Below are 57671 nucleotides of genomic sequence, written 5' to 3'. Positions count from 1 at the left end.
AAACAGCTGACCAATTTGTTTCGAAAGCCCGTTCATTTCCTGCTGAAATGATTCTGCTTCCACCTGTGTTGCTTTACGGCGATTGTCCAGATCAATGATTGCTTCAACGATTTCCGTCGCGTCGAAGTTTTTTATCTTTAGTCGCTCTACGACTAATTCTTTATTATCCTGAATGAATTTTAAGGTCAACATATTGTTGTATTGTTAGCGAGTAAAAAAAATCTCCTGAAATTATCACGAAAGTAATAAAAACAGGAGATTTAATAATCTTTTCAATAATCTTATTCAGCAGTGAATGGTTCTACTGATACATAAGATTTGTTGTTTCTTTTCTTGCGGAAGGCAACAGTACCATTAACCAATGCGAACAAGGTGTGATCTTTACCCATACCTACGTTTTCACCTGGGTGGTGCTGAGTTCCACGCTGTCTAACGATGATGTTTCCAGCTTTGGCAGCCTGACCGCCATAAATTTTTACGCCGAGTCGTTTACTTTCCGACTCTCTACCGTTCTTCGAACTACCGACGCCTTTCTTATGTGCCATCTTATTCTAATTTTTTGAGTTTCTTAACCTACGATTTCTTCAATTTGAATTTGTGTGAAGCACTGACGATGTCCGTTCTTCTTCTTGTAACCTTTTCTTCTTTTCTTTTTGAAAACGATTACTTTATCACCTTTAACGTGTGATAGAACTTTTGCAGTTACTTTAGCACCTTCTAAAACAGGAGCACCAATCTTAACGTCTCCTTCATTGTCTGTTAAAAGTACTTTTTCAAATTCAACTGTAGCACCTTCCTCGGCACTCAATCGATGCACAAAGATTTTTCTTTCTTTCTCAACTTTAAATTGCTGTCCAGCAATGTCAACAATTGCGTACATGTCACCAATTTTAATGGTTTTCTCCAGGAGGTGGACTTCCTTTATAAAGCCACTTTTTCTACCCCACAGGATTCAATGGAGTGCAAAAGTATATAAAAATAGTTTTCGACACAAATAAAAGATGTTACTCTTCGCTGAAAATTAGTTTTTTATGGAGAGTAAAGATATTGAATCACTTTTAAAAAAGGCACTTTCCCCCAATTGTTAAAAAGTAATTACTATATTTGTTTGAAAGCATTAAGTAACACTAATTCGCTCTTTTTCGGCTTTTTATATTAAACGGGAAAAGGGCATACGATCTATAATAGCGAATATGAGCAGAAAGAAGATCAAGTTAAATATTCTTGGTTTATCCTATAGCCAAACCCAATCAGGAGCCTATGCATTAGTGCTCGCAGAGGAAGACGGAGAAAGAAGAATACCTATAATTATTGGAGGAGTTGAAGCTCAGTCAATCGCTATTAAACTTGAAGGTCTGGAGCCGCCAAGACCACTCACCCACGATTTATTTCTAAACTTTTCAAAGTCATTTAATATTGAAGTGACAGAAGTTGTGGTGTATAAACTGGAAGAGGGTATTTTCTATTCTGAATTGGTTTGTCAAAGAGGTGAAGAACAGTTACATATTGATTCCAGAACCTCTGATGCAGTTGCTTTAGCTTTACGTTTTGGATGTCCTATTTATACTTACGAGGACATTATTCAAAAGGCAGGAATCGTTCTTGACTTTGATAAGAAAGAAGAAGGTCATGCGATAACACCAGTAGAACCTTCTACTTCTAAGGAGAGCTCTACAAAATACAAATCTAAAAGCATTGATGAGCTTAAGCAGTTACTGGACGAAGCCATCAAAGCAGAGGATTACGAAAAAGCTTCTAAGATAAGGGATGAGATTAATCGCCGTGAGAAATAGTTAGGGGGTCATCCTTTTCAATCAAATCCAAAAACATTTTTAAATCCCAGATAATATGAAGAAGTATCTTCTTACCTCTTTTTGTTTGCTTTTAACAAGTGTGATTTTTTCTCAAACTAATACGAGTCAGGTTGTCGAGGTATCAACAGCTGCATCATTTAATTTTGCAAGTATACTAAGAGGCCTATTTGGAATGGCAGTATTGATCGGAATTGCCTGGTTATTTAGTACAAACCGTAAAGCAATATCCTGGAAGGTGGTTGGAACAGGTTTAACAATCCAATTGATATTAGCATTATCAATTCTTTACATCCCTCTTGTACAATCAGTTTTCGATTTTATTGGAAGAGGATTTGTAAAAATTCTCAGCTTTACTGATGCAGGAACAACATTTTTATTTAAGAGTTTTGGAGCTAATGTTATAGAATCTCCATTATTAAATTTTGCTATTACAATATTACCAACCATTATATTCTTCTCTGCCTTAACAAGCGTTTTGTATTATTTAGGTATCATTCAAAAAGTCGTATATGTTTTAGCACTTGCACTAACAAAACTAATGCGTTTATCTGGTGCAGAAAGTTTATCTGTCGCTGGGAATATTTTTCTTGGGCAAACTGAATCACCATTGATGATTAAGGCCTATTTGGAAAAAATGAATAAGTCCGAAATTTTATTGGTTATGGCAGGTGGTATGGCAACCCTTGCAGGAGGTGTACTAGCTGTCTATATCAAAGTTTTAGGTGGAGGTGATCCAGTACAAGAATTAATTTATGCGAAACATTTACTTGCTGCATCAATTATGGCAGCTCCGGGTGTAGTGGTTATTTCCAAGATAATTTTGCCGCAAACAGAGGAAGTTAGGGAAGAAGTTGAGGTAAGCAAAGAGAGGATTGGTAAAAATATACTTGATGCGATTTCAAACGGCACCTCAGAAGGAATAAAACTTGCGGTGAATGTAGCAGGTATGTTGCTTGTTTTCATCGCTTTTATTGCGATGTTAAATTACATCTTTATCAAGCTTGGATATTGGGCCTCCATTGATGGTCTAATTGCCAACGCAACCGGCGGAGAGTACAAAGAGCTTTCTTTGCAGTTTATTTTAGGTTATGTATTTGCACCAATTATGTGGCTTTTAGGTGTTCCTGGACAAGATATTGATTTGGTTGGCCGTGTACTTGGTGAAAAGTTGATTATGACAGAATTTATAGGATATGTAAGTTTAGCCGAATTGAAAGATATTGGCGCTTTCTATAGCAACAAATCAATGGTGATGGCTACCTATATGCTTTGCGGATTTGCTAATTTCGCATCAATTGGTATCCAAATTGGAGGAATCGGATCATTAGCCCCCGGTAAGAGAGTTTTACTATCTCAACTGGGTATGAAAGCATTGCTGGCCGGAACACTTGCTTCATTAATGTCCGCAACAATTGTAGGAATGATAATGGGTTAATTCCTTATGATTTAAGAATAAATTAAAAAGCCCCGGAATGATTTCCAGGGCTTTAAAATATCATTTAAGCACGTTTAAACTCCCCGTGCATCAACATGAACTTGCTTTTGAAGTATTAAGATTCCATCAGCTGTTTTGCATTGAGCCACAATATTAAAATTCTTATTAATTGAACTACCTTGCGGAAGCTTAATTCTTATCTCCGCTTTTTTGCCTGAAATCTTTTTAGCCGGACTTAAGTTTTTATGGAAGTACTTACCTTCGATTAGCTGACCTTCAAAAAATTCGACAGATTTAACGCTTTTGGCTCCGTCTCCAACTAAAGAAATACTAAGTACATAATTACTTGTTGTTCGAATGTTGTCATTCTTCACAATTTTAATGATTGGATCAGGGCGTTCCTTACCTAAATTGGTGTAGCGTTTCATTCCTACGCCAGGCAAGCCATTCTTGTATTCGTATTCGGCAGTGATTCTACCTTCTCTATCGTAGCGTTTACAAATGCCATTCAACCTTCCTTCTTTGTATGGTTGCTCTTTATACACTTTCCCAGTGGAGTGATAAGTTAATCGAACGCCATCTTTTTTGTTCTCAACATAATTGATAGTCTCAGCTAATTTACCACTTTTGGTGTAGCGCTTAGACACGCCATGGCGTATTGCGGACTTACTGCCATCCTGAAATTTCATAGAAATTTCCCATTCTACAGGTGAATGAGGGTCATCATTGAAATGACGTTTTTTAATGAATGTTCCATCGGCATTCTTATTGCCGGTATTCACAACTTTTTTTTCTGGTCCAAAAAACTGACAACCACTAAGAGAAAGTGCCAGTATGACCATTAATAAACTTAAATGTTTCATGATAAAAGGGGGTAGTTTTAATATAAGGATTAAAAAAGGCTGTCAATTTTTTTGACAGCCTTTAAGTTTTGTATGCATATACTACATTAAGGCATCAAGTTTTGATGCCAAAATAGTTTTAGGAACTGCACCTACTTGTTTGTCAACTACCTCGCCATTTTTAAAGAACAAAATAGTTGGGATGTTACGAATACCGAACTTCACTGAAGTACCAGGGTTACTATCAACATCCATTTTAGTGATAACGGCTTTCTCACCGTATTCTTCTGCCAATTCTTTTACAATTGGTGTTACCATACGACAAGGTCCACACCACTCAGCCCAGAAATCAACCAATACTGGCTTGTCTGAATTCAATACTAACTCATCAAAATTGGCATCAGTAACTTCGATCAACATAGCAAATCTGTTTTACTTTATTATTACAAAAATTTTAACTTCTTTATTTCAAAGTGATTGGCCAAAGGTATATAAAATAACTTCGGACTGTTCAAAAATACACATTTTTTAATATATAGATATAAGAATCTTAATTGATTCTCATCAAGTAACCTTAGGCAATACTCATCTCTATGTCTTGATGCTCATCAATGTATTTTATCAGGTCATCATTTAAATCTACCCGCATACTTCGAGAAAGAAACTGAACAGCATTCTTGGTTTCCGGATCTTGCACCATAAACTTGAGTGTTACCTTTCCTTCGTTAGCATGCAGAATATTAGCTAATTCTGTTATTAGTTCTTGAGAGATGGCATTTAAGGGTACTTTAAGGGTGATGGTATTAACTAAAGTGTCTCTAAGTTCGCTGAGGAATTTGATATTATTTATCTTAAACTCTAGTTCTTCCTGGTTAAAACGTTTGGGTTGAATACGTCCTTTTACCATAATGAAATAGCCAACTTCCAAATATGGTAAATACTCAGTAAAATCGTTACCAAAAAAGGCAAATTCGTAAGAACCGGTATAGTCCTCCATGGACATAATGGCGTAAGGATTACCTTTTTTTGTAGTTCCCCGGCGAACATTCACGATACTTCCGGCCACCGTGATATCACGACCGCGCATGCTTTCCAGATCATCTAACTGCTTTAGGCGATGATGAACAAAATGGTTCATCTCCAATTTATACTGATCAAGCGGATGAGCGGAAAGATATATGCCTATATACTCTTTCTCGTGATTAAGTTTTTCGATGATCGAATATTCGATGCAATTAGGCATATCAGGAGTCTTGATGGCAATATCTCCGCCCATTGCTCCAAATAATGAGTTTTGTGATGATGCTTTGTCGGCTTGGTAACGGTTGCCATAGCGGATGAGATGCTCAATAAAGTTCATATCATCATTCTCATGCTTGCCAAAGAATTGTGCACGGTGGTATTCACCCATGGCATCGAAGGCTCCGGAATAAGCTAATGCTTCAATGTTTTTCTTATTAACAGTAGTTAAAGGCAATCGTTCAACAAAATCGTATACTGATTTATATGGGCCGTTCTTTTCCCGTTCCTGAATAATGGCATCAACAGCACCCTCACCAACACCTTTTATACCAGCCATTCCAAAACGAATGGCACCTCCTTTATTTACAGTAAACTTACGGTACGATTCATTAACATCAGGTCCTAATACATCCATCCCCATGTTTTTACACTCTTCCATGAAGTTGGTGATCTTGGTGATATCACTAAGGTTACGACTTAATACACCCGCCATAAATTCAGCCGGATAATGGGCTTTCAGATAACCTGTTTGGTAGGCAATATAGGCGTAACACACCGAATGTGATTTGTTGAAGGCATAACTTGCAAATGCTTCCCAGTCCTTCCAGATTTTCTCTATCAGATCTTCAGCCTTGGCAATGGATGTTTTACCATCTTTACAAGCCCCAACAAATTCTTCACTATCCAAACAGCCTTTGATGAACTTCTCTTTCAGTTTGTCCATCATGGCCATTATTTTCTTACCCATGGCTTTTCGAAGCGAGTCGGAATCACCACGCGTAAAACCGCCAAGCGCACGAGACTGAAGCATCACCTGCTCTTGGTAAACTGTAATACCATATGTGTCCTTCAGGTAAGGTTCCATCATTGGATGGTCGTATTCAATCTTCTCACGGCCATGTTTACGGGCAATAAAAGAAGGGATGTATTCCATCGGTCCCGGACGATACAATGCATTCATGGCTACCAAATCTTCAAAACGATTGGGTTTGAGAGCCTTCAGGTGTTTTTTCATTCCGGGCGACTCGAACTGGAATATGGCTGTTGTTTCACCCCGACTAAAAAGTTGAAAGGTCTCTTCATCATCCAGACTAACATTGTTAATATCAACATCAATGCCTTTTGACAATTTTACGTTACCCAACACCTCTTTGATTATAGAAAGGGTCTTTAAGCCCAGAAAGTCCATTTTTAGAAGACCTATATCTTCTACAAATCGACCATCGTACTGTGTGGTGAGTAGTTCCTCACCCTTGGTTGGCATTACTGGTACGTGTTCGTCAAGCGGATTTTTACCAATGAGTACCCCACAGGCATGTACTCCTGTTTGCCTCACAGAGCCTTCCAGTGCCTCAGCAAATCGTATAGTCTTGGCAATAAGTGGATTCGATGATTCCTTTTCTTCCAACAAAGCGGGTTCTTCTTTATAGGCTTTCTTAAAACTCATTTTTGGAGCTTCGGGAACCATCTTGGCCAGTCTATTGGCTTCAGCCAGTTCCAAACGTAATACGCGTGCCACATCTTTGATGGAACTTTTCGTAGCCATTGTACCAAATGTACAGATGTGGGCTACCTTTTCCTGTCCATATTTGTCGGTTACATAATCCAATACATCTTGTCGCCCGTCATCATCAAAGTCAATATCGACATCGGGCATAGAGATACGGTCGGGATTCAGAAATCGCTCAAATAGCAGATCGTATTTAATTGGATCTACATCGGTAATGCCCACACAATATGCTACAGCAGCACCGGCAGCCGATCCCCGGCCTGGTCCAACCAAAACACCATTATCTTTTGCCCAGTTGATGAAATCCTGTACAATTAAGAAATACCCCGGGAAACCCATTGTTTTAATGGTTTCCAATTCGAATTCCAACCGTTCACGTTTGTCTTCAGTGAAGTCATCAGGATAACGCTTTTTAGCTCCTTCAAAAGTTAGGTATTCCAGGTAATCGGACTCTAATTTAATGGGCAGTACTTTATCGTAACCGCCAAGTTTATGATAACGTTCTTCTCCAAATTCTTCTATTAACTTAGCTTCATCAAATTTTTCTCTATACGTTTCTATCGAGCCAAACTCCTCAGGGATATCAAATGGAGGCATAATAGGATTTGCATCCAACTCGAAGAACTCAACTTTATCTGCTATTTCTGCAGTGTTGGCTAATGCCTCCGGCACATCCGCAAAAAGTTCGTTCATTTCCTGAGTTGTTTTAAACCATTCCTGCTTGGTATAGCGCATACGGGTCGGATCGTCATAATCGCGCCCTGTACTCAAACATACCAACACATCGTGCGCCTCGGCATCCTCTGGATTCATAAAATGTGAATCGTTAGTGGCAATAATCTTAACATCCAATTCAGCTGCTAATTCACGAATTACCTTATTGACTTTCACCTGATTTTCCCAAACATCAGTTCTAAGTCTTGGATCGTCATTTTTATGGCGCTGTAACTCCAGGTAATAATCATCTCCAAAAACTCCTTTAAACCACTTTATAGTTTCTTTGGCTTTTTCGAAATTACCTGCCATAATATGTTGAGCAACTTCACCTCCAAGACATGCGCTGCTTACAATGACTCCTTCATTATGTTGTTCCAGCAACTCCTTATCGATACGTGGTTTATAATACATACCAATTGTATGCGCAATAGAGGTAAGCTTCAGCAGGTTTTGATAGCCAGTATAGTTTTTAGCTAAAAGGATAAGGTGATGACCTCCCGAATCTGTTTTATCATCTTTTCGCAGATGTCCTCGTTTGGCAACATAAGCTTCTACCCCAATAATTGGTTTAACTTCTGCTTTTTTACAGGCAACATGAAATTCTTTAATGCCAAACATGCTGCCATGATCAGTAAGCGCCACAGCCGGCATTCCATCTTCTTTTGTTTTGGCTGCAATATCTGCAGTTTTAGCAGCTCCATCAAGAATGGAATACTGCGAGTGCACATGCAGGTGCACAAAAGGTTGACGTTCGGCACTGGCAGCAGCTTCTTTTAATTTTCTCTCCTCCTCCTCAATTGATATGTCATCGAAGGAGGTATTTACTTTGAATGATTCATATTCAATACCAACCAGTTCAATGGTAGTTGGATTGTTTAGTTTGAAAGCCCGAATTTGGTCAGGCGACATTTTTAGGAGTTGCGTACTTAAGCCATCTACACGTATTAGCTCAAGAAAACATCGGGAGGTTGCTTCTACATCGGCAGCTGCATTGTGAGCCTCAGCAAAGGGAACCCCAAAAAGTTTAAGGTGAAGCTCTGTAAGAGTAGGGTTCTTAAGCTGACCATTACGTTTCAGATCGCAGAACTCTTTACTGCCGGTCATGGTATCCAACATAGGAGCGTCTGTCAACACCTTTTCATCCATGCCGCTGCGCAGTAGCTCACATCCTACTATGTTTATATCAAATGATACATTGTGGCCAATGATAAATTTGGCTTTCTGGACATCTTCAATAAAATCCAGTAAAGCATCTTTTAAGGGTATACCTTTTTCTTGAGCAATTTCCGTTGAGATGCCGTGTACCTCGACTACGTCTTCAGGAATTACAAAACCATCAGGCGTTATTACATGATTTTTCGCATATAAAAAGTTCCCTTCAATATCGTGACATTGCCACGCCAACTGCACCATTCTTGGCCAATTATCAAAGTCAGTTAATGGTGCTTTCCATTTTTTTGGTAAGCCGGTGGTTTCCGTGTCAAATATTAAAAACATCTCAGTATCAGAATTTTCTAAATTTATTTATTTGCCTGGGCTGGATTGCGAAAATAACGAATTAATTGGTGAATGTCTTAACTCACGCATAACAATCTAATGAATGGATATTGTCGAAATAAAAGCTTTTATAAAACGATGGAAGTTTCGTGTTAAATGTTCGATTAATATGAAATAGTAACCTTTTAAATGTAATTGCGTTAAGGGCAGTCTAAGTACTATAGTTAAGGGGAATATTATAGTGTAATTGGGAATTCAAAAAAAGGAAAGAAAATGCTTAGAATTAGGGAGATCGCACTTGTTGCGATGATGGTAATGTTGTGCTCTTTAGTGAACGCACAAGACATGGAATCGATCAATTTGGATGCCGAATTGGATGATATTTTTAATATGGAAGTATCAGTGGCTTCCAAAAATTCAGTTTCGATTAATGAAACGCCGGGAGTTGTAACTGTTGTTACAAAGGAAGAGATTCAAAATTCAGGAGCCCGGGATTTAATTGATGTTTTAAATTTAGTACCAGGTTTTGACTTTGGGATGGATGTAACAAGTTCCATTGGTGCTGGTATTCGCGGTTTATGGGCGTATGAAGGTAAGCTGTTAGTGATGATTGACGGACAGGAAATGCAGGAACAAGCCTTTGCTTCATTTCAATTTGGTAACCGGATTAATGTTGATCAAATTCAGAAGATTGAAATTATCAGAGGCCCGGGGTCATCTCTTTATGGTGGTAATGCAGAGTTGGGTGTTATTAATATTGTAACGCATCGTGCTGTTAATTTCCAAGGATTGGAAGTGTCCGGGCAAGTAGGGCAAATGGAGCGTAGCTTAGCAAGAAGTAATGTTAATCTGAATTACGCCAGGAAACTGAATTATTGGGAAATTGATCTTAAGGCGGGTTACGGTAAAGGTGTTTATTCTGATCAAATTTTTACTGATATATTCGGCGATACATATGATCTTAAAAATGATGGGGCCAATACGCAAACCACCAATCTAAATTTGGGTATTCAAAACCGGGGTTTTGATTTCCGCTTTATTTACGATGATTATCAGCAGCAAACAGTATCGTTGTATGATGCCATGGCAGAGAGACCATTTGAGCAGAGTTTTAACGGAGTGTTTACAGGTGCATCATATAGTATTGATCTGAATGATAAATTAACTCTTACACCGCGACTAAACTTCAAGAGTCAAAAACCATGGGCTACTGATAATGAGTTTACAGGATATTATAATCCAGCTATTAACAGGCTGCTGGGTAATGTTCAGTTTGAATATCAGCCAAATGAGAATCTAAATGTTATTGCTGGTGGAGAATATTATAATGATCGTGCCAAAATGAAAGCAGATAATGATTTTTGGTTCGATGGTAGTGAGCAACTCTCCTTATCAAATACATCTTTCTTTATCCAAGGTATTTTAAAGACTAAGTTGACAAATATTACAGCAGGGATGCGTTACGATAAGCATTCAATGGTTGATGGAGCATTTTCTCCGCGCGTAAGTCTGACGAGAGATTTTGGGAAGTTTCATTACAAAGCGCTTTATAGTCGTGCGTTTAGAACTCCAAGTGTGGCTAATTTAGTGGCATATGAACTATATGATGATGGAAGTTTTGATGATATTTCACCTAATATAAAGCCTGAGAAGAGTGATGTGTATGAGATTGAGCTTGGTTATCAGTTTACATCAAACTTTGCCTTAAATGGGAATTTCTTCTATACTGACATCCATGATCCAATGGTATACTTTTATCATTATGACGAAGACGAGGATGTTGAATATGAAGGTTACTACAATTCGACCAGATATGGATCAAAAGGTTTTGAGCTGGAAGGTAAACTAAATGGGAAATGGGGATATGTCAAAGCAAACTATTCATATTATTCGGTTGAAAATATAAATGAAGTAGACTATTATGCAGTGGTTGGCAATAAGAAGGCCGTTTTAGCATTTCCTCAACACAAATTCAATTTGCAGAGTCATTTTAAGCTCAATGATAATTTTTCCATAAATCCATCGATAATCATTAAAGGAAAAAGATATGGGTTTGATTCCATTGATGAAACAGAAGAAACATCTGTATTGACTGAATATGATCCTATTGCCTTGATTAATTTGTATGCGAGATATACGCGGGCTTTTAATTTACCAATGGAAATAGGTGTTGGCGTGTATGATATTTTCTCGCAAAACTATCAATATATTCAACCATTCGATGGATGGCACTCACCATTTCCCGGACCATCAAGAGAAATAATGCTGAAGCTTAAATATAATTTTAGTCTTTAATACATTGTATTTTAATAAAAGCGTTTGTGATTAATATTTAAAGGGTTACCTTTGCATCCGCAAAACGAGTTTTTGCAATTGTTTAATTTATAAAACGTAATACTATGCCTGTAAAAATCAGACTGGCACGTCATGGACGTAAAAGGTATGCTTACTACCATATCGTAGTAGCCGATAGCAGATCACCACGTGATGGTAAGTTCATTGAAAGAATTGGTTCTTACAACCCGAACACAAATCCTGCTACAATCAATTTGAACTTTGATAAAGCTCTTGACTGGTTAGGAAAAGGTGCTCAACCAACAGACACTGCCCGTGCGATTCTTTCGTACAAAGGAGTGATGATGAAGAAGCACTTGCAAGAAGGTGTGAAGAAAGGTGCTTTTGATGAGGCAGAAGCAGAAAAGCGTTTCAACGCTTGGTTAACTGAAAAAGAAGGTAAGATTCAAGCTAAAAAAGATCAATTAGCAGGTGCAGAAGCTAACGCAAGCAAAGAGCGTTTGGAGCAGGAAGCTAAGATCAACACTGAGAGAGCAGAAGCTCTTGCTGCTAAGAAAGCTGAATTAGCTGCTGAGGCAGAAGCTGCTGCTAAAGCTGCCGCTGCAGAGGCTGCAGGTGAGGAAGTGGAAGAAGAAGCTGCTGAAGGAACAGAAGAAGCTCCAGCTGCTGAGTAATTCAGTCCGATCTTTTTCAAAAGAATATGAAGCCACCCATTTAGGGTGGCTTTTTATTTTCATACTATTTTATACCAAAGGTGGTTAGCTTCCTGTAAAGATACTACACACTTTATTGCAGGAAGCACTATGTAAGTAACAGGAAGTAAAAAACATTATATTTTTCTGTCCCTGTTAATATTTTTGATTCCCTGTAAGGTATTTTATTCTCCTGTAACAATTGTCTGCATTCCTGTAATGAAATTCTTCATTGCTGGTTTATTCTTCCAAATTGTCATTAGACAAGTTCATTGTGTTAATTCAATATAGGATTCCTCTGATACACTTCTCACCTGCCGACATACAGGAACTTATTATATTCCTATGACAGATTCTGGTTTATAAGAAAAAAGAGAACCTTAAGGGTTATAAAAGGGAGCCGGTAAGAACAATGACGAGGCCGAGAAAGTAACCGGCATGAACCTGGTATGGTGAGTGAGCATTAAGGTACAGACGCGAAGAACCCAGCATTCCGCCAATTATAATGACCAGTGGAAGTACTAGCCAGCTATCCACACCAAATCGGAATGATAACGCAAGTATAGCACCGGTTAAGCCTCCAATACCAATCATATGCATGCTGATCTTCCAGAAAAATGTTATGCCTAATGCTACAATTATTGTAACTATTGTTGCCAGCATAAATTGCTGAATAAAGGATGGTACAATAGAAATCCGACTGAGGAAAAAGTAACCCAGGAAAAAGAAGATGACAGTAAAAAAGGTAGGGACAATTCTTTCTTTTCGATCGGTCATGTATACGTTTTTTACAACACCTAAAAGAATAAATAATGGAATAAGACTTACAGGTAGTATGCAGGTGCTTAAAAATACAATCAGATAAATACTTCGTTTGAGATCGATAGGCAAATAGGAAAAGTGCCCTCCAAGATTAAATATCAGAAATAGTCCTAAAGTAGGAATGATCATTGGATGAAAAACGGTGGATAGGGCTTTTGCTAAGATGCGCATTTTGTCAATAAAAAAGCCGGAATGAACCGGCTGTTGATTAAAGTTCTTTTCTAAGTCGTGCTACCGGAATATTTAACTGTTCACGATATTTGGCAACAGTACGTCGTGCAATATTGTATGATTTCTCCTTTAAAATCGCCGCTAACTTGTCGTCAGTTAATGGTTTACGTTTGTCTTCGTTAGCGATACATTCCTCCAATATCTTCTTAATCTCACGCGTACTAACTTCTTCACCTGATTCGGTTTGCATGCCTTCGGAGAAGAAATACTTTAAAGGAAAAATCCCAAAGTGTGTTTGAATATATTTACTGTTTGAAACCCTTGAGATCGTTGAAATATCCAGGTTGGTTCGTTCAGCAATATCCTTCAGGATCATTGGTTTCATCTTGGTCTCATCACCTTCAATAAAGTAGTCGTGCTGATAATCCAGAATCGAGTTCATTACCGTCATCAGTGTGTTCTGACGTTGTTTAATGGCATCGATAAACCATTTGGCCGAATCCAGCTTCTGTTTCACAAACATTACGGCTTCCTTCTTATCCTGTGTCTGGTTCTTTTTGTTAGCACTATAATCCTGAAGCATGTCCGAATAGGTGTTGCTAATTCTTAATTCGGGTACATTTCTGTTGTTCAGGCTTAACTGGAATTGTTCGTCCTCAATCTCCAAAATAAAATCCGGAATGATGTGCTGAACGGTTTTGCTCATTGGATTACTATACGAACTTCCAGGCTTAGGATTTAGTTTCAGAATCTCAGCTAAAGCATCCTTTAACTCATCCTCGTCAATATGCAGACGTTTAGCTATTTTATCATAATGCTTCCTTGTAAATTCTTCAAAATGATACCTCAATATCTGAAAAGCATTCTCGATATCTGGGAAAGTACGATCTTTTCGCTTAATCTGTAATAACAAACATTCCTGTAAGTCACGGGCTGCTACTCCTGCCGGATCAAAATCCTGCACTATTTCCAGTACATCGAGCGCTTCTCGCTCATCTACCTCAATGTTTTGAGCAAAAGCCAGATCATCGATTATTTCATCAACCTCACGCCTTAAATAACCATCTTCATCTACATTACCAATTATATATTCGGCTATATTACGTTGACGGTCGGTTAGTATGCGTAGGCCAAGCTGAGCAATCAGGTGTTCGTGGAATGTTGCGCCGGTTGAGAAAGGAATGTCTTCGTGTTTATCGTCTTTTGAAAAGTTGCGCGCTTGTAATTTATAAGCAGGAATATCTTCATTATTGATGTACTCATCAATGGATAATTCGTCTCGCTCAATATCTTGATCAGGAGCTTCTTGTTCTTCTTTGTCTGGATCTTGCTGCTCTCTTTCAAGCTCCAATATTGGATTTTCCTCCAGTTCTTTCTTAATGCGTTGCTCCAATTGTGCTGTTGGAATTTCCAATAGCTTAATCACCTGAATTTGTAAAGGTGAAAGTTTTTGAAGTAGCTTTTGCTGTAAACTCTGTTTTAACATTCCTATCGCTTCGTTCTAATCATTCCTGTGTCAACTGCACTGCTTGCCAACTAAAATAGTGAGTCCCCAACAAAATTAAGATTTATTAATCAAAACCGATATAAGCATCACTTTTTTTGACGAATAATCAAAAGAAATGCCGGTTCTCAATGAAAACCGGCATCCATATCTTTTTAAATCATTCTTCAATTAAAACTCGGCTGTTTTTGGAGCTCGGGGGAATGGTATTACGTCACGGATATTACCCATGCCTGTCACAAATAACATCAAACGTTCAAAACCTAAACCAAACCCACTGTGCACAACAGAACCAAAACGTCGTGTATCTAAATACCACCACATTTCTTCGGCCGGAATATCCATTTCATTCATTCGTGTGACGAGTTTGTCATAGTCTTCTTCACGTTGCGAACCCCCAATGATTTCACCAATCTGCGGGAAAAGAACATCCATAGCACGTACTGTCTTACCATCATCATTTTGCTTCATGTAAAAAGCTTTGATGTCTTTTGGGTAATCAGTTAATATAACTGGTTTCTTAAAGTGTTTCTCAACAAGATAGCGCTCATGCTCTGATTGGAGATCACTGCCAAAACCATCAATAGGGTACTTGAATTTACCTTTCTTATTTGGTTTTGAGTTTTTCAAAACTTCTATCGCTTCTGTATATGGTAATCGAATAAAATCGTTGGACAATACAAATTGTAGTTTTTCGATTAATTCCATTGAACGTTCATCAGCTTTCTTGTTCTTCTCTTCATCCTGCAGGCGCTTGCTTAAGAATTTCAGATCATCCATGCAGTTATCTAAAGCATATTTGATGAGGTACTTTAAAAACTCTTCAGCCAGATCCATATTGTCATCCAGGTCATAGAATGCCATCTCTGGCTCAATCATCCAGAATTCTGCCAAGTGACGAGAAGTGTTTGAGTTTTCAGCACGGAATGTTGGACCAAAGGTGTAAATTTCACCCATGGCGAGAGCAGCTAATTCACCCTCTAACTGTCCTGATACAGTCAAGTTAGTTGCTTTCCCAAAGAAATCCTGTGAATAATCAATATCTCCTTCTTCAGTACGTGGCATGTTTTCATAATCCAGTGTGGTTACTTTAAACATTTCACCGGCACCTTCTGCATCCGAAGCTGTAATAATAGGGGTATGGATGTTAATAAAACCTTTCTTAGTGTAAAACTCATGAACAGCAAAAATCATTGCATGTCGCACACGGGCGATAGCACCAAATGTATTTGTGCGATAACGAAGGTGTGCGTTCTCTCTTAAAAACTCAAGCGTGTGTTTTTTGGGTTGAATCGGGTATTTATCAGCATCACAGTCGCCCATTACCTCAATTTCTTTCGCTAAAATTTCTACCTTCTGCCCACTACCTGTAGATTCGGTAATTTCACCATTTATTGAAACAGCAGCACCTGTTGTAATGCGCTTCAATAAGGCTTCATCGAAATTAGGTACATCAACAACTATCTGAATATTATGAATACATGATCCGTCATTCAAAGCAATAAAATTAACTTGTTTATTACCTCGTTTGGTTCTTACCCAACCTTTCACATTTGCTTGCGCACCAAAATCTGTGCTCTTCAGCAATTCAACAATTTTTGTTCGACGAATCTGTTCCATTTTTATTTCTATTTATATTCAGGCTTGCAAAATTAATGATTTGTTTTTATTGCAAGCTAACTCCTTGGTTAAATGCAAGTGAATTGCTTAATTTTCTGTCAGATTATTCATAAAAAAAGGTGATCCCTAGCGGATCACCTTCTAATTATACTATCCTGTTAGTTTATTTTTTAGTGAATCGTTCCATTTTATTGTCGTAATTAATATAGTAACGACCTTTTTCTATTCCGGCCACATTAACATCTGAACCATAACCTTTAAAAACGATTCCTCCATACTCATCATATATTTCGTACAAGGTTGGTGATGAGAAATTAATGACATCAACAACTTTATTAGGGCTAAAGGTAACTGCTTCTTTTGCTGAGGCGCTTTTTACTTCAGAAGAGTAACGTGGTTTATTACGGTAATCAATTTGTTTGATACGGAATTTATTTTCACCACTATGCTTTCTGATGGTTACCTTGTATGAATTGGATTGGTTTGTTCCGTTTCCTTCTACTTCGCCAACTTTAACCCATTTGTTCCAACGATATTGCTCTACGATAAATGGTAAAGCTCCTGACTCTTTTGTTGTGGTCCATGATAATTGCTCATCACTCACATCCATTTTTGCAATTTCAAATGTTGCACGTGGATTAAGAACTTCAGGATTTAGAACTTTAGGTTCGCATTCATCCTTGAATTTAATACCAACAATAATTGGCTGACCTATGGAAAACTGAAATACTCCTAAATCAATCTCAAAAGCACTTGAGTTGATTTCGTCGGTTGTGGTCTGTCCATTTACAGTTACTTCGTATACGCAGAAGCCAACACCGGATGCCGCAAAAGGATTTTTTACATACAGGTTTTCACCTTGAAATGTACCTCTAAGCTCAATTTCACCGGCAAGAGTGCTAACTATTGTTAAGACTGTTGCAAAAAATAGTAGAATAATCCGTTTCATTTAGGCTAGACTCAATTAGTTATATTTTGAGAAACGCAATTTATAAAAATAGACCCACATAGCAAAAAAAAGGGAGCGAACACCTTAAAAAATCCACGACTGGCTCTATTTCTTTGATTAAAAATCATTTCACAGGTGGTTCAACCCAGTCTCCGTTATCTTTAATGAGGTTAATTAATTCTTCAACTGCTTCGTCGCGGTGTAGGTTTCGTTTAATTAATTCACGTTTTTTGAATAAACTAACGGTTTCGGGACCCGAACCGATGTAGCCATAATCTGCATCAGCCATTTCACCAACTCCATTAACCACACAACCCATAACTGCCACTTTGAGCCCTTTCAAATGTGATGTACGGGCCTTCACCTGGCGAGTGGTATCCTGAAGATCAAAAAGGGTTCTTCCGCAACCCGGACAAGAGATAAATTCTGTTTTTGTGAATCGTACACGCGATGATTGAAGAATTCCAAAAGCTGTATTTATAACCTCTTTCATTTCAATATTTCCAGTATTTTGGAGGTATAAACCATCTGATAAACCATCTAAAAACAAGATACCAGAATCAGCTGATGATTTGATTTGAAAATCCTCAATGATATTATCGTCATAAGAGTTATCAAGGACCACAGGATGAGATAACTGAAGTGCCATCAATTTAAAAATAAATGAACGTTGCTCGACAGGTTTGTTGATATGTTTCGAATGAAGCAGAATTACTACGTTTTTTTGGTTCTTTAATCGATCAATAACCTTTTCTGATAACTCTGGATAAGAGATGGATAAAAAGCAGTGTTGTGGTAATTCAGGTGTTACTATAAATTCGCTTGCATTCAGTATTGGGTAGGTGTTAGAAGAGGTGTTTGCTGTTTTCCAGGCTGAGAAAGGAATCAGGTATTTCTGATAATGATTCTTTACATCCTCTGGCAATTCTATTACCTGGTAATCTGCCTTTTGACCTTTTGAAAATAAATCTTCAGTTGCATCAGCAATAACAACAGGAATATGATTACCTCCAATATTTAATACCGGATGAGTCTGACGACGATTATACTCAAATGGTGTAAATCCTTTTATAGGTGCTGGCTCAATTGCTGAGTGTTGTGCTCTCGCCGTAATGTAATTAACAAGTTTTGTAGCTACCGGAACTTCTTTTTCAGGGTCTTCGGTTAGAGAAACCCTAATGGTATCACCCAACCCATCAACCAAAAGAGCTCCAGAGCCAACTGCCGATTTAATTCGTCCTTCATCTTCGCTTCCTGCTTCTGTAACACCCAAATGAAGCGGATAATTCATCCCTTCTTTTTTCATAGCTACCACCAATAAGCGTACGGTATGAACCATGATGCGTGTATTACTGGCTTTTATACTAAGAACAATGTCGCGAAAGTCCAATTCTTCACACATTCTCAGGTATTCCATACATGCTTCAACCATGCCCTGAGGTGTATCGCCATAGCGGCTCATGATCCGGTCAGATAAGGAACCATGATTGGTGCCTACCCGAATAGCTGTGCCATATTCTTTACAAACATTAAGAAAAGAGCTGAGTTTTTCTTTTGCCACTTCGAGCTCATCCTTATACTGTTGATCTGTGTAGTTGAAATCGAACTTTTTAGCACCTCCTGAAAAGTTCCCGGGATTAATTCTTACTTTTTCAACATTGGAAGCGGCCACTTTTGCTGCATTCGGATTAAAGTGTATATCAGCCACCAGAGGGTTGGTGTATCCTCTTTGCCGGATAATTTCTTTAACATCTGCCAAAGTGTGAGCTTCACTTCTGCCTTGCGTCGTTATACGAACAATGTCGGCACCTGCGTCACAAATACTCATCACCTGATTGGCTGTTGCCTCGGCATCCAATGAGTTGGTTGTGGTCATTGACTGAATCTGAATAGGATTATCCCCACCAATAGCTTTTGTGCCAACTTGCACTTTTCGTGTAGGATTCCGATGGTAATTAAATAGATCTTCGCAGTATAGTGGCTCTTGTGACATTGTACTTATTTGTTGATTCATTGAATTAAATGCAAAAATAGATATTAATGTTCATTTGTCGGCTACAAGCAGATAGTGAATGATTGTCAGCTTTTTTGCTTTTACTTTTATTTGGCAGAGTTAATTGATATTTTTGAGTTCTAAAATTTGATTTATATGTCGATTGTAGTAAAGAATGTTGTTAAATCTTTTGGACGACAGAAAGCCTTAAAAGATGTGTCTTTTTCAATACCATCAGGTGAGATTGTTGGTTTTTTGGGTCCTAATGGTGCCGGAAAATCAACGATGATGAAGATAATCTCGGGGCTGATCCCTCAATCGACAGGAGATGTGGAAGTATGCGGTATTAGTAATGCTGATTATAATGAATCATTTCGGCGTAAGATTGGTTATTTACCAGAGCATAATCCTCTGTATCTGGACATGTATGTTAAGGAATATCTGATGATGGTTGCGGAACTGTATAAGTTACCAAATAGAAAGCAGCGCGTGATTGAGATGGTTGAATTAACGGGTTTAGAGCTGGAGCAAAATAAAAAGATAGGAGCTTTATCAAAGGGATATCGTCAGCGTGTTGGGTTAGCACAGGCATTAATTCATGATCCAGAGGTTCTGATTCTTGATGAGCCAACAACCGGTTTAGATCCAAATCAGATATTAGAAATTCGAAATCTGATTAAAACTGTTGGGCGACAAAAAACGGTGATGATCAGTACTCATATTCTACAAGAAGTAGAAGCAATTTGCGAAAGAGTAATCATCTTAAATCGTGGTGAGTTACTGGTTGATCATCCTTCAACTGATTTGTCTGCATTACAAAATAGCAATGGAACAAGAGTTTTTGTTGAGTTTAATAAACAACCTGACTTTGATTCACTAAGTGCGATTAAGGATGTAGAATCAATGGAGCAGCAATCACCCACAACATTCGAGATTCATACAAAATCAGATGTTCGGAAAGAAATTTTCGATTTTGCTGTGCAGAATAGGTTATACATTCTTACGATGACCAGTAAAGAACAGAACCTGGAAAGTGTCTTCCACGGGTTGACCAAAGAGTAATGTAATTGTATATTTACGGAGCTAATTGATTAATCTTCCAATCGTTCTCCTCAATTGAATATTGAAACCGATCGTGCATACGATTAGAGCGCCCCTGCCAAAATTCTATTGATTTTGCTTTCAGAATATAACCACCCCAATGTGCTGGGCGGGGAATTTCTTTGTTTTCATATTGTCGTTCAAAACTCTCATAAGCTTGATTAAGGTCTTCACCTTTTGTGACAATTGTACTTTGGTTCGAAGCCCACGCACCAATCTGGCTTTCCCTTGGTCGTGATTGAAAGTATTCGTCTGATTTATGCTCTGATACTTTCTCGATATAACCTCTTATTCGCACCTGTCGCTCCAGTTCGGGCCAAAAGAAGTTTAAAGCGGCCTTTGGCAAGTGCAGTAACTCACGTCCTTTTTCACTTTCATAATTGGTGAAAAACACAAATCCGCCATCACAAACCTCTTTTAATAGTACAATTCTACAATTAGGCATTTGTTCTGGATCAACCGTGGCAAGTGTGACTGCTGTTGGTAAGTTACACTCAGCTTTAATGGCATCATCCATCCATTTGTTAAATTGCACAAAAGGATCAGTATTCAAATCCTGCAGAGAGAGACTTCCTTTTTGGTAATGTTCGCGTATATCCGCCAGCTTATTCATGTTTTCAATTTTAGTACACGATAAACAAGGAGGATGAACTATTGTTTATCAGATATAGATATGGATAGAGCAAACTTTTTATAAGAAAGCTTGTTTGTTTTCATGATACTTAAATCTTAATCTTAGAAACATTTTAAAATGAAGATATACACAAAAACAGGAGATCGAGGACAAACCGACTTACTTGGAGGTGTCAGAGTCAGCAAAGATGATATACGTGTTGATGCTTATGGTACATTTGATGAGGTGAATTCCTTTATCGGATTATTGAGAGCCAAATTAGATCCTCAGCACGATTGGCAGGATAAATTACATAAAATCCAGGTTGAGTTGATGAATACCATGAGTCATATGGCAACGCCTAGTGATTTAAAAGATAAAAATACAATGCCATTGCCCGAGGGAATGGATCAGTTTTGTGAGAAATGGATCGATGATATTGAATCAACATTAAGTAGTCGATCCGATCACTTTATTTTGCCGGGTGGTAATGAAGTATCGGCTCTATGTCACGTGGTACGTTCACAGCTAAGAAAAGGAGAACGTAAATTAACTTCTTTGCATCGGGCTTATCCCGTCGATCGCACCATTCTGTTTTTTATCAATCGTTTGTCCGATCTGTTTTTTAGTCTTTCGAGAGCAGCCATGGAAGAGGCTCATTTGACCGAAGAACGCTGGAAAGCCTTTTTATACAATAGAAGGAAGTAAGCTTATGACTATTGACGGGTGACTATCTGCTTTTTACTACCTTTGTGTCAAAACAAAATAGATGATTGAAAAGCACACCTGCCGTCAGATTGGAGTTGTTGTAAAAACACATGGCATATCCGGAGAAATTGTGGTTCGACTCTTTGATGAGTTTTCGATTGATGATATGGAAACTGAATTCTTGTTTCTGGATTTAGATGGCGGTTTGGTTCCTTTCTACCTGGAAGAAGCACGGGAAAAAAAGCAATCAGATATTTTGGTGAAGCTAGAGCAGCTTAAAAGTGACAAGGCAGCACTGAATGTGATGGATGCGCCAGTGTATGTAGAAAAATCTGAGACAGAAGACGAACAGGAAGATACACCCTTTTCAGCCTATCAATTGGTAGGGTACGAATGCCAGGCTGCAGGACATGGACATATCGGTAAGATTGTTGCCATACAGGATATCTCAAAAAACCCCTTATTCGAAATTGACAATGAAGGGGAGGAGATACTTATTCCAATCGTAGAGCAGTTTATCACCGGAATTGACGATGAGCAACAATTGGTGATTTTTGACTTGCCGGAGGGTTTGATTTAATAAACGACTCCTGCATTTTAATTAAAACGTTTTCCCTTCAAATTTAGAGATAGCACTTCGCCACTCAGGTAATAGTTCAAGCCCTTCTTCTGTTGACTTGTTAAAGCCTACCATCACTGATTTACAAGTTGCCTTCACGGTTTGTGAAGCGTTACAAACTATTTGTTGTATCATCTTCAAACTTTTATTACCCAGGCCAACAATGGTAGTTTTTACCTCCATCGTGTCATTCAAATAAATAGGTGACAGAAAATCAGTGTTGATGTTTACCACAATAAGTGTTTCATCGTTTTTGAAGATTGATTTACCAAATACTTCATTCATATAATACATACGACCAAGGTCAAAGTATTCCTGAATGATGGTGTTATTTACATGCCCCAGTCCGTCAATGTCGTTAAAACGAATTTGAACCGGAGTGCTATGGTTGAATACGGGTTCTTGCATAATAAAAAGCTGATAGTGTTTATTTAAAGTCATTTCCCCCTTGGCGAAGGGGGCTATATAAAATGGAAATCTAAATTTATAAATTATGGGGGATGGAATCTAGTACCAATTGAAGATTTACTCCCTGATAATTATTACCTGCCCATCTTTAGACAGTTTAACAATGCTGGATGGTGCCGGGTTGTCGGTTTCTTCTTGTCGGTAGTTGACAATATAGTCCACACCTTCCCTGACAGCTTCACTCACCTCCCCAAAATGCTTAGGTGATGGCTCTCCACTGATATTGGCAGAAGTTGAGACGATTGGTTTTTTGAAGCGGGCGCATAACTCTTTTGAAAACTGTTCTTCGGTTATACGAATCCCTACACTTCCATCTTCAGCCATCAGGTTCGATGCTAAATTTTTGGCATCGTCATAAATAATGGTGAGTGGCTTGGTTGTTAATTCAGCCATATCGAAAGCCACTTCCGGTATGTCATTGACGTAGCCGCCGAGCTTAGCCGTATTGTCTAATAATACCAACATGCTTTTAGAATCGGCACGTTGCTTAAGTTCATATATTCTTTTAACAGCATCAGCATTAGTGGCATCGCAACCAATACCCCAAATTGTATCGGTTGGATATAGGATAATTCCCCCATTACGTAATACCTCCAGCGCTTGTTTTAAATCGTCATGCATGGTTATTGTTTTTTGCAAAAATAAGAAAAGCCGTTGAAATGATTGATCACTTGGGTTTCTACCTTTTCCAATCAATCAAAAAATGCCTCAACGTACAGAATTAGTACCTCATAAAAATCAAACGTGCGACTATGAAATTAAGATGATAGCTATCGTATAGTACATGATTGTACCACCTCCTTCCAAAACTCCCCTTCATTTCCACATTCTTGCATTTAGACATTCTCTTTTATGAATTATAAAAAAAATGGCACAACTATAATGATAGTTGTATGACTAATAAAATAGTTGTAGATTTAGAACTTTAAATTTGACAGTCATAAAACGAAAATTAGCTTACATTAAACGAGCATGGAAATTTTAATTAAAAAGTTGCACAAACTTGCCCTGAGCCATTCAGGAGGTGCATGTTGGAAATTACTTATGAGTTCCATCTGACAAATGAAAGTAAAATTAAAACAGATCGTTAAAAAGATGATTTTGAGTTTAATGGCTGGCATGACTGGTCAAATTCCCGAAAGACTTTTCTCAATGGATTAATATACTTATTGGACAATGAATGATTTACGACCAAATATTGTATGCAAGTTTGTAAAAAATAATTTAAATAATACATGAAAAATTTGATCACACATGTTGCCATTGTTTTGGTTTTTATTTCGTGTCAGAGTAATACTGATAAAAAACATACAGTAATTCAAAATTCCTCTATAAACAAATATTGGCCAACTAATAAATGGCAGAAAGCAACACCTGAAAGTCAAGGATTAAATTCAGATTCACTAATAAAAGCCTTTGATATAATTAAAAATAAGGGAAGCATCGTTATAATTAAAAACGGCTTTCTTGTAGGTGAGTATTATCCTCAGGGAGTTGATACATCTTATTTGAATAATGTTTACTCATGCACAAAGAGTGTAACATCTATTCTTACAGGTATTGCAATTGATAAAAAGATTATTAAAAGTGAAAGTGATAAATTAGTTGATTATTTCGCCGATTATAGTTTGGCTTATAATGACTCAGTTAAACAATCAATTACTTTACATCATGTTTTGAGTATGTCCAGTGGATTGGATTGGAAAGGTGGAGTTGGAGGTGATAATTTGATGGAGATGGTTCTTAATCAGCCAGACTGGAATCAATATATTCTTGATAGACAGATGGCTGATAAACCCGGAACACATTTTAATTATAATAGTGGATGTAGTCAACTTTTATCAGCGGTTATTCAGCGGGAGTCCGGAGTATCAACTAAAGAGTTTGGAGAAGAGTTTCTATTTAAACCTCTTGGTATTCATAATTACACTTGGGACATGCTTGTTTCACCAAAAGGGATTACACCAGGTGCATGGGGATTGTTTTTAACAACCAGAGATATGGCAAAGATTGGTTATCTGTACTTAAACAATGGAGAATGGGATGGTAAACAAATTGTTTCCAAACAATGGGTTGAGAAATCTATCAGATCATATAATAACAGAGGGATAAATAGACATGGGTATGGTTATCAATGGTGGATTTTAAGTGGTTATCCAATTTTCACTTATAGTGCTAGTGGTCATTATCATGAACATTATGCATCAATAACAGTGCTTCCCGAATTAAATTTAGTTGTGGCGACTTCAGGTAAGATACCCAGTTCTTTAAAGAATAAAATTATTAAAAGCTATATTTTAAGTTCCGATAAAATTGATAATTAAAAAGCCTGACATACTAAGGTTATGTCCTGCTAGAACAGAATCGCAATAAAACAACAGAACTATGAATAAAAATATCATATCAATTTTTTCTTTACTACTTCTGTTAACCATCCATAGCAAAGGGTATTCAAAGGATATTCAACCTGACGTTACAAGCTATCATCTAACAATTGAGCCTAATATTGATGAAGCTACTATAAAAGGTTCCGTTGTAATTAATTTCCAGATAAATAGTGATATGGATTCTGTAATCTTTAATGCTGGTAATCTTGTAATTGATAAAATAACGGGGAATAATGTTGAAGGATATAAGAAAATCAACAAGAATTTGATTGTTTACCTGTCGATAAGAAACAGTATGAAAAACCAAATAGTTATTGACTATCAAGGACGCCCCGGAAAAGGACTTATTTTCGACAAAGAAAACAACCAAGCCTATACTTGTTATTTCACAAGCGATTGGATGATTTGCAATGATCCACCTGAAGATAAAGCCGTATTTCATTTAGATATTACTGTTCCAATAGATAAAGTATGTGTTGCAAGTGGTGAGTTGATAAATAAGGTACGGCAAAATGACAAGATACTCTATTCTTACCAACTAGATACAGAATCTCCCAGTTATACATACGGATTTGCTATAGGCGGATTCAATGAAGCAGAGGAAAAATACAATGAGATATCATTAAAGTACTATTCACTTAACTACACTTCGGAACAGATCAAGGATATTTTCAAAGAAACCCCGGCAATGATTTCTTTTTTTGAAGAAAAATCAAGCGTCAAGTATTTTCAATCCACTTATTCCCAAATACTCACAGGAAATAGCTTTCAGGAAATGTCGGGATTTTCAATGCTGAAAGACAATTATGGGGAAATGGTTTTGCAAGATACAATCGAAACGAATCTTATTTCTCATGAAATGGCTCATCAATGGTGGGGTAACCAAATAACTTGTAAAGGTTGGAATCACTTTTGGCTGAATGAAGGCATGGCGACTTTTATGTCTGCCGCTTACAACGAATATCGTTTTGGACAAAAGGTATATCTCTCCAATATTGAATCTTACTACAAAGTATATGAAGGAATTAAAAATCGGGGCAATGACAGGTCTCTTGTTTTTGAAGATTGGGATAACGCATCAAAAGACGACAGAAACTTAGTTTACTTTAAAGGCGCATATGTAATCCACCTGTTAAAAGAAAAGTTAGGAGATGAAGCGTTCTGGAAAGCCATTCGTTTTTACAGTACAAAATACTTTGGAGATACTGTTGAAACTATAGATTTTCAGAAAGCATTTGAGGAATCATCAGGAGTCGACTTAGAAGATTTTTTCAATGAATGGGTTTATAAAACCAATGAGAAAGAGAAACCTCATATTGCTTTTTCCTTTGATGATGGTAGTACAAATAGTATTTTATCCTATGACAATAAAGATTGGAATTCAATGATAAGAAAACAATTGAAGGATAATCGTATTCAGGCAATTTGGTTTGTTGCTGGTAAAAGTGTAGATAACGAAAAAGGCAAACAGCTTTTGCAAAAATGGAATGATGATGGTCATATAATTGCCAATCATACTTACAACCATTTCAATTACAATGATTCTCTAGTGACTTGTAAAGCTTATACTGAAGATATTCAAAAATGTGATTCATTAATCAGTAACTATACGAATTACATAAAAATGATTCGTTTTCCCTATTTAAACGGGGGCAATACCATTTCAAAACGAGATAGTTTGAATGGTTTTCTGCAGCAAAACAATTATATGCAAGGATGGGTTACGATTGATAATGCTGAATGGTATATAAATATGAGATTGATTCGCCGATTAAAGCAAAATCCCGATGCTGACATTAGCGGATTTAAAGAATATTACATCAATCATATGTTTGAAAAAGCACAGCATTTTAATAAACTTTCGACTCAGATTAATCAACGACAGATAAAACATACATTCTTGTTACATTTCAATTTGACTTCCGCATTGTTTCTAAATGATTTGATTGAGAAATTTAGAAATGAAGGATGGATAATTGATAATTACAGCGAAGCCATAAAAGACCCAATATACGCTGAACACCCAATTGCAATGCCAACCGAACAAAGCTTAGTTTGGATGCAGGCATTACAAAAAGGAGGATTTGAATTGAGATATCCTGGAGAAGATAGCAAACATGAGAAAGATAAAATGGATAAATTAGGATTATAAAATAGCAAGACATAACAAAGTGTAAAACTAATATGGGTGTCTTGTTTTTACTAATAACCCGTGTGCCTTAAAAATAAAAAACCTAACAGAACCACAATGCCTGTTAGGTTTATATTATATCAAGTATAATTTTCAATTCGACAAATCAACAATTTTATGATTCATCATCTTTTTGATGGTTATACCGCTACATTATTATCACGCAGAGCATCGTTCAGCGACGTCTTCTTATCAGTCGATTCTTTACGCTGACCGATAATCAAAGCGGCCGGAACTTGATAGTCTCCTGCAGGGAAAGACTTGGTAATGCTTCCAGGAATAACAACAGAACGAGGCGGCACATATCCTTTGTATTCTTTCGGCTCATCACCGCTTACATCAATGATTTTAGTTGATGCAGTTAACACTACGTTAGCCCCAAGTACAGCTTCTTTACCAACATGTACACCTTCAACAACGATACATCGCGATCCAATAAAGGCATCATCTTCAATGATAACCGGAGCTGCCTGAACCGGTTCCAAAACACCACCAATTCCAACACCACCACTCAGGTGAACGTTTTTACCAATCTGCGCACAACTTCCAACAGTAGCCCAGGTGTCAACCATTGTTCCTGATCCAACATAAGCACCAATGTTTACGTACGAAGGCATCATTACAACACCCGATTCTAAGAATGCTCCATAGCGTGCAACCGCATGGGGAACTACTCTGACTCCTTGTGCTGCGTAATCTTTCTTTAGGGCGATTTTATCATAAAACTCAAATGGTCCAACCTCAATGGTTTCCATCTGTTGTGTTGGGAAATAAAGGATAACAGCTTTCTTTACCCACTCGTTTACAATCCAGTTATCTCCTTGCGGCTCGGCCACACGAATCGTACCTTTATCTAATTGCTCAACAACGGCCTTAATAGCCTCAACAGTTTCTGGCTGACTTAACATTGAACGGTCGTCCCATGCTTTTTCGATTATATTCTTCAAATCGCTCATTTACTTTCAGTTTTTATATTTTGAGTGCAAAAATAATTTTAATTAATCAGATAACACTATAAAAAAATGTTAATCACTTTTGTTTTAACTATTTAGTTTGTGGCTGTTAAAAGCTGTTAATTCGAGAGTCGTTTGTTGAAAAAATAACACCTTTTCTAAAAAGTAGATTTACTTTGAGCTTACCTAATCTGTATGTATGAACAAATTTTACCTGAACATCATTTTATTAATACTGTCTCTTGTTTCAATCAAGGGGCAAACAAAGCAAGTGTGGTTACATGGGAAAGTGGTGCGCGAATCAGATCATAAAGCTGTACCATTGGCTCAGGTGGCAAGTTATAAAAAGCTTAACCTCTTTGCTGCTGACTCGGCTGGAGAGTTTAAAGTGATTCTGGATGCTAACGATAGTATTAAAATTGTGTCACTGGCATTTGAATCAAAAGTTTTCAGGCTTGATAGTATGGAGATAAATGCTGATCAAATGTATTTATTTCCGCTTAAACAAACGTCGTATGAAATAAAACAGGTTGATATTAACTCAAATAGACATTACAATGCTTACATGGATAAGCTTGATGCTATGCGGGCTAAGCAAGAGGAGATGGATTTAATGCTTCCGGGAGATATTGAGTTGGGAAGACAGCCCGATATGCCGTTGGATGATTTGCCAACCTACCGAAGTAATCCTCATGTGTTGAAGGCTGTTTTTCAACCGGCTAACTTTATTTATTACTATACCTCGAAAACTGAAAGGCAAAAGCGCAAAATGATGAAGCTGCGCAAGTACGATGAGCAGCGCAAAATGTTGACTGTTGAATTGCTTGAAGAAGTAAGTGGATTGAAGGGCGAGAAGCTAAAGGAGTTTATCATTTATTGTAACGCTAATATCAAATTCAATAAAAAGGATACTCCTTTAAGTATTAAGTATAAGGTGATTGATTTATTTAATGCATTTAATCATGAGGAATAAAATTACAGGATGGATATTGATGTTTTTTTGCATTAATGTGGGACTTTTAGGACAAAATGATGAGACAGATAAAGCCCTGTTGATCGGCAAAGTTGTATCGCAACATAATTCAAAGCCCATTCCTTTTGCTTTTGTAGCCAATAGTCAAACAGGATTTGGGAAAGAAACCAACGATCAGGGGCTATTTAAGCTGTACACAGAGTCAAATGATACGCTTTACTTTCGATGCTTAGGCTATCAGGATACAATGCTGATTGTGAATCATGATATGTTAAAAGACACATTGCTTTGGACTGTTAAAGAGAAGAATTATGAGATTGAATCAGTGGATGTACTGATGTTTAGATCCTATGCCACCTTTCGTCATATGGTTGCCAACATGGATATGATGCCCGATAATCAATATAGTATGCCAGTATCAATTGATGTTCGGGCAGTTAAGAAGGCTATACGGGAAAAAGATAAACGATTTGGTCCCGGATTAGCATTTGGCAGCGGTGGTGCAACTCGAAAAGAGAAAAAGTATGCAGCTTTTGCCTCCAATGAAAAACGGTATGAGCGATTTAGGGAGATGACTTCGCGTGAAAATATGAAATATCTTACCAAGCTTGAAGGAGCTGAATTAGATTCGTTTATGGTGTTTCTAAGGTCGAAACATCGAATCAATCCTGATCTTTCGGACTATTACATGATGCAAGCGATCAACCTGGTTTTTGAAGAGTTCCTGGCACTTAATTCAGATACTATAAATGTAAAAAACTGACTTTTGTCACTCGGTCGTTTGAACTTACAATTAGTGGATTTTAGTGTCTTATTGAAATTGTTCTGTAATGGTGTGTAATACAGTTTTTTAAAATGGGATAAAAATATCTTTATTTACCTCGATTTTTTCGACCTATACTTATTATATATAAAACGCACGTAAATAGTAAGGTAAAACTGTGTTAAAAGATTAAATTGTAAAAAAAAACAATATTTTTTTGACTATTTCTTTGGAGTTAAAAAAATCAATCCTACATTTGCTACCGTAAAAAGCAGGAAAGGTGTGCCAGTAAGTAAGCTGGTAGATCAAAAAAGACTGAATTAAGATGAAATTTAATTTATCACTCATTCTCAACATTATTATTATTCTCGTGGTCATTATTAGAACCTAGAGGAGTGAGAATGCTATGTAGATAAACAAACGAATATAAGTTACTAAGAGCTTTTCTCACACATACGAGAAAAGCTCTTTTTTTTGATACAAACGAAAGTAAAATGAAAATAACACTAAGAAGCGCAACATCAACACAAGGCCGAAGAATGGCCGGAGCCAGAAGTCTTTGGCGTGCCAACGGCATGAAAGAACATCACTTTGGTAAGCCGGTTATTGCTGTCGTTAACTCTTTCACGCAGTTTGTCCCAGGCCATGTGCATTTGCACGACATCGGTCAGATGGTGAAGCAGCGCATTGAAGCAAATGGATGTTTTGCAGCTGAATTCAACACCATTGCCATTGATGATGGTATTGCTATGGGACACGATGGTATGTTGTATTCCTTGCCTTCTCGCGATATCATCGCAGATAGTGTTGAATACATGGCCAATGCTCACAAAGTGGATGCCATGGTTTGTATCAGTAACTGCGATAAAATTACACCGGGAATGTTAATGGCTGCTATGCGCTTGAATATTCCAACTGTGTTTGTTTCAGGTGGTCCTATGGAGGCTGGTAAGGCTGGAGGTAAAGCACTTGATTTGGTAGATGCTATGGTAATGGCCGCCGATGATTCGGTATCTGATGAAGAAGTGGATGAGGTAGAGCGTAATGCTTGCCCAACATGCGGTTCATGTTCAGGTATGTTCACGGCTAACTCTATGAATTGCTTAAACGAAGCTATCGGATTAGCCTTGCCGGGTAACGGAACCATTGTAGCAACGCATGTTAATCGCAAGCGTCTATTTGAGAAGGCAGCTGATTTGATTGTTGATATCACTAATCGCTATTATGGCGAAGAAGACGAATCTGTTTTGCCACGTTCAATTGCCAGTTATAAAGCTTTTGAAAATGCAATGACTCTTGATATCGCTATGGGTGGTTCAACCAATACCGTATTGCACATTTTGGCCATCGCTCATGAAGCAGGCGTTAACTTCACGATGGATGACATCGATCGTTTATCGCGTACCACTCCAGTGTTGTGTAAGGTAGCACCTAATTCGCATTATCATATTGAAGATGTGAATCGAGCTGGTGGTATCATGGGAATCTTAGCCGAGTTAAACCGGGGTGGTTTGTTACATACCGATGTAAGCCGGGTTGATTACCCAAGTTTAAAAGAAGCATTAACTGCTTATGATGTGATGAATGGATCAATATCCAAGGAAGCAAAGGATGTATATTCAAGTGCCCCGGCCGGTATGTTTAATTTAACCATGGGCTCGCAAAAAACTGAGTATGCAGAATTAGATTTGGATCGTAAAAAAGGATGTATTCGAAGTGTTGAAGGTGCTTACTTTAAGGATGGTGGATTAGCTGTTTTGTTTGGTAATCTGGCTGAAAAAGGCTGTATTGTTAAAACAGCAGGAGTTGATGAGTCCATCTTCACATTTAATGGAACAGCGCGAGTTTATGAATCACAAGATGATGCGTGCGAAGGTATACTATCTGATGAAGTAAAAGCAGGTGATGTGGTGATCATCCGCTACGAAGGACCTAAAGGAGGACCCGGAATGCAGGAGATGTTATATCCGACTTCATATCTCAAATCAAAGCATTTAGGTAAAGAGTGTGCTTTGTTGACTGATGGACGTTTCTCTGGTGGAACATCTGGTTTATCAATCGGACATGCCTCACCAGAAGCAGCCGGAGGTGGTAACATCGCATTGGTACAAAACGGTGATCCAATCTTAATTGATATTCCTAATAGAAAAATAGAATTACAGATAAGTGAAGATGAGCTGGCTCAAAGAAGAGCCACAGAAGAGGCCAAAGGCGATAGGGCATTTAAGCCAGGTAATCGCGAAAGATATGTATCAAAAGCTCTTAGAGCTTATGCAAGCTTAGTAAGCGCAGCAGACCGAGGCGCTGTAAGATTGATTGACTAAAAACATTAACAGGAATAGCTATTAGCTATCGGCCATAAGCTAAATATTATGGAAACACAAACGCAAACAACAACCATGGAAGCCAAAGAGATGAAAAAGAAACGCATGAGTGGCTCCGAAGCATTAATGCAATCACTATTGCATGAAGGAGTAGATCTGTTATTCGGGTATCCGGGTGGGGCGATAATGCCTGTGTATGATGCACTTTACCACTATCAGGACAAGTTAAACCACATTCTAACTCGTCATGAGCAGGGTGCTGTTCATGCAGCTCAGGGGTATGCGCGAGTCACTGGCAAAGTTGGCGTTTGCTTTGTAACAAGTGGGCCAGGTGCTACCAATGCTGTAACAGGTATTGCCGATGCCATGGTGGATTCAACACCATTAGTGGTTATTAGTGGTCAGGTGGCATCGCCTTTGTTGGGAACGGATGCTTTCCAGGAAACAGATGTGGTTGGCATTACGCAGCCTATCACAAAATGGAACTACCAGGTAAAGCGTGCTGAAGAGATTCCGGAGGCCATCGCAAAAGCATTTTATATTGCACGTTCTGGTCGTCCCGGGCCAGTATTGATTGATATCACCAAGGATGCACAGTTTGCCCAATTCGATTTCGAATACAAACCGGTTGATAAAGTACGTAGTTACAAGCCAAAGTCACCGGTTAAAAAAGATAAAGTTGCTGAAGCAGTTCAGTTAATTAATCTGGCTAAAAAACCATTGGCATTAGTTGGTCAGGGAGTGGTGCTTGGTGGTGCCGAGAATGAATTAATGGACTTTCTGAAGAAAACCGGTATTCCGGCAGCCTGGACTTTATTAGGTTTATCGGCTATGCCATCTGATTTTGATCAAAATGTTGGTATGTTGGGTATGCATGGGCACTACGGACCAAATGTAAAAACGAACGAAGCCGATTTAATTATCGCGATTGGAATGCGTTTTGACGACCGTGTTACAGGTAATGTTCAAAAATATGCAACTAATGCTAAAGTAGTTCATTTAGAGATTGATCCTGCTGAAATCAATAAAATCATATATGCCGATGTACCAGTTTTGGGAGATGTAAAAGAATCATTACCGATGATTACAGATATGGTTTCGAAAAACAGTCATGAAGCATGGTTAAATGAATTTAAAGCTTGTGATAAAATTGAAGATCAGAAAATCATACAACCAGAGTTACATCCGGCTAAGAAAGGCTTGACAATGGGTGAGGTAATCCGTCGTGTAACTGAGAAATACGATGATGATGCGATTGTTGTAACCGATGTAGGTCAGCACCAAATGATGGCATCACGTTATTTTAAATTTAAGCAGACGCGGAGTGTTGTAACATCAGGAGGACTAGGAACTATGGGCTTTGGATTGCCTGCAGCGATGGGTGCAAAAATGGGACAACCAGACCGGCCTGTATGTTTATTTGTTGGTGATGGTGGTTTTCAGATGACCATCCAGGAGTTAGGAACCATTTTCCAAACACAAACGGATGTAAAAATCATCCTGCTAAATAATAACTTTTTAGGAATGGTTCGCCAGTGGCAGGAATTATTCTTTGATAAGCGTTATGCATCTACAGAGTTAATTAATCCTGATTTCCAGACCATTGCCAAAGGTTATGGCATTGCTACAGAAAAAGTGACGGAACGCGATGATTTGGATGCAGCTGTTCAACGTATGGCTGAGCACAAAGGTGCTTATCTATTAGAGGTTGTGGTTGAGAAGGAAGGTAATGTGTTCCCGATGGTACCAACAGGTGCTTCGGTTTCAGAGGTTAGGTTAGAGTAGAAGTGTCAATTTTACAAATCAACGATTCAACAACTCAACAAAACAAAGAAAAATGAAACAAGAATTCACATTATCAATATATTCCGAGAACCATGTCGGCCTTTTGAATCAGGTGACAACTGTATTTACCCGTCGCCACATTAACATAGAAAGTCTGACAACCTCAGAATCAGCTATACCCGGGATTCATAAATTTACCGTTGTGGTATTTACATCTCGTGAACAAGTCAATAAATTGATGCTACAAATCGAAAAACGCATCGATGTAATTAAAGCCTATGTGTTTACAGCTGATGAAATTGTTCATCAGGAAGTAGCACTATATAAGGTGCAAACGGAATCACTTCTGAACAGTAATGAAATTGAGCGATTAGTACGTCAATATGGCGCTCGCATTTTGGAGGTAACAAAAGAATATACAGTTATTGAAAAGACAGGACATAAGCGCGAAACACAAGAACTCTTTGAAAAACTCGATCACTTTGGAGTTCAGCAGTTTGTCCGTTCGGGTCGTATAGCTGTAACGAAACTGAAAGATGAGCTTCTCTCAAACTACCTAAAGAAGCTTGAAAAGGAAAAGAGTCTTTTAGACTAAGAAAAAGAAATATAAAAAAAAGCTAGTAGCTGTCAGCTATTAGCCAATAGCTTGAAATATAAACATTAATCAAATAAAATCATGGCAAAAATTAATTTTGGAGGTACAGAAGAAAACGTTGTAATGAGGGAAGAGTTCCCATTGGAAAAAGCACGTGAAGTATTAAAAGATGAAACCATTGCTGTAATCGGTTATGGTGTGCAAGGACCTGGGCAGTCACTCAACCTGAAGGATAACGGTTTTAATGTAATTGTTGGTCAGCGCAAGGAATCTAAAACTTGGGATAAGGCAATCGCTGATGGTTGGGTTCCTGGTGAAACACTTTTCGAGATTGAAGAGGCTCTTGAAAAAGCAACAATTATCCAATACTTGCTTTCAGATGCTGGCCAGATCCAGATGTGGGACACTGTTAAGAAGTACTTAACGCCAGGAAAAGCCCTTTATTTCTCTCATGGATTCGGTATCACTTACAAAGAGCGTACAGGTATTGTTCCTCCGGCTGATGTGGATGTAATCCTTGTAGCGCCTAAAGGTTCAGGTACTTCATTGCGTCGTATGTTCCTTGAAGGACGTGGATTGAACTCATCATTCGCTATTTTCCAGGATGCAACAGGTAAGGCATATGATCGCGTAATCTCGCTAGGTATCGGAGTTGGTTCGGGTTACTTGTTCGAAACTGACTTCAAACGTGAGGTATACTCTGATCTAACAGGTGAGCGTGGTACTTTAATGGGATGTATTCAAGGTATTTTCGCTGCTCAGTACGAAGTGTTACGTGCCAACGGTCACACGCCATCAGAAGCATTCAACGAAACAGTTGAGGAGTTAACTCAAAGTTTGATGCCATTGGTTGCTGAAAATGGTATGGACTGGATGTATGCAAACACATCAACAACTGCTCAGCGCGGAGCTCTAGATTGGTGGAAGCCTTTCCGCGATGCAACCAAGCCTGTTTTTGAGAAACTTTATTCTGAAGTAGCTGCCGGTAACGAAGCTCAGCGTTCAATTGACTCAAACAGTCAGGAAGATTACCGTGTGAAACTGGAAGAAGAATTAAAGGAATTACGCGAATCTGAAATGTGGCAGGCAGGTGCTGCAGTACGTAAATTGAGACCAGAAAACCAATAATATTTAATTCATCGGATGAATACCGCAATAATTAGGAGTCATCCGATGAATAAATAACTATAGACATAAGTCAATAGTAAAACTCAAAATCCGAAGGGGAAAGGAATTCGGAAAACCCAAAAAACATTAATCATGGATAATAAAGTTCATATATTCGATACAACATTAAGAGACGGCGAGCAAGTGCCGGGATGCCAGTTAAACACTATTGAAAAGATAGAAGTAGCCCGTCAGCTCGAAAAGCTCGGCGTGGATGTGATCGAAGCTGGATTCCCCATTTCGAGCCCCGGAGATTTTAATTCCGTGGTTGAAATTTCTAAAGCGGTTCAAAATCCAACCATTTGTGCATTAACACGTGCCGTTAAAAAAGATATTGAAGTGGCAGCTGATGCATTGAAATATGCAAAACGTGGGCGTATTCACACCGGAATCGGTACATCACCTTATCACATTAAATACAAACTAAATTCCAACGAAGATGAAATCGTTGCTCGTGCTGTTGAGGCCGTAAAATATGCAAAGCGATTTGTCGAAGATGTGGAATTCTATGCCGAAGATGCCGGTCGATCAGACAATGAGTATCTGGCTCGTGTTGTTGAAGCAGTTATTGCTGCCGGAGCTACTGTTATTAATATACCTGATACAACAGGTTACTGTTTGCCAAAGGAGTACGGTGAGAAAATTGCCTATCTGGTAAATAATGTACCTAACGTGGATAAAGCCATTTTATCAACACATTGTCACAATGACCTGGGTATGGCTACTGCCAATACTTTGGCTGGTGTGACAAATGGAGCGCGCCAGGTTGAGGTAACCATCAATGGTTTAGGTGAAAGAGCCGGTAATACCTCTTTGGAAGAAGTGGTAATGGCCATGAAATCACATCACGATTTGGATTATCAAACAGGCATTGATACCAAACAGATCATGAAAACCAGTCGCTTGGTTTCTACCTTGATGCGTATGCCAGTTCAGGCTAACAAAGCGATTGTTGGTCGTAATGCATTTGCACATTCATCAGGTATTCACCAGGATGGCGTGTTGAAGAATCGTGAAAATTATGAAATTATCGATCCGGCAGATGTAGGTGTAAAAGAATCAAGCATCGTATTAACTGCACGTAGCGGACGGGCTGCATTGAAACACCGTTTACACGTATTAGGTTATGATTTCGAAGGAGCTGAGTTGGATGATATTTATAATCAGTTCCTTGATTTAGCGGATAAGAAAAAAGATGTTGCTGACGAGGACTTGGAAGCATTAGCTGGGTCTGAAAAAGAAAAGCAAGATCGTTCAATTAAGTTGGAATCACTACAGGTTATTTCTGGTAGTTCAACTATTCCAACTGCTACAGTGGCTGTTAGTTTCAATGGAGATGTATTCACCGAAACAGCCTCAGGTAATGGTCCGATTGATGCGGCTTTCTCAGCTGTTAAGAATTTGGTGAAGCGTAAGGTTCATTTGGAAGAATTCCTGATTCAAGCCATTACGCGAGGTAGCGATGACCTTGGTAAAGTGCACGTGCAAATTGAACACAAAGGACATACTTACTATGGTTTCTCTGCCAATGTAGATATCATTACTGCATCGGTTGAAGCATTCCTGGATTCTATCTCAAAAATCGGATAAGGTCGTATAAATAAATCATCGATTCGACAAATTAGCAAATAAACGAATCGACAATAAGAGAAAAATGGGAAAAACATTATTTGATAAAATATGGGACAGCCACGTCGTCAAAACTATTGATGACGGGCCAAATGTTCTTTATATTGATCGTCACTTCATTCACGAAGTAACAAGTCCACAGGCTTTTGGAGGAATCAAAGCCAGAGGTGGAAAAGTTGCACGTCCTTCGCAGGTGATTGCCACGCCTGATCACAACATTCCAACAGTTAATCAGCATTTAACAATTCAGGATGAGTTGTCTCGTCATCAGGTGGAAACGTTAAAGAAGAATTGCGAGGAAAACGGCATTACTATGTATGGTTTAAATCATCCATACAACGGTATCGTTCACGTGGTTGGTCCTGAGCTCGGAATTACACAGCCAGGAATGACCATCGTTTGTGGTGATAGTCACACCTCTACGCACGGTGCTTTTGGAAGTATTGCATTTGGTATCGGAACCAGTGAGGTGGAAATGGCTTTGGCAACACAGTGCATTATGCAGCCTAAGCCAAAGAGCATGCGCATCAACATTGAAGGCGAATTGAGTAAGGGTGTTACTTCAAAAGATATCATTCTTTACATCATCTCTAAGATATCAACAGGTGGTGGAACCGGTTACTTTGTTGAGTTTGCAGGTTCAGCTATCCGTAGTCTGTCAATGGAAGCCCGTATGACAGTGTGTAACATGAGTATCGAGATGGGTGCTCGAGGTGGTATGATTGCTCCTGATGAAACAACTTTTGAATACATTAAGGGTCGTGAAAATGCTCCCCAGGGAGAGGCATGGGATAAAGCTGTGGCTTATTGGAAATCATTGGTTACAGATGAAGATGCTGAATTCCATAAAGAACTGACTTTTGATGCTGCTGATATTGAGCCGATGATTACCTATGGAACGAATCCAGGTATGGGCGCAAAGGTGTGTGAAAACATTCCAACATTGGAGTCAATCGAGGATAGCTCAAAGAACTCATTCCAAAAGTCAATGGAATACATGGGCTTTGAAGCTGGTGATCAATTAGCTGGTAAACCGATTGATTACGTATTTGTTGGAAGTTGTACCAACGGTCGTATTGAAGATTTGCGTGCGTTCTGTGATGCTGTAAAAGGGAAGCAAAAAGCTGATGGTGTAACAGCATGGATCGTTCCTGGAAGTAAGCAGGTTGAGAAGCAAGCGATTGAAGAAGGTTTGAAAGAACAGTTAGAAGCCGCTGGTTTTGAATTACGTCAGCCTGGTTGTTCAGCTTGTTTAGCAATGAACGATGATAAGATACCCGCAGGTAAATATGCTGTAGCTACATCGAACCGTAATTTTGAAGGACGTCAGGGACCAGGTTCTCGTACCATGTTAGCAAGTCCATTGACGGCAGCAGCTGCTGCAGTAACAGGTGTTGTTACTGATCCAAGAACCATCTTTAACTTTTAATCAGGAGGAAGAAATATGCCAATAGATAAATTTGCAACAGTTCAGACTTCGTTTGTGCCTATGCCAATCGAAAATGTGGATACAGACCAGATTATACCGGCTCGATTCCTGAAAGCAACGACTAGAGAAGGTTTTGGAGATAATCTTTTCTACGACTGGAGATATGAAAAAGATGGCTCGCCAAAAGCCGACTTTGTATTGAATAATCCAGCTTACTCGGGATCAGTTTTGGTAGCAGGAAAGAACTTTGGTAGTGGTTCAAGTCGTGAACATGCTGCGTGGGCTATCGCCGGATACGGATTTAAAGCAGTTGTGTCCAGTTTCTTTGCCGATATTTTTAGAGGTAATTCGTTGAATAATGGCGTATTGCCGGTTCAGGTGTCAGAAGGATTTTTGGCTGGACTTTTTAAGTCTGTTGATGCTGATAACAAAGCGGAAGTAAAGATCGATCTGGAAAATCAAACGATTACTAATGTTGCAACTGGTGATTCAGAAGGTTTTGAGATCAACTCATACAAGAAAAATTGTTTGATGAATGGCTACGATGATATCGACTATTTATTGAGCTTGAGCGATGAGATTGAAGCTTATGAAACAAAGGCTGTTAAGTTTTAAGAGAACTAGTAGCCGATTAATGTTTAGCAGAGTCTGATAATAGATAGAAAGTCATCTCGACTACCGTTCGGCGCGCCATCGCCGGACGGAGTTGGATGATGAAAGGTTTATAAAAAGAATTAAACGCAGAGACACAGAGTGTAGTTTTAAATAACTACGGTTCTTCGTGCCTTTGTGAAAAAATGGCAAAGCAATAACCACAAAAACCAAAGAGCAGATGACAATAGAGCTAATGGATACCACCTTACGCGACGGCGAGCAAACTACCGGGGTGTCGTTTAACGAATCGGAGAAGCTGGCCATGGCGACCATGCTGCTCGAGGAGTTAAAGGTGGATAGAATAGAGGTAGCGTCGGCACGAGTCAGTGACGGTGAGTACCGCGCAGTGCAGAAAATTTGTGAGTGGGCCTCCAAAAAAGGATTACTTGATAAAGTTGAGGTACTTGGTTTTGTTGATGGCAGAACTTCCTTAGAATGGATTCAGAGTGCGGGGGGACGTGTTATTAACCTGTTGACCAAAGGTTCACTTAAGCATGTAACAGGACAGCTTGGTAAAACACCCGAAGAACATGTAACAGATATTAAAGATGTTTTAGCAGCAGCAGAAGAAATGGACATTGATGTGAATATCTATTTGGAGGATTGGTCTAACGGAATGATTGATTCACCAGACTATGTATACTTCATATTGGATCAATTACAAGATTCAAGCATTAAACGTTTTATGTTGCCCGATACCTTAGGTATTTTAAACCCTGATCAGATTAAAGAATTTTGCTCGTCAATCATTACTCGTTATCCATCATTACACATTGATTTTCATGCGCATAACGATTATGATTTAGCTGTAGGCAATGTGTTTGCTGCAATTAAAGCCGGCGTTCAAGGCATTCACACAACTATTAATGGTTTGGGTGAAAGAGCAGGAAATGCACCATTGGCAAGTGTAGTTGGTTTGGTCAATGACCAATTGGGTGTTAAGACAAATATTGAAGAATCTAAAATAACAAGAGTAAGCCAGGTTGTGGAGAGCTTTTCGGCCATTCGTATTCCAACTAATAAGCCGCTTACCGGAGAGTTTGTGTTTACGCAGTGCGCAGGAATTCATGCCGATGGCGATAGTAAAGACAACCTGTATTTTAACCGTTTAATGCCCGAACGATTTGGTAGAGTGCGTAAATATGCACTTGGAAAAACATCGGGTAAGGCCAATATTCTTAAAAACCTTGAAGAGTTAGGTATTGACTTAGCGCCTGATGAGATGAAGAAGGTAACCGAAAGGGTGATTGAGCTAGGAGATAAAAAAGAAACGGTTACGACAGAAGATTTGCCATATATTATCTCAGATGTGTTAAAAAGTTCATCGATAAAGGAACACATAAAAGTAAAAAATTACAGTTTGCAGTTGACCAAAGGCTTAATGCCACTAGCAAATGTAAGTATTGAAATAGATGGTAAGGTGTATCAGGAAACGGCCAATGGAGATGGTCAGTATGATGCATTCATGCATGCACTTTGGAAAATCTACGATAAATTGGGGAAGAGTCATCCCGTATTAGAGGATTACATTGTAACGATTCCTCCGGGTGGAAAAACGGATGCCCTTGTAGAAACAGTGATTTCCTGGGAGTATAAAGGGAAACTGTTTAAAACACGAGGGTTGGATGCGGATCAAACGGAAGCAGCAATAAAAGCTACCGTTAAAATGCTTAACTTGATTGAAAACGGAAATTTGAAAATAATTAATTAATAAGACACAAGTAGCAAGACATAAGACACAAGACTTTCTTCATAGTAATATTTCATGTTTTGTACATCCTCTTGATACTTGATAATTACATCTTTGTACTATGAATATTAATATTGCAGTATTGCCGGGCGACGGCATTGGACCAGAGATTGTTGAGCAGGCACAGAAAGTAATTGATGCCGTTGCTGACAAATTTAACCATGAAGTAAAATACACAAATGCTTTGGTTGGTGCCACAGCTATTGATCAGGTTGGTAACCCTTATCCAGAAGAAACACATGAGGTTTGTATGAAATCTGATGCTGTTTTGTTTGGTGCTATTGGAGATCCAAAATATGATAATGATCCTAAGGCTAAGGTTCGTCCCGAACAAGGTCTTTTAGCTATGCGTAAGAAGTTAGGTTTGTATGCTAATATTCGCCCTGTAACAACTTTCCCTTCACTATTGGATAAAAGTCCGTTGCGATTAGATATTGTTGAAGGTGCTGATTTTGTTGTAGTACGCGAGTTAACTGGTGGTATTTATTTTGGAGAAAAAGGTCGTTCAGAGGATTTAAAAAAGGCCTTTGACACTTGTACCTACACTACCGAAGAAATTGAACGTATCCTAAAATTGGCTTTCTCTTATGCCGGTAAGCGTGATAAGCGATTAACAGTTGTTGACAAAGCCAATGTGTTAGCTACATCTCGCTTGTGGAGAGAAACTGCTCAGGCAATGGACGCTGATTACAAAGACATAGAGGTGGATTATATGTTTGTTGATAATGCTGCTATGCAGTTAATTCAATGGCCTAAGAAGTTCGATGTAATGGTTACGGAGAATATGTTTGGTGATATTATTAGCGATGAAGCATCAGTTATCACAGGTTCATTAGGTTTGTTACCTTCTGCTTCGGTAGGTATTCATACATCGGTATTTGAGCCAATACACGGTTCTTATCCTCAAGCGGCAGGTAAAGATATTGCTAATCCGATTGCTACTGTTTTATCAGCAGCTATGTTATTAGAATCACTTGATTTGCTGGATGAGGCTAAAGTAGTACGTGATGCGGTAAATCAATCACTCGATGCAGGTGTCGTCACAGAAGATATAGCGAAGGATGGAAAGGTTAGTAAAACATCCGAAGTTGGTAATTGGCTCGCTAATTACATCAAGAATAATTAATTGTTAATGCCGGTTGCTATGTGCGCCGGCATTTTTTATCCCATCAACAAATGACAACAAAAAACGGAATAGCGGCTTTTTCAGATTACTATCCGAGCCTGGAAGCTATTAAAAAAGCCAAAGAAACGATTTCAGGGGTTGTGGAAACAACTCCTCTCATGCGTAATCACAACCTTTCTAAACAATATTGCTCCAATGTTTTCCTTAAAAGGGAAGATTTGCAATCCGTACGCTCGTATAAAATACGTGGTGCCTACAATAAAATAAAGAGTTTAACCAAGCAGGAAGTCGCATCAGGTATTGTATGTGCCAGTGCTGGTAATCATGCTCAAGGTGTTGCCTATTCTTGCCGCGAATTGGGAATTAATGGTTTTATTTATATGCCAGCTACAACTCCTAAACAAAAAGTAAATCAGGTGAAGATGTTTGGTCAAGGCTTTGTTGAGGTTGTCTTAAAAGGAGATACCTATGACGATGCCTATAATGCCGCTATGGAAGAATGTGCCAGGACAGGTCGTACATTTATTCACCCTTTTGATGATCCGCAGATTATTGAAGGTCAGGCAACCGTTGGTTTAGAGCTTTTAGAGCAAGTCGAAAAACCTATTGACTATATTTTTGTGCCTATTGGAGGTGGAGGTCTTGTATCGGGTCTTGGAGCTTACATCAAACAGATTACTCCGGAGACAAAGATAATTGGTGTTGAACCTGCTGGTGCCCCTGCCATGCAAAAGGCAATGGAACAAGGTGAGGTAGTAGAGCTTGATGAAATCGATAAGTTTGTAGATGGTGCTGCTGTTCAAAGGGTTGGGAATGTCACTTTACCAATTTGTCAGCGGGTGTTAGATGACATTATCTTAGTTCCTGAAGGAAAGATCTGTACTAAGATTCTGGAACTCTATAACTACGAAGCGATTGTTGTAGAGCCAGCAGGGGCGCTAAGTATTGCCGCGTTAGATTTTTATGCTGAGCAAATCATAGGTAAAAATGTGGTTTGTATCCTTAGTGGCAGCAATAACGACATCACCAGAACCGAGGAGATTAAAGAGCGCTCATTACTTTACGAAGGCTTAAAACATTACTTTATTGTACGTTTCCCACAAAGAGCTGGTGCTTTAAAAACTTTCGTAGATAAAGTATTGGGACCTGGAGATGATATCACACATTTTGAGTATAAGAAGAAGACAGCTAGAGCGATGGGGCCTGTTGTTATTGGTATAGAAATTCAAAAACCTGAGGATTTTGATGGTCTTCAGCAAAGGATGGAAGAGAATGGATTTATAGCCGAATATCTAAACGAAAAACCGGATTTGTTTCAGTATCTGATTTAATTAATCCCACACAAAGCGCCATTGTCCATCACTTTGGCGCTTCCAAACTGTATGAAAAACACCTTCTGACACTTGACCTGTAGTTTTGTTGATAAGTTTGTATTGACCATAGGTATAAGCTAAGTCGCCTGATTCAGCCACATCTACTTTGTCTGGAGACCATGTTAATTCCATATCTTTATAGTCATCTTGTCGTTGTTTAAAGTACTCTGTAATGGCTAATTTACCTTTAATCAGTTGATTGTTTCTGAACAATACAGCATCCTCAGCAGCATAATGGACAAAAGCTTTCGAGATTCCTTCATTAGCAGCCATCAATGCGAAATCTGCCTCAATCTGTTTAATTTCTTCAAGATATGCCATTGTATTCCTATTAGTGTGATGACATGAAATTGCGATTAATCCTAATGTGATGATTACTAATTGTTTCATCCGATTAAGATATGAAAAAAGAGCAACTTCTTCTGAAATTGCTCTTGAATATTATTCGGTATCTGTTTTAGAATCTTTCTTTCCTTGCTTTAACCGCTTGGCATCTTTTAAACATTTATGAATCATCCATTCGAGTTGACCATTGACGCTTCTAAATTCATCATCAGCCCACTTTTCAATCTGTTTGAAGGTTTCGGGGTCAATTCTTAATACAAATGATTTTTTCTTGCTCATATCTAAGTATGTAAAGTGCCGGTATTGATCACCGGAGTTGCTTCTTTATCACCACACAAAACTACCATTAAATTACTAACCATCGAAGCCTTTTGATCCTCGTCAAATTCAATGATGTTATCTTCAGATAATCTGGTTAAGGCATCTTCAACCATGCCAACTGCGCCTTCAACGATTTTTTTACGAGCCGCTACAATGGCAACAGCTTGCTGACGTTTTAACATTGAACCTGCAATTTCCGGTGCGTAAGCTAAATAACCAATACGTGCTTCCATTACTTCAATACCTGCTATGGCCAGGCGTTCGGTGATTTCTGCTTCTAACGCTTCATTCACTTCGTGCATACCAGAACGCAATGTGACTTCAGCCTGAGCGTCATCAAAATTATCATAGGGATAGGAACCAGCTAGTTTTCTTACTGCCGCATCAGTTTGAACTCTTACAAACTCTTCGTATTGGTCGACTTCAAATGCCGCTTTATAGGTATTATTAACTTTCCATACCAGGATAACGTTAATCATTATTGGATTTCCAATCCGGTCATTTACCTTAAGTCTTTCACTATCGAAATTTCTTGCTCTTAATGAAATTCTCTGTTTCGTGTAAAATGGGTTAGCCCAGAAAAAACCATTGTCCTTAACAGTCCCTTTGTAGGCACCAAATAAAACGAGCACTTTGGAGCCATTGGGGTTAACGATGAAAAATCCTGGTAAAATTCCTAGTATAAAAGGGATAGCTATTATCAACAGATAAAGCTCTTGGGTCACAATTGTTATTACAGTTGCTGCAAACAATGCAAAGAATACCGTTAACATCAGGTATCCATTTTTCGGTTTAGTTATTTGTTCTTGTTTCATAATGATATTAAAATGGTATCACAATGATAGGTCATTTCTTTGAATTTATCAACAATTGCTTTGGGAAAAAACATATTACCTTGGAAATACCTATTTTTAATTCGTAATCATTGAAGTAGAATATGAAATATCTATTAATTGCGTTCCTTTTGATCCTGGCAATGAATATAAATGCCCATGAACGTTGGTTCAAAGGCTATATAACAACTAATAATAATGAAATAGTAAAAGGACAAATATTCGTGTCTGGAAACAGTCCTTTTACAAACGCAGTGGTGTTTGCGGGAATTGATTTGGAAGGTTTTTATGGCGTTGTCAGGTTTAAGAATGACATGGGTAAAATATTCATATATGAACCAGATGATATACGCGCATTTGGATTTTCATATTTTGGAACAGATTATAAGTTTGTTAGTAATCTTCTGTTATTTAAGAGTCTAATTAAATCTGATAGAGCAAGGCAAAGATTCCTATGCCTGGAATATAAAGGAGCTGTCTCTTTATTTAACGATTGTGTTACTTTGCAGCATGATGTTGTAGGTGTTGGAGGAGGCAGAAACCTGGAATATATAACCTACCATGAGTATTATCTCTATTCAGAGGAAAAAGGTTTGCTATGGGTAGATCTTAGAGGGAAAGCAAATCTAAAACATTACCTGATTAAGAGCGGGGTTAATGAACAATTTATAATCGAGTACCCTGATGTTCTTAAGGTAAGGGAATTACAAACTATACTGAAGAGCTATGATAATTGGTTAGTTTCAAGAAAAGAAGAAGGATTATCTACTTAAGCAATTTATACACCTTCATTACGGCGAATAATACGGTTAGTGTAAAAATTATTGTAGCACCAGAAGGTAAATCAAGGTAATAGGCAATAAATAATCCTGTTAAACTACCAATGCAACTGACTATAACAGAGCCTGTCATAACAGTTTTTAAACTTTTAGAAAACAGATTGGCTGTAGCAGCAGGTATGGTGAAAAGCGAAAGTACCAGGATAATTCCCATTACTTTTATTGATAATACAATAGCTATGGCCATGATAATGGCACTTAAGTATTTAATTGGCTTAACGGGTAACCCCGAGACTGTAGCAAATTCATTGTCAAACGCCACAGCAACTATGGCTGGATAAAATAGCCAGATTAGCGTAATGCATACGACTGCAATAACAAATAGCCAAATCAGATCGCTCACTTTAACTGTAAGAATGTCACCAAAAAGAAAACCCATAAGATTTGGGGTATAACCTGGCGTGATAAAAACAAAAAGTATACCTATCGCCATACCAAGTGACCACAAAATAGCTATTGAGCTATCTTCACGTAATCCGGCCTTAGTGCTACTCCATTCAATTCCTATGGATGATAATACTGCAAATATTGCAGCACCAAGAAATGGAGGCCATCCGTAATAGTATGCAATTCCCATACCTCCAAAAGAGGCGTGAGTAATACCACTGCTTATAAACACTGATCGTTTGGCAACAATATAGCTTCCAACAATACCAGCAATAATGGATGTAAGTAATGCAGCAAGTAAAGCGTTTCTGAAGAATGCGAAACTCAGTAGTTCCAATAGCTCATTCATGATCGTGATGCTTAAGTACCCTGTGCGGAACATGACCATGGCTGACGAGTTCTATTGGGCAGTTATATGATTGTAAAACTTCATTTGTAATTTTATTACTTGGATGATAATGTAAACCACCATTAACGCAGGCAATTGTTTTAACCATTGATGAGATAGTGCCTACATCATGTGATACCAATAATATAGCCATCTGATCATTTAGCTCACCTAGTAAATTATACAAATTGGCTTCAAATGATTTATCCACATAGGTATTGGGCTCGTCCAGAATAAGTAAATTAGGATTACTGATTAAAGCTCTGCATAAAAACACGCGTTGCATTTGTCCTCCTGATAATTCTCCTATTGACGAATTCCGCGAGTGCTCTAAACCTATAAATTCAAGCAGTTCGTCAACCTTAGTAAGTTGATGTTTGCCTGGCTTTTTCCACCATCGGTTAGTTGAAAATCTACCGGATAGGATTACATCTTTAACCATTATTGGAAATTGCTTATCGATGGAATTGATCTGCGGTAGGTAACCAATCTTTAATGTTGGATCTTTTGTGATTGAACCAGAATAGGGTAATAATAAGTTAAGAATAACTTTTAATAATGTCGTTTTCCCACCACCATTAGGTCCTATTATGCCAATGAAGTCATTTTCCAGCACCTTTAGATTAACGTTGTTCAAAACGATATTCTTATCGTAGCCGGCACTAATGTTTTCAAGGTGGATTAGTGGCTTCATGAATTATTATATTGCTTCAAGGTGCGAAATAAAGCGTTCCATTTCAGTTTTCCAATTCTCTGCCAAGGGATGAACCTGAACAGTTTGAGCGTTAATCTCATCTGCGATTACTTGAGCATTCGACTGATCAAATTCTTTTTGGATAAAAATTGTTTTTATCTGCTTTTGTTTGGCTTCATCAATGGTCGACTTGAGGCGTGCAGGAGTTGGTGTTTTACCCTCAAATTCAATTGTCATTTGTTCAAATCCATATGCTCTTGCGAGGTATGTGTAGGCTGGGTGAAAAATCATAAAAGTTAATCCCTTTTTACTTTCAGCCAATGCACTCAACCGTTCATCCATCTCGTCCAGCTCACTGTTAAACTTTTCGTAATTTGCATTTATAAAGGCTCGGTGTTGTGGGAATAATTCAATAAGGTCTGTCTTCAAATTTCTCACTAGTAGTTTTACTTCTCTTGGCGAAGTCCATGTGTGTGGATCGATGCCACCTGTACAAATGTGATTGTGGTCATGATCGTGATGATGGTGTTCGCCTTGAATAATATCAATACCCTTTGATAAATCAAACCACTTTAAATTGGGATTCGCTGAACTTAGTTTTTCGACCCAACCTGCTTCAAACCCAAGATGACCTATTTTAAAATAGGCAGCAGAGTTAGCCAGTTTCTTAATTTGAGCTGCAGTTGGTGCATAGCTTGAATGGTCAGAACCCTGGGGAATCATAATGTTTACCTCGATAGAATCACCAAGCAGACGTTCAATAAAGTATTTTTGAGGAGCTATGCTTACCGAAACAATAGGCTTACTGTTTTCAGTATTACTTGTATTACAACTTGCAAATAAAACGAGAGTGAGTATGTTTAATATGAATAACTTACGCATTTAATTCCTTTATTTAGTTTAATAATGTAACCATTGCTTTGAAGTTAACGGTTACTCAAATATCGTGCAAAAGTACAGGAAGATAATTGATAATGCAACAATGTTGCAATAAATATAAGAGTTGTGTGTCTTAATTGTGTTGTCCAAACAATTCAAATACTGATTCGGTATAGGTTTTAGAAACAGGTACCTCAATTGGAGATTGAGTATTTAGCTTAATTCGTAAACCTTCTTTGTTTCGCTCAATTAGCTTTACCTTCTGAAAGTTGACCATATAGGAGCGATGACACCTAATTACCTCAAGTGGTTTTAGTGTCGACTCCAGATTTTTCAAGGTGTTTCGTAGTAAGAATTTCGAATGCTTTTGATGATCGGAATAATAGATGGTGACATAATTATCGGCGCCTTGGAGGTAAAGCAGATCTTCTAATTTGATCGATAAGCGCATGGTTCCTTTCTCATCTCTGAATATGACCATACCAGCAGGATCATTTTTCTCACTACTACCTTCGGCCAGAGCTTCCAGTTGCTCTTTGTTATCAATCCAGGCAAAATAAAGCCAGGATACTGTATATGGGATTAAGAGAACTAATGCTGTATTTTGTATAGATATTTTAAATGCTTCACCAAAAGTCCTGGGATCATCAAGGATCATTAGTTCATAAAGCGTGTAAAAGAGCGACATGCTTATAATTTCAATAGCGATCCAAATCAGGTATCGTCCGATAGAAATATGATTTCCTCGTTTAGCCAGCTGATACATTATAACCCTGCTGATTACCACAACCAGTACCCCGGTAAGGATAACAAGACTTGAATAAAAGAATAGTTCCGTTTTTGAAATTGGGAACCAATTATTGACATTAAAAGGAGCATAGATATTAATAAACACCAATGCAAAAGCTGCGGTAAAAAGAATCAGCCTGACAATGTTTTTCCTTTTCAGCAGATAAGGTGGTAATGCTTTGCTCAAATCCATGATTGCATAAAGATGCAACTTAAAGTTTAAAAATAGAATTGGAGGATGGGATTTTTTGGTTTTTGCTTACTATTTGAAATGCAGATTTTCACCCCATTATATATTATTTCACCCCATAATAGCCTTTTTAAGCCCATTAGCAGGGTACAAATCACATAATATTGCAAACATCTGTTTTGTTGAGTTGGTTTGTATCGAAGATGTGAAAACGAAAGAATACATCGCATATTTATGAAACTCCATGAATTATTTTTTTCTATATCAAACTCTGAAGGCACAGTTTTCATCGGGAGCTGCCACACACACTCCCGGTGATAGTGCTTTTGGTTTTCTATCGCAGGAGTTTCATTCTCGATTTAAGAATATATACCAGAATGCTGAATTGCCATTCGATATTTCAAGTAACGATGCCGGACTAAATAAAGATTTTAGCTATCCTGTTTTTCATCCAAATAAAGAGAAGAAATCAGACGGATGCATCATTCTACTTCATGGCTTAAATGAAAGAAGTTGGGAAAAGTATTATCCATGGGGTTATCAACTGGCTCACAATACTCAGAAAACAGTCATACTATTTCCTATCGCACATCATATGAATCGCTCACCTAAGGTTTGGAGTGATCCAAGGCAGATGAGTCCGTTTGTTCAAAAGCGAAAGTCGTTATTGCCCGATGTGAATAATCTTAGCGTGGCCAATGTGGCTTTAAGCGAGCGCTTGACCAATCGGCCTGAGCGATTTTTATTGTCCGGTTATCAGGCAGCCAATGATATTTTGGATTTGGTGGCGTATATAAATAATGGATATCATCCATTGATTAATAAAAAAGCCTCAATAGATTTCTTTGCTTATTCTATCGGATCTTTTTTAGCGCAAATACTTTTTCTTGCAAATGGGCATAAAGAATTAGCAAACAGTAAGCTTTTCATTTTTTGTGGAGGGAGTGCTTTTACAGATTGGCAGGGCGTTTCAAAGTATATAATGGATAGTAAAGCGTTTGATCGCTTACATATGTATTATGAGTCGGAGCAAAGAACAGACCCGTTGGTATCACATGTTTTGAACGAAACGGTACTTGGGCAGTCGTTTGTTGATATGTTATCACTTAAGAACTTAAGGAAACGGAGTGTTAATCATTTTATTTCAATGAAGGATCGGATATCGACAGTGGTACTCAAAAATGATACGGTTGCTATTGCTGATAAGGTAAAACAAACTTTAAAAGGGGTGCGTGTGGATGAATGGGATTTAAAATATCCCTATTCTCACATTATGCCATTTCCCTTGCTTTCTAATAAATTGGTAAATCAGGTTAACGAAGCTTTTGACAGATTAATGTTAAAGGCGACAATGCTTTTTACAACTTAATGAGAATGAATGATTGTTAACCTGAAAAAAAGGGTGATTGGTTAAACGTAACCATCACCCTTTTTTAGAAACTGTATAAGTTTTATCCTTTGGCTTATTTTGGCGACTTAAGTCCTCATACTTCTGCAAAAATTCTTTAAGTAGCGATGCTATTCGCATCATTTTTGCCTCGTCAGAGAACTTAATTCATCCAAACTAACTCACAAAAACAAAATTTAAACAGTTTCTAGAATATATTATAGAAAGATCTATCCTAACATTTCGATCACCTGATTAAATACATTCTGACCTGTAAAGCCAAATTTCTCATCCAATACAGTGTAGGGAGCTGAATAACCAAAATGATCTAAGCCCCAAACTTTACCATTTGATCCAACCAAACCTTCTAAAGTCACCGGTAAACCTGCTGTCATTCCAAAACGTGGTGCATCCACTGGCAAAACAGATGTCTGATATGCAGCATCCTGATTGCGGAATAAACCTTCGGAAATAACTGAAACAACATTAACTTTTAAGCCTTTCTGCTCGCGTAATAATTTCGCACCATCAGCCAAAGTAGACACTTCAGATCCAGACGCTAACAATACTACGTCAGGTGTATCCGCATCTTTCTCTACTATGTAAGCTCCTTTTTCGGCTTGCAATGCCATTTCGTACGAGCTTCCCGGAAGATTAGGAATGTTTTGACGTGAAAGAATTAAAGCTGTTGGCGTCTTTGTGTTTTCCATTGCCATTTTCCACGCAACTGTTCCTTCATTAACATCTGCCGGACGGAGTACTAACATGCTGTTATCTCCATGGTGGTTTTTCAATTTTTCCAACAAGCGAATCTGCGCTTCCTGTTCAATTGGCTGGTGAGTTGGACCGTCTTCTCCTACACGGAATGCATCGTGTGTCCAGATATATTTTACTGGTAATTGCATTAAGGCCGCCATACGTGTAGCTGGCTTCATGTAATCAGAGAACACAAAGAAAGTACCACAAGCAGGAATAACACCGCCATGTAATGCCATACCATTGGCAATGGCTCCCATGGTTAACTCAGCCACACCAATCTGTAAGAAGGCACCAGAGAAATCACCCTTTTTAAATTCAGTTGTTTTCTTTAAGAAACCATCTGTTTTATCAGAGTTGGCTAAGTCAGCCGACATTACAATCATATTTTCAACCTGCTCGGCTAATACACCTAACACAGTAGCAGATGCGGCGCGTGTTGCAGCTCCTGCTTTTTGCTCAATGGCAGCATAATCAACATCTGTTTCACCAGAGATAAACTTCTCAAATTTAGCTGCTAATTCAGGATTTGTTTTCGCCCATTCAGCTTGCTCATTTTTTTTGTCAGCTACATAGGCTGCTTTTCTCGCATTAACTTCAGTATATAATTCAGCTACTTCAGCGAAAATCTGAAATGGATTTTCTGCATCGGCACCCAGGTTTTTCATTGTTTCAGCAAAAGATGCACCGGCTGCGCTCAATGGCTGTCCGTGTGTAGATACTTTCTTTTCAAAAGATTCGCCACTTTCGGTTACAGCACCTTTACCCATAATGGTTTTACCAATAATTAAGAAAGGTTTCTCTGTTTCTGCATTGGCAGCATCAAGTGCTTTGCGAATCTGATCCTGGTCGTTACCATCGATAGTTATGGTGGCCCAACCCCAGGCTTCGTATTTTTTTGCTGTATCCTCAATGGTTACAACATCTGTAACAGTGGATAACTGAATATCATTTGAATCATAGAACATGACAAGGTTGCTCAAACCCAAATGACCGGCGAGACGTCCTGCTCCCTGTGATATTTCCTCCTGAATACCACCATCAGAAATAAAAGTATAAGTTTTGTGGCTCATCCACTCACCAAAGCGAGCAACTAAAAAACGTTCAGCAATTGCTGCTCCCACAGCCATTGTATGACCTTGTCCAAGGGGACCTGAGGTGTTTTCAACACCTCTTTCAAAATCAACTTCCGGGTGACCTGGTGTAGGGCTATCCCACTGGCGGAAGTTAGCTAAATCTTCAAGGCTGTATGTTCCTGTTAATGCCAGTCCGGAATATAACATGGGTGACATGTGGCCAGGATCAAGGAAAAAACGGTCGCGGTTAAACCAGGTACGGTCTGCAGGGTCATAGTTCAAGTACTCCGATAACAATACGTGCATAAAATCTGCTCCACCCATTGCACCGCCTGGGTGTCCTGATTTTGCTTTTTCAACCATTGCGGCTGATAAAATCCGAATGTTGTCGGCTGCTAACTTTGAAATGTTCTTGTCCATTACGTTTTTAAAATTTTTAATATTTCATACAGTCTATCCTGTATGGAACTTGCTCCGAAGCCCGGTTATTGCGAGCTCCGAAACAGGTTTCTATTGTTGTTAATTTACTTGGTAAATACACAACAGTAGAACAGTCTTCAAACTGGGCGCAAAAATACACTTTTTTCTAAAGTGGCTAAATTTAATTTGACATGACTTTTATTGTTTTTCGCTGATTTGCTATTCTTTAAGCTGGATATGGCAGATGTGAGTTATTTATTGTTGCTTGAAGTTGTAATAGATAGTCTGATGACATTTCCGGGTTAAATACAATTGAACTACTCCAGTTCTGTCAGTATGGTCCAAGGAACCCTCTCCTGCAAAAATGGTTTGTGAATCGCTATTTCAGAAGCATCTTGCTCTGATTTTGATTTCGTTTTGTACGGTCGAAGCTGTCCGTTCCTATCAAAATGATTTGTGAATTGTCGTTTCAGAAGCCTCTTGCTCTGATTACGATTTCGTTTTGCATGGTCAAGGGAGTCCGTTCCTATCAAAATGATTTGTGAATCGTCGTTTCAGAAGTCCTTTGCTCTTATCTCAATTCCGTTTTGTATGGTCAAAGGAGCTTGTACCTACCAAAATGATTTATGAATTGCCGTTTCAGAAGCCCTTTGCTCCGATTTCGATTCCGTTTTGCATGGTCAAGGGAGTCCGTTCCTGTCAAAACGATTTGTGAATCGTCATTTCAGAAGCCGCTTACTCTGATTTTAATTCCGTTTTGCAAGGTCAAGGGAGTCTGTTCCTGCCAAAACGATTTGTGAATCGTCGTTTCAGAAGTCCTTTGCTCTGATTTCGATTCCGTTTTGCATGGTCAAGGGAGTCCGTTCCCATCAAAACGGTTTGTGAATCGTCATTTCAGAAGTCCTTTGCTATGATTCCGATTCCGTTTTGCACGGTCAAGGGAGTTCGTTCCTATCAAAACGGTTTGTGAATCGTTATTTCAAAAGCCTTTTGCTCTGATCTAGATTTCGTTTTGTATGTTCGAAGTAGCCAGTTCCTATCAAAATGATGAAGCCTCAACGGCTTGTGTTGGAGGAAGAGAATCTTAAATGCGATTGCCCTGTTTTGAATTACAATTGATATAACATGTAATTTGTTATTTTTGAAGCTTACAATGTTGATGAGATATGTTGAAAATTGTTGCAGATAATAAAATCCCTTTTCTGAAAGGTGCTTTGGAGAATTTTGCCGAGGTTCAATATTTACCCGGGGCAGATATTGATAATGATGTATTGAAGGATGCGGATGCTTTAATCACCCGTACCCGCACTAAGTGCAATGAATCGACTTTAAGAGGTAGTAAAATTAAGCTAATCACTTCAGCTACAATTGGTTTTGATCATATTGATACCAAATGGTGTGAAGAAAACAATATTAAATGGACAAATGCTCCTGGTTGCAACTCAGAATCTGTTAAGCAATATGTTGGAGCTGTTTTGGCCTTGTTGGTAAAAGAAAAAGGATGGCAATTGAAGGGACGATCTATTGCTGTTGTTGGAGTAGGTAATGTGGGAAGTAAGGTGAGTGCTATGGCCAAAGCATTGGGAATGATTGTTTATGAGATCGACCCTCCACGAGCCAGGGCTGAGCGAGAACAAGGTTTTTACCGATTGGATGAGGTAGTCGATAAGGCAGATGTTATAACCTTTCATACACTACTCACAAGAGAAGGGGAGGATAAAACTTATCACTTATGTGATGCTGATTTATTATTGAAGATGAAATCCAATGCGATAGTGATTAACTCATCGCGTGGCGAAGTGGTTGACGGAGTAGCTTTAAAAAGCGCACTAAGTAAGCAACAGATTGGTGCAGCTGTGCTGGATGTATGGGAAAATGAACCGCAAATTGATAAAGAACTGTTGGATTTAGTATGGATAGCCACACCACATATTGCCGGCTATTCTCAGGATGGCAAAGCAAAAGGGACACAAATGAGTGTGCAAGTCATCAGCCGTTTTTTTAACCTTGGTATTGATGATTGGGAAGCAAAGGATATTCCGAAGCCTAAAGAGCCAATAATCACCATCGACGGTGAAGGATTAAGTAATGAGGAGATCATTGCAGAAGCAATACTGCATACTTATCCATTAAAACGTGATGATACTGATTTGCGGAACAATTTATCGAAATTCGAATATTTAAGGGGCGCTTACCCCGTAAGGAGGGAGTTTGCGGCTTTTGACTTGATGATAAAAAGAGATGTTGAAGAAGCGAAAGAAAAGTTACTGAAACTGGGTTTTAGATGTGTAACTATCAAATAGAGCAGTGAGGCGGAGGCCCCACCACTCAATAAAATTCTGAATTAAACTTTAGTCAATTGTAGGCCGTGGGTACTGACAAATTCTTTGACAGACTCTTTCAAAGTAGGACTGCCAATCTCCTGTAAGTCATAATATACACGCGTATTTGGTTTGTTAATCTTCACCACGCGGTTCAGGTCGATCGGTGTACCGATGATAACCGCATCACAAGGTACGTTATCGATTGTGGCCTGTAAATCTTTAATTTGCTCATCACCATAGCCCATAGCTGGTAACAGGGTGGCAATGTTCGGATAAATGCGATAGGTCTCGGCCAATTTACCAACGGCATAATCACGTGGGTCAACAATCTCAGCTGCTCCAAACTTTTTGGCAGCCACAATACCGGCACCAATCTTCATTTCACCGTGTGTTAATGTCGGACCATCTTCTATTACCAATACACGTTTGCCTTTAATGGCAGCAATATCATCCACTCGTATTGGTGAAGCTCCATCTACAACTGTTGCAGTAGGATTCGCCGTTTCAATGTTGCTGCGTAATTGGTTAATATCTTCCGGTGCGGCACTGTCCATCTTATTGATCACCACGATGTCAGCCATGCGTAAGTTGACTTCTCCCGGATAGTAGCTTAACTCATGATTAACCCTGTGCGGGTCAGCAACTGTAATTAATAAATCAGGCTTGTAAAATGAGAAGTCGTTATTGCCACCATCCCATAAAATGACATCACATCCATCAGGGTCATTCTCGGCTGCATCAATAATGGCCTGGTAATCAACTCCCGCGTAAATAACATTACCTCGCACCACGTGTGGTTCATATTCTTCCATCTCTTCAATGGTGCATTTGTGATAAGCCAGATCTTCAACCGTGGCAAAACGTTGTACTTTTTGTTTGACAAGGTCGCCATATGGCATGGGGTGACGAATGGCTACAACCTTAAGACCTTGCTCCATCAATAACTCAATTACTTTACGCGAAGTTTGACTTTTTCCACACCCCGTGCGTGTGGCACAAACGGCTATAACCGGTTTGTTGCTTTTGATTTGTGTGTCATTAGGACCTAATAGCATGAATGAAGCTCCGGCGGCATTAACGCGTGCAGATAAATTCATAACCCGGCTATAAGGAACATCGCTATAGGAGAATAAACATACATCCGCTTCTTTTTCGATAATCAGTTTTTCCAGGTCATCTTCTGCAAAGATTGGAATACCATCCGGGTAGAGCTGACCAGCCAGTTCGGCAGGATACTTGCGACCGTCAATGTCGGGTATCTGAGCGGCTGTAAAGGCAACCACCTTGTAATCCTGGTTAGTTCTGAAAAAGGTATTGAAATTGTGAAAATCTCTACCGGCTGCACCGATAATAATAGCTTTTTGCATAATCTTGTTGATTTGGTTACTAACTAAATTTTTGGTGTTTACACTCAATCACATGAGCTCTTATAAAAGTACTTTTTGCATAGCTAAAAGACTAATGTTATAAACATGTTAAGAAACAGGATGTTATACTTGAACTAATAATGATATTAGTGTATATTAGTATATTTGCCTTATGAATTTTCTGGCTCATCTATACTTATCAGGTGATAATCCCTTTATACAAATCGGTAATTTTATTGGCGACCATGTAAAGGGGCGCGACTATGAGAAGTATGCCCCGCAAATTCGTCAGGGTATATTGCTACATCGAAAAATTGATCATTTTACCGACAGACATCCATTGGTGAAACAAAGTGCAGCTCGGTTAAATGAGCGTTATGGCAGGTATTCAGGAATTGTTATTGATGTGTTCTATGATCACTTTCTAGGTATTAATTGGAGTTTATATTCATCTGTTCCCTTAGATAAATATGTAAGTAAAGTACATAAGGTGTTATTAACTAATTATTTTAAGTTACCAGCTAATGTTAAGCGCTTTTTACCGTTTATGGTAAAAAGCAGACGGTTGGAGACCTACGCAACCAAAGATGGTATTGAAAGGAGTCTGCAAATTATGTCGAACTATTCCTCTTTACCTGATAAATCGCGTTGGGCCATGGAACAAATGGATAAATACTATGCCGAGTTTGACCATGAGTTTAATACCTTTTTTAAGGAGGTAGAACTAATGGCAGAAGAAGAGTTGAATGGAATGGATCTTAAAATATGAGAGTTTACAGTTGCAGGGATGAGTTTTGAATTCATCGCTTTTAACATACACTTTCTAAGCTAAATCTATTACCAATCTTCTATCCTAGGTTATCAGGCTTTAAGCTTTTCGTGCCTTCATCATGCGATCTTTCCCGTTAATATCTTCCTATTTTGTGCAATGCATGACCCACTATTAGATTTTCATATTTAGCAGT

Annotated in this window: 49 protein-coding genes (1 of these 49 running past the window's edge); 25 read left to right on the top strand and 24 right to left on the bottom strand. The window is 38.5% G+C overall.

Annotated features, from left to right (window positions below; all coding sequences use genetic code 11):
* The 3 genes from serS to rplU form a co-directional block, all read right to left on the bottom strand.
* Positions 1-192: the 5' end (the start) of a serine--tRNA ligase gene (gene serS / locus AC4MRQ_RS04900; protein ID WP_491196535.1), read on the bottom strand. Its footprint begins 1083 nt before the window's first position; the window shows 192 of its 1275 coding nt (coding positions 1-192); it begins with the start codon at positions 190-192; the stop codon falls past the left edge of the window.
* An 89-nt stretch (positions 193-281) separates the two neighbouring features.
* On the bottom strand, positions 282-545 hold the full coding sequence (gene rpmA, locus AC4MRQ_RS04895) for a 50S ribosomal protein L27 (RefSeq protein WP_491196534.1): 264 nt from the start codon (positions 543-545) through the stop codon (positions 282-284).
* Positions 546-568: 23 nt separating this feature from the next.
* On the bottom strand, positions 569-880 hold the full coding sequence (rplU, locus tag AC4MRQ_RS04890) for a 50S ribosomal protein L21 (RefSeq protein WP_491196533.1): 312 nt from the start codon (positions 878-880) through the stop codon (positions 569-571).
* 313 nt (positions 881-1193) lie between these two features.
* Here rplU and AC4MRQ_RS04885 point away from each other — a divergent pair, with 313 nt between their 5' ends.
* Together AC4MRQ_RS04885 and AC4MRQ_RS04880 are read left to right on the top strand one after the other, a co-directional pair.
* A complete protein-coding gene (locus tag AC4MRQ_RS04885; protein ID WP_491196532.1) occupies positions 1194-1793 on the top strand; it encodes a bifunctional nuclease family protein in 600 nt (199 codons plus the stop codon).
* Positions 1794-1848: 55 nt separating this feature from the next.
* Positions 1849-3249 (top strand): NupC/NupG family nucleoside CNT transporter, encoded by a 1401-nt coding sequence (locus tag AC4MRQ_RS04880; protein WP_491196531.1) that lies wholly within the window; start codon positions 1849-1851, stop codon positions 3247-3249.
* Positions 3250-3323: 74 nt separating this feature from the next.
* Here AC4MRQ_RS04880 and AC4MRQ_RS04875 read toward each other — a convergent pair whose 3' ends face one another.
* The 3 genes from AC4MRQ_RS04875 to dnaE form a co-directional block, all read right to left on the bottom strand.
* Positions 3324-4112 carry a toxin-antitoxin system YwqK family antitoxin gene (locus AC4MRQ_RS04875; protein WP_491196530.1) on the bottom strand — a complete coding sequence of 263 codons (789 nt, stop codon included), beginning with the start codon at positions 4110-4112 and terminating at the stop codon, positions 3324-3326.
* Positions 4113-4193: 81 nt separating this feature from the next.
* Complete coding sequence (trxA, locus tag AC4MRQ_RS04870) at positions 4194-4511, bottom strand: thioredoxin (RefSeq protein ID WP_491196529.1); 318 nt, start codon at positions 4509-4511, stop codon at positions 4194-4196.
* Positions 4512-4665: 154 nt separating this feature from the next.
* Entirely contained in the window at positions 4666-9057 is a 4392-nt protein-coding gene (dnaE, locus tag AC4MRQ_RS04865) for a DNA polymerase III subunit alpha (RefSeq protein WP_491196528.1), read from the bottom strand.
* 273 nt (positions 9058-9330) lie between these two features.
* On the opposite strand from dnaE, the gene AC4MRQ_RS04860 reads away from it, so the two are divergent.
* Together AC4MRQ_RS04860 and AC4MRQ_RS04855 are read left to right on the top strand one after the other, a co-directional pair.
* The gene (locus AC4MRQ_RS04860; protein ID WP_491196527.1) at positions 9331-11352 is read left to right on the top strand and encodes a TonB-dependent receptor plug domain-containing protein; all 2022 of its coding nucleotides are present in this window, start codon (positions 9331-9333) and stop codon (positions 11350-11352) included.
* A 104-nt stretch (positions 11353-11456) separates the two neighbouring features.
* Positions 11457-12026 (top strand): 30S ribosomal protein S16, encoded by a 570-nt coding sequence (locus tag AC4MRQ_RS04855; protein ID WP_491196526.1) that lies wholly within the window; start codon positions 11457-11459, stop codon positions 12024-12026.
* 405 nt (positions 12027-12431) lie between these two features.
* On the opposite strand, the gene AC4MRQ_RS04850 is transcribed toward AC4MRQ_RS04855, so the two are convergent.
* From AC4MRQ_RS04850 to ispG, 5 genes are all read right to left on the bottom strand, one after another.
* Positions 12432-13037 carry a PAP2 family protein gene (locus tag AC4MRQ_RS04850; protein WP_491196525.1) on the bottom strand — a complete coding sequence of 202 codons (606 nt, stop codon included), beginning with the start codon at positions 13035-13037 and terminating at the stop codon, positions 12432-12434.
* A 37-nt stretch (positions 13038-13074) separates the two neighbouring features.
* On the bottom strand, positions 13075-14523 hold the full coding sequence (gene rpoN / locus AC4MRQ_RS04845; protein ID WP_491196524.1) for an RNA polymerase factor sigma-54: 1449 nt from the start codon (positions 14521-14523) through the stop codon (positions 13075-13077).
* A 189-nt stretch (positions 14524-14712) separates the two neighbouring features.
* Positions 14713-16161, bottom strand: coding sequence for an asparagine--tRNA ligase (asnS, locus tag AC4MRQ_RS04840; protein ID WP_491196523.1), 1449 nt, complete (start codon positions 16159-16161; stop codon positions 14713-14715).
* A gap of 163 nt (positions 16162-16324) precedes the next feature.
* Positions 16325-17110 (bottom strand): hypothetical protein, encoded by a 786-nt coding sequence (locus AC4MRQ_RS04835; protein WP_491196522.1) that lies wholly within the window; start codon positions 17108-17110, stop codon positions 16325-16327.
* Between the two features lie 124 nt (positions 17111-17234).
* The gene (ispG, locus tag AC4MRQ_RS04830) at positions 17235-19124 is read right to left on the bottom strand and encodes a (E)-4-hydroxy-3-methylbut-2-enyl-diphosphate synthase (protein WP_491196521.1); all 1890 of its coding nucleotides are present in this window, start codon (positions 19122-19124) and stop codon (positions 17235-17237) included.
* Positions 19125-19259: 135 nt separating this feature from the next.
* Between ispG and gldA the strand changes: the two genes are divergently transcribed.
* Positions 19260-20165, top strand: a complete 906-nt coding sequence (gldA, locus tag AC4MRQ_RS04825; RefSeq protein WP_491196520.1) for a gliding motility-associated ABC transporter ATP-binding subunit GldA — start codon at positions 19260-19262, stop codon at positions 20163-20165.
* A 13-nt stretch (positions 20166-20178) separates the two neighbouring features.
* On the opposite strand, the gene pdxH is transcribed toward gldA, so the two are convergent.
* The gene (gene pdxH / locus AC4MRQ_RS04820; protein ID WP_491196519.1) at positions 20179-20817 is read right to left on the bottom strand and encodes a pyridoxamine 5'-phosphate oxidase; all 639 of its coding nucleotides are present in this window, start codon (positions 20815-20817) and stop codon (positions 20179-20181) included.
* Between the two features lie 138 nt (positions 20818-20955).
* Between pdxH and AC4MRQ_RS04815 the strand changes: the two genes are divergently transcribed.
* Both AC4MRQ_RS04815 and rimM read left to right on the top strand, forming a co-directional pair.
* Entirely contained in the window at positions 20956-21525 is a 570-nt protein-coding gene (locus AC4MRQ_RS04815; protein WP_491196518.1) for a cob(I)yrinic acid a,c-diamide adenosyltransferase, read from the top strand.
* Positions 21526-21586: 61 nt separating this feature from the next.
* Positions 21587-22105 carry a ribosome maturation factor RimM gene (gene rimM, locus AC4MRQ_RS04810; protein ID WP_491196517.1) on the top strand — a complete coding sequence of 173 codons (519 nt, stop codon included), beginning with the start codon at positions 21587-21589 and terminating at the stop codon, positions 22103-22105.
* 21 nt (positions 22106-22126) lie between these two features.
* Here the strand turns inward: rimM and AC4MRQ_RS04805 are convergent, their stop codons facing one another.
* Both AC4MRQ_RS04805 and AC4MRQ_RS04800 read right to left on the bottom strand, forming a co-directional pair.
* Positions 22127-22552: an acyl-CoA thioesterase gene (locus tag AC4MRQ_RS04805; protein ID WP_491196516.1), complete on the bottom strand. Its 426-nt coding sequence runs from the start codon at positions 22550-22552 to the stop codon at positions 22127-22129.
* 117 nt (positions 22553-22669) lie between these two features.
* A complete protein-coding gene (locus AC4MRQ_RS04800; protein WP_491196515.1) occupies positions 22670-23233 on the bottom strand; it encodes an L-threonylcarbamoyladenylate synthase in 564 nt (187 codons plus the stop codon).
* Positions 23234-23847: 614 nt separating this feature from the next.
* Here AC4MRQ_RS04800 and AC4MRQ_RS04795 point away from each other — a divergent pair.
* Together AC4MRQ_RS04795 and AC4MRQ_RS04790 are read left to right on the top strand one after the other, a co-directional pair.
* On the top strand, positions 23848-24936 hold the full coding sequence (locus AC4MRQ_RS04795; protein ID WP_491196514.1) for a serine hydrolase domain-containing protein: 1089 nt from the start codon (positions 23848-23850) through the stop codon (positions 24934-24936).
* 61 nt (positions 24937-24997) lie between these two features.
* Positions 24998-27151, top strand: coding sequence for a M1 family aminopeptidase (locus AC4MRQ_RS04790; RefSeq protein WP_491196513.1), 2154 nt, complete (start codon positions 24998-25000; stop codon positions 27149-27151).
* 179 nt (positions 27152-27330) lie between these two features.
* Here the strand turns inward: AC4MRQ_RS04790 and AC4MRQ_RS04785 are convergent, their stop codons facing one another.
* Positions 27331-28146 (bottom strand): 2,3,4,5-tetrahydropyridine-2,6-dicarboxylate N-succinyltransferase, encoded by an 816-nt coding sequence (locus AC4MRQ_RS04785; protein ID WP_491196512.1) that lies wholly within the window; start codon positions 28144-28146, stop codon positions 27331-27333.
* Between the two features lie 196 nt (positions 28147-28342).
* Between AC4MRQ_RS04785 and AC4MRQ_RS04780 the strand changes: the two genes are divergently transcribed.
* From AC4MRQ_RS04780 to ilvA, 12 genes are all read left to right on the top strand, one after another.
* The gene (locus tag AC4MRQ_RS04780; RefSeq protein ID WP_491196511.1) at positions 28343-29116 is read left to right on the top strand and encodes a hypothetical protein; all 774 of its coding nucleotides are present in this window, start codon (positions 28343-28345) and stop codon (positions 29114-29116) included.
* Entirely contained in the window at positions 29106-29879 is a 774-nt protein-coding gene (locus AC4MRQ_RS04775; protein ID WP_491196510.1) for a carboxypeptidase-like regulatory domain-containing protein, read from the top strand. Before AC4MRQ_RS04780 ends, AC4MRQ_RS04775 begins: the two co-directional genes overlap by 11 nt.
* A 494-nt stretch (positions 29880-30373) precedes the next feature.
* The gene (gene ilvD / locus AC4MRQ_RS04770; protein WP_491196509.1) at positions 30374-32203 is read left to right on the top strand and encodes a dihydroxy-acid dehydratase; all 1830 of its coding nucleotides are present in this window, start codon (positions 30374-30376) and stop codon (positions 32201-32203) included.
* A 48-nt stretch (positions 32204-32251) separates the two neighbouring features.
* The gene (gene ilvB, locus AC4MRQ_RS04765; protein WP_491196508.1) at positions 32252-33988 is read left to right on the top strand and encodes a biosynthetic-type acetolactate synthase large subunit; all 1737 of its coding nucleotides are present in this window, start codon (positions 32252-32254) and stop codon (positions 33986-33988) included.
* A gap of 52 nt (positions 33989-34040) precedes the next feature.
* Positions 34041-34583, top strand: coding sequence for an acetolactate synthase small subunit (gene ilvN, locus AC4MRQ_RS04760; protein WP_491196507.1), 543 nt, complete (start codon positions 34041-34043; stop codon positions 34581-34583).
* An 81-nt stretch (positions 34584-34664) separates the two neighbouring features.
* Positions 34665-35711 carry a ketol-acid reductoisomerase gene (ilvC, locus tag AC4MRQ_RS04755; protein ID WP_491196506.1) on the top strand — a complete coding sequence of 349 codons (1047 nt, stop codon included), beginning with the start codon at positions 34665-34667 and terminating at the stop codon, positions 35709-35711.
* Between the two features lie 132 nt (positions 35712-35843).
* Positions 35844-37340, top strand: a complete 1497-nt coding sequence (locus AC4MRQ_RS04750) for a 2-isopropylmalate synthase (protein ID WP_491196505.1) — start codon at positions 35844-35846, stop codon at positions 37338-37340.
* 64 nt (positions 37341-37404) lie between these two features.
* The gene (gene leuC / locus AC4MRQ_RS04745) at positions 37405-38808 is read left to right on the top strand and encodes a 3-isopropylmalate dehydratase large subunit (RefSeq protein ID WP_491196504.1); all 1404 of its coding nucleotides are present in this window, start codon (positions 37405-37407) and stop codon (positions 38806-38808) included.
* A 15-nt stretch (positions 38809-38823) separates the two neighbouring features.
* Complete coding sequence (gene leuD / locus AC4MRQ_RS04740) at positions 38824-39423, top strand: 3-isopropylmalate dehydratase small subunit (protein ID WP_491196503.1); 600 nt, start codon at positions 38824-38826, stop codon at positions 39421-39423.
* 217 nt (positions 39424-39640) lie between these two features.
* On the top strand, positions 39641-41173 hold the full coding sequence (locus tag AC4MRQ_RS04735) for a hydroxymethylglutaryl-CoA lyase-like TIM-barrel protein (protein ID WP_491196502.1): 1533 nt from the start codon (positions 39641-39643) through the stop codon (positions 41171-41173).
* 100 nt (positions 41174-41273) lie between these two features.
* Entirely contained in the window at positions 41274-42338 is a 1065-nt protein-coding gene (leuB, locus tag AC4MRQ_RS04730; RefSeq protein WP_491196501.1) for a 3-isopropylmalate dehydrogenase, read from the top strand.
* 50 nt (positions 42339-42388) lie between these two features.
* Positions 42389-43669 carry a threonine ammonia-lyase gene (gene ilvA, locus AC4MRQ_RS04725; RefSeq protein ID WP_491196500.1) on the top strand — a complete coding sequence of 427 codons (1281 nt, stop codon included), beginning with the start codon at positions 42389-42391 and terminating at the stop codon, positions 43667-43669.
* Here ilvA and AC4MRQ_RS04720 read toward each other — a convergent pair whose 3' ends face one another.
* Genes AC4MRQ_RS04720 through AC4MRQ_RS04710 form a run of 3 tightly spaced genes read right to left on the bottom strand, consistent with a single transcriptional unit; the run spans position 43670 to position 45192 of the window.
* Positions 43670-44101, bottom strand: a complete 432-nt coding sequence (locus AC4MRQ_RS04720) for a YybH family protein (protein ID WP_491196499.1) — start codon at positions 44099-44101, stop codon at positions 43670-43672. It abuts the gene before it with no gap.
* Positions 44102-44152: 51 nt separating this feature from the next.
* Positions 44153-44335, bottom strand: a complete 183-nt coding sequence (locus tag AC4MRQ_RS04715; RefSeq protein WP_491196498.1) for a type II toxin-antitoxin system antitoxin — start codon at positions 44333-44335, stop codon at positions 44153-44155.
* A 2-nt stretch (positions 44336-44337) separates the two neighbouring features.
* Positions 44338-45192, bottom strand: coding sequence for an SPFH domain-containing protein (locus AC4MRQ_RS04710; RefSeq protein ID WP_491196497.1), 855 nt, complete (start codon positions 45190-45192; stop codon positions 44338-44340).
* A gap of 122 nt (positions 45193-45314) precedes the next feature.
* Here AC4MRQ_RS04710 and AC4MRQ_RS04705 point away from each other — a divergent pair, with 122 nt between their 5' ends.
* Complete coding sequence (locus AC4MRQ_RS04705) at positions 45315-45983, top strand: hypothetical protein (protein WP_491196496.1); 669 nt, start codon at positions 45315-45317, stop codon at positions 45981-45983.
* Here the strand turns inward: AC4MRQ_RS04705 and AC4MRQ_RS04700 are convergent.
* From AC4MRQ_RS04700 to AC4MRQ_RS04685, 4 genes are all read right to left on the bottom strand, one after another.
* Entirely contained in the window at positions 45976-46785 is an 810-nt protein-coding gene (locus AC4MRQ_RS04700; protein WP_491196495.1) for a metal ABC transporter permease, read from the bottom strand. The two genes, AC4MRQ_RS04705 and AC4MRQ_RS04700, sit on opposite strands and share 8 nt — an antisense overlap.
* Positions 46778-47518, bottom strand: coding sequence for a metal ABC transporter ATP-binding protein (locus tag AC4MRQ_RS04695; protein WP_491196494.1), 741 nt, complete (start codon positions 47516-47518; stop codon positions 46778-46780). The genes AC4MRQ_RS04700 and AC4MRQ_RS04695 overlap by 8 nt, the downstream gene beginning before the upstream one ends.
* Before the next feature lie 6 nt (positions 47519-47524).
* The gene (locus tag AC4MRQ_RS04690; protein ID WP_491196493.1) at positions 47525-48400 is read right to left on the bottom strand and encodes a metal ABC transporter solute-binding protein, Zn/Mn family; all 876 of its coding nucleotides are present in this window, start codon (positions 48398-48400) and stop codon (positions 47525-47527) included.
* Between the two features lie 130 nt (positions 48401-48530).
* Positions 48531-49379, bottom strand: a complete 849-nt coding sequence (locus AC4MRQ_RS04685; RefSeq protein WP_491196492.1) for a LytR/AlgR family response regulator transcription factor — start codon at positions 49377-49379, stop codon at positions 48531-48533.
* Positions 49380-49620: 241 nt separating this feature from the next.
* On the opposite strand from AC4MRQ_RS04685, the gene AC4MRQ_RS04680 reads away from it, so the two are divergent.
* Positions 49621-50745, top strand: a complete 1125-nt coding sequence (locus AC4MRQ_RS04680) for a DUF6051 family protein (RefSeq protein ID WP_491196491.1) — start codon at positions 49621-49623, stop codon at positions 50743-50745.
* Between the two features lie 248 nt (positions 50746-50993).
* On the opposite strand, the gene AC4MRQ_RS04675 is transcribed toward AC4MRQ_RS04680, so the two are convergent.
* Positions 50994-53015: a transketolase family protein gene (locus AC4MRQ_RS04675; RefSeq protein ID WP_491196490.1), complete on the bottom strand. Its 2022-nt coding sequence runs from the start codon at positions 53013-53015 to the stop codon at positions 50994-50996.
* A gap of 1166 nt (positions 53016-54181) precedes the next feature.
* Here AC4MRQ_RS04675 and AC4MRQ_RS04670 point away from each other — a divergent pair.
* A complete protein-coding gene (locus tag AC4MRQ_RS04670; protein ID WP_491196489.1) occupies positions 54182-55318 on the top strand; it encodes a 4-phosphoerythronate dehydrogenase in 1137 nt (378 codons plus the stop codon).
* A gap of 41 nt (positions 55319-55359) precedes the next feature.
* Here the strand turns inward: AC4MRQ_RS04670 and AC4MRQ_RS04665 are convergent, their stop codons facing one another.
* Positions 55360-56706 carry a cyclic 2,3-diphosphoglycerate synthase gene (locus tag AC4MRQ_RS04665; RefSeq protein WP_491196488.1) on the bottom strand — a complete coding sequence of 449 codons (1347 nt, stop codon included), beginning with the start codon at positions 56704-56706 and terminating at the stop codon, positions 55360-55362.
* 172 nt (positions 56707-56878) lie between these two features.
* Here AC4MRQ_RS04665 and AC4MRQ_RS04660 point away from each other — a divergent pair, with 172 nt between their 5' ends.
* Complete coding sequence (locus tag AC4MRQ_RS04660; protein ID WP_491196487.1) at positions 56879-57475, top strand: acyl carrier protein phosphodiesterase; 597 nt, start codon at positions 56879-56881, stop codon at positions 57473-57475.
* The last annotated feature ends 196 nt before the right edge of the window (positions 57476-57671 follow it).

Source organism: Carboxylicivirga sp., assembly GCF_982718395.1.
This window is presented reverse-complemented; position numbering and strand designations above follow the sequence as displayed.

Coding starts and splice junctions, on each gene's coding strand:
- rplU (WP_491196533.1), bottom strand. CDS start 880: ATGTACGCAATTGTTGACATTGCTGGACAGCAATTTAAAGTTGAGAAA.
- AC4MRQ_RS04720 (WP_491196499.1), bottom strand. CDS start 44,101: ATGAAACAATTAGTAATCATCACATTAGGATTAATCGCAATTTCATGT.
- AC4MRQ_RS04855 (WP_491196526.1), top strand. CDS start 11,457: ATGCCTGTAAAAATCAGACTGGCACGTCATGGACGTAAAAGGTATGCT.
- AC4MRQ_RS04785 (WP_491196512.1), bottom strand. CDS start 28,146: ATGAGCGATTTGAAGAATATAATCGAAAAAGCATGGGACGACCGTTCA.
- AC4MRQ_RS04680 (WP_491196491.1), top strand. CDS start 49,621: ATGAATTATTTTTTTCTATATCAAACTCTGAAGGCACAGTTTTCATCG.
- ispG (WP_491196521.1), bottom strand. CDS start 19,124: ATGAATCAACAAATAAGTACAATGTCACAAGAGCCACTATACTGCGAA.
- AC4MRQ_RS04885 (WP_491196532.1), top strand. CDS start 1,194: ATGAGCAGAAAGAAGATCAAGTTAAATATTCTTGGTTTATCCTATAGC.
- AC4MRQ_RS04695 (WP_491196494.1), bottom strand. CDS start 47,518: ATGAAGCCACTAATCCACCTTGAAAACATTAGTGCCGGCTACGATAAG.
- AC4MRQ_RS04835 (WP_491196522.1), bottom strand. CDS start 17,110: ATGAAACGGATTATTCTACTATTTTTTGCAACAGTCTTAACAATAGTT.
- AC4MRQ_RS04860 (WP_491196527.1), top strand. CDS start 9,331: ATGCTTAGAATTAGGGAGATCGCACTTGTTGCGATGATGGTAATGTTG.
- trxA (WP_491196529.1), bottom strand. CDS start 4,511: ATGTTGATCGAAGTTACTGATGCCAATTTTGATGAGTTAGTATTGAAT.
- AC4MRQ_RS04790 (WP_491196513.1), top strand. CDS start 24,998: ATGAATAAAAATATCATATCAATTTTTTCTTTACTACTTCTGTTAACC.
- AC4MRQ_RS04800 (WP_491196515.1), bottom strand. CDS start 23,233: ATGCATGACGATTTAAAACAAGCGCTGGAGGTATTACGTAATGGGGGA.
- dnaE (WP_491196528.1), bottom strand. CDS start 9,057: ATGTTTTTAATATTTGACACGGAAACCACCGGCTTACCAAAAAAATGG.
- leuB (WP_491196501.1), top strand. CDS start 41,274: ATGAATATTAATATTGCAGTATTGCCGGGCGACGGCATTGGACCAGAG.
- AC4MRQ_RS04775 (WP_491196510.1), top strand. CDS start 29,106: ATGAGGAATAAAATTACAGGATGGATATTGATGTTTTTTTGCATTAAT.
- AC4MRQ_RS04780 (WP_491196511.1), top strand. CDS start 28,343: ATGAACAAATTTTACCTGAACATCATTTTATTAATACTGTCTCTTGTT.
- AC4MRQ_RS04805 (WP_491196516.1), bottom strand. CDS start 22,552: ATGCAAGAACCCGTATTCAACCATAGCACTCCGGTTCAAATTCGTTTT.
- ilvN (WP_491196507.1), top strand. CDS start 34,041: ATGAAACAAGAATTCACATTATCAATATATTCCGAGAACCATGTCGGC.
- AC4MRQ_RS04690 (WP_491196493.1), bottom strand. CDS start 48,400: ATGCGTAAGTTATTCATATTAAACATACTCACTCTCGTTTTATTTGCA.
- rpoN (WP_491196524.1), bottom strand. CDS start 14,523: ATGTTAAAACAGAGTTTACAGCAAAAGCTACTTCAAAAACTTTCACCT.
- gldA (WP_491196520.1), top strand. CDS start 19,260: ATGTCGATTGTAGTAAAGAATGTTGTTAAATCTTTTGGACGACAGAAA.
- AC4MRQ_RS04670 (WP_491196489.1), top strand. CDS start 54,182: ATGTTGAAAATTGTTGCAGATAATAAAATCCCTTTTCTGAAAGGTGCT.
- asnS (WP_491196523.1), bottom strand. CDS start 16,161: ATGGAACAGATTCGTCGAACAAAAATTGTTGAATTGCTGAAGAGCACA.
- pdxH (WP_491196519.1), bottom strand. CDS start 20,817: ATGAATAAGCTGGCGGATATACGCGAACATTACCAAAAAGGAAGTCTC.
- AC4MRQ_RS04660 (WP_491196487.1), top strand. CDS start 56,879: ATGAATTTTCTGGCTCATCTATACTTATCAGGTGATAATCCCTTTATA.
- AC4MRQ_RS04880 (WP_491196531.1), top strand. CDS start 1,849: ATGAAGAAGTATCTTCTTACCTCTTTTTGTTTGCTTTTAACAAGTGTG.
- AC4MRQ_RS04665 (WP_491196488.1), bottom strand. CDS start 56,706: ATGCAAAAAGCTATTATTATCGGTGCAGCCGGTAGAGATTTTCACAAT.
- leuC (WP_491196504.1), top strand. CDS start 37,405: ATGGGAAAAACATTATTTGATAAAATATGGGACAGCCACGTCGTCAAA.
- AC4MRQ_RS04750 (WP_491196505.1), top strand. CDS start 35,844: ATGGATAATAAAGTTCATATATTCGATACAACATTAAGAGACGGCGAG.
- AC4MRQ_RS04735 (WP_491196502.1), top strand. CDS start 39,641: ATGACAATAGAGCTAATGGATACCACCTTACGCGACGGCGAGCAAACT.
- AC4MRQ_RS04815 (WP_491196518.1), top strand. CDS start 20,956: ATGAAGATATACACAAAAACAGGAGATCGAGGACAAACCGACTTACTT.
- AC4MRQ_RS04875 (WP_491196530.1), bottom strand. CDS start 4,112: ATGAAACATTTAAGTTTATTAATGGTCATACTGGCACTTTCTCTTAGT.
- ilvD (WP_491196509.1), top strand. CDS start 30,374: ATGAAAATAACACTAAGAAGCGCAACATCAACACAAGGCCGAAGAATG.
- AC4MRQ_RS04850 (WP_491196525.1), bottom strand. CDS start 13,037: ATGCGCATCTTAGCAAAAGCCCTATCCACCGTTTTTCATCCAATGATC.
- AC4MRQ_RS04700 (WP_491196495.1), bottom strand. CDS start 46,785: ATGAATGAGCTATTGGAACTACTGAGTTTCGCATTCTTCAGAAACGCT.
- AC4MRQ_RS04710 (WP_491196497.1), bottom strand. CDS start 45,192: ATGAAACAAGAACAAATAACTAAACCGAAAAATGGATACCTGATGTTA.
- rpmA (WP_491196534.1), bottom strand. CDS start 545: ATGGCACATAAGAAAGGCGTCGGTAGTTCGAAGAACGGTAGAGAGTCG.
- AC4MRQ_RS04795 (WP_491196514.1), top strand. CDS start 23,848: ATGAAAAATTTGATCACACATGTTGCCATTGTTTTGGTTTTTATTTCG.
- AC4MRQ_RS04675 (WP_491196490.1), bottom strand. CDS start 53,015: ATGGACAAGAACATTTCAAAGTTAGCAGCCGACAACATTCGGATTTTA.
- ilvA (WP_491196500.1), top strand. CDS start 42,389: ATGACAACAAAAAACGGAATAGCGGCTTTTTCAGATTACTATCCGAGC.
- AC4MRQ_RS04685 (WP_491196492.1), bottom strand. CDS start 49,379: ATGGATTTGAGCAAAGCATTACCACCTTATCTGCTGAAAAGGAAAAAC.
- AC4MRQ_RS04705 (WP_491196496.1), top strand. CDS start 45,315: ATGAAATATCTATTAATTGCGTTCCTTTTGATCCTGGCAATGAATATA.
- ilvC (WP_491196506.1), top strand. CDS start 34,665: ATGGCAAAAATTAATTTTGGAGGTACAGAAGAAAACGTTGTAATGAGG.
- rimM (WP_491196517.1), top strand. CDS start 21,587: ATGATTGAAAAGCACACCTGCCGTCAGATTGGAGTTGTTGTAAAAACA.
- leuD (WP_491196503.1), top strand. CDS start 38,824: ATGCCAATAGATAAATTTGCAACAGTTCAGACTTCGTTTGTGCCTATG.
- AC4MRQ_RS04715 (WP_491196498.1), bottom strand. CDS start 44,335: ATGAGCAAGAAAAAATCATTTGTATTAAGAATTGACCCCGAAACCTTC.
- ilvB (WP_491196508.1), top strand. CDS start 32,252: ATGGAAACACAAACGCAAACAACAACCATGGAAGCCAAAGAGATGAAA.